We start from the raw sequence: 57671 nt of genomic DNA, 5'->3' as shown, positions 1-57671 counted from the left end.
TTCCAAGCGGCTTTAAGCGGGCGGCCAATTCGGCCATTTACTTTGACTTTGTCACCATCTAACCCAAGTGACCCCGCCTCGCTTGCGGAATATTCAAACCCGCGTTGGTACATTTTCTTGAGGCCATTTAGAAAACGGGATACCTCGGCACCAATCGTGGTTTGGATTGGGCAATATGGTAGCCCCTCATCCGTGACCGCTTCGCCACCAAAAATGCGGTCGCGTTGCTTTTGAGTAAAAGTCAGGGTGAGAAACGTGCTGAATCCACCGTGACATGCGGCGACATAAGCGCCCGATTCAAAGATTTTCTTTACAGCGCGTGGGTTTAGCTTGTCAGTGAAACGCTCACCACTTTGCTGCGCGGGTGCTTCGGACGGGCTTGGGTGGTATTTCACCTGCATTTTCATCTGTTGCGCCCAACCACGGGACATCAAATACGCTCGGCTAGTGCCAATCGGTTGCCATTCGAGGCGGTTGTTTTCGTTACGAATCCAACCTGTTTGCGCTTGTGAGCGTGCCCGATATTCATCGGTCACGTTGTCGCCACAAAACGATTTCGTTTTATGGCGCGGCGGCAGACGTCGAGAACGGGTCATCAAGCGGTCTATCTGCTTGCGTTTTCCGTGTCCGACTTTTGCGCCCTTTGACGAGCCTAGTCTTTTCTGGACTTCGTCCAGCGCTTCGCGCCCAAGTTCAGCACTTTTTAAGGTGCGTAAATGGTGGATTTGGTCAAACGATTTGAACTTTTGCAGTTCACTTTCCATCCAATCACGGTTTGGAGCACTAAAAAAACCGCTTTCGACAGCGGCAATGTTTTTCTCGGTAACGGTAACGTCTTGCGCTAACGCCGTAATAAAGCCCACATCATGCGGGCTTAAAAGTTGGGTAAACTCACGCGGCGGTTGCACGTCATAAAGATGGCTCATTTCGGTAAGTTCTCCAAAGATTGACCAGCGCGAGCAAGCTTGTTTAGTGCCATGTCTAAACTGGTTTTATCAATACGAACTTTCTGCCCCAATGCGCCTTGCTCCACTGAGATACAAGCGCTTATTTCTTTCGAGGCTTCAGAAATGCAGTTACCTGCACGCCTTACACTAACGCGTTGCGCTTCGTGCTTTTCTTTGATGGTGTCGAAAACAAGTTCAGCCGCTTTTCTATCGCACTGAGTACAAGTCGTTGTACATGGTGCAATATCAAAAATCTTAATGTGCTTGAGGAACTCATGACCGCAGCTAGAACATAGGTAGCGGTATCCTTTAGGGGGTAGACTCATGCTCAAAGTCTCCCTATAAGGAAGAATCCGCGCCCACTTGGGGCGCTTCATCTTGCTTGCGGATTTTTAATTTACGCTTAAATTCGATTAATTTGCTAGCCAGTTTTTCCGAGCGTAATGCCATCATGGTTTTTTCATCAAACGTCAGAAGCCCACTTCTGTGATGAATCCAACGCCCAATCAATATATCTACCGCATCCTCGCGCTCACGATTATCACTTGCCAATCTCATTGCAAAATTGACCAACCCAACATAGCTGCCTTGCTTCATCAGATTTTCCACATAAAGCATGGCGTCTCTAAAATCTCGGTTGCTTGAAATCTTCATGATTACGCCCCCTCAACTTGAGTCAGTGACTCACCGTTATTTTGCGCGCCAAGCGTCGCCATACGTTGAGCCATGTTGGTGATGTCAGTTAAGGCGTTGTTTTGTGCTTTGATGCAAGCGACAAGCGTCATCCCTTGGTAAAGCCAAAGCGAGGCTTCAACGGTTTCAAGTTCGAAACTGTCGAAGTAAATATGAGTTCCGTTGCACTGTGATGCAACAAGTTGGCGCTGATTGCGGCGCGTTTTCCAGATGCTTAAATTCATGCTACAACCCCCTGACGAAAACGTGTAGGAATGTAGGTTTGCTTCTTCTTTGGGAATTGTTCAGCGAACTTTTCTCGTAATTGTGCAATCTTAAGAAGTGAGTTTGCTGTTTTAGCTGGGTCAGGATTGGTACACCCTGCCATATCTGGGCAAGGTAAGTGAATTGGGTCGGTAACGATACGTTCCATGTTGTAGCCTCCGCAAGCTATTGATTTCCTGTCTCAAAAATAACGTTAAGGAAATCTTTTTAAGCACGCAAGTGGCTTGCGGTAGTGAAAGAAGCCAGACTATCCACTAAAATTTAACAATATTGCGAAAGGATGCGGGAACATGACTAATTACACAAATGTGCTTTTAGATAGACTGAAAACCCAGTTAGAGCTTACCTCTGACTATCAGTTAGCTAAAGTTTTGGACGTTGGCACAAGTAGAATTAGCAATTACCGCAATGGTCGCAGTGTTCTTGATTGGGAAATTGCCTTTAAAATCGCCGACTTATTGGGGTTAGATGATCAAGATGTGGTATACGGTTTACTCGAAGATAAGTCTATAAACCCCCGCCTAATCAATGCCTTACAAGCAGGGGCACCAGCCTAACCTCTCATTTACCAGCTTATACATAATGCGTACCAAGGGGTGGGGTCTCAAAGCAATAATGTCCGGTTTTAGCTACTTTAAAATGTCCTCCTAAGGTTAACAACATTGTTTGCTTTTGAGGCTTTAACCGAGGTTCCTGTGGACTTGCAATCGCTAGTTTGGTTTGTGGTTATGCTTACGAAGCAAATCAAATCTCTTATTGAAAATTGATGCGCGCTTAGTCCTCGACTTACTTTACTGGTGTGTTCTTCCTTAAACACCTGAGAATCAATATATCTATGATGGTGACGGCCAACTCACTGAGTTCGCCATTCAATGTCATAACTACTTTAACGAACTCAAACGCGCTGCTGAGCAAAAAGCCTTTCATGCTCGTCTCGTACAACAGCAAAAATCAGCTAAACGCTCTACACGAACTCAGTTCACTCGCTCTTAATCAAGGCGTTCTGAAACATTTATAAGCCTGTGGTTATATGGAGGCGAATGTACTTTTCGGGGTATTTGTAACGATAGCGTTTTCCTTTCTTCAAGTTGGACTTAACGTACCTACACACTTTTTGGTCACCACTACTCGTTACTCTTTTTATTACTGCGTTTTTACTTTTGTGCTCCATTTCTATCATGACGTCACAATAACCTTGATAGTCATCAAACTTATTGTCTACTTTCTTTTGAAGCTTAGTCTTAATCTTTTTAGCCAACAGGTTCGTTTCTGAATCGTCAGCAAAAACTGAAGTACTTGCAAAGATCAGTATCATTAAAGTTACAACGTATCTCATCGTTTTGGTCCGTTTATGTTGTTGATTGTTCGATGATAAGTAATTTTTCTGTAGATACGAAAATGGGACGCCACATTGCGTCCCATTTAACATGATGAAGTAACTGATATGTAATTAAGCGCGCTTCTTGCCTTTGTTTGCTTTGAAGCCCTGATGCGGAAAAACGTTACGAATCCTCTGTTGAACTTTTTTGGGAACGCTTTTGGAAAAGCTTAAGCGCATTCCTGTCCGTTGGCTATACACCTTCATTTCACCAGTAAACGGGTTATGCTCACTAATATCCTGTAAGTTGTGTTTGAAAGAAGGAGGTAGATGCCCTTTTACGTTACTAATATGGCCATTATCGAACTTTACTTTTAACACCGGCCTATCGACTGCGATCAACCAAAAGATCACGATGGCTGCAATTAAGATTACATATAACATTTGGCACTCCCTATCCTAGCTAGATAGCAATTTACTCAAATCCTCTTTAATTGAGGTAACTTTTTGACTCGCTTTTTCACTTCTCGACGCTTCGGAAAGCAAATATTCAATTGCGTCAGATAACGTACAACCAAGTTCATTCGCTCTACTAGAAAGCTTTTCCCAAACTCGGTAATCTAAATCAATGGATTTCTTCTTTGTATGGACTTGCTCTGCATTGAAGTGACGTTTCCGTTTCGCTCGGATAGCCTGCTTGAGTTTATTATCTAACTCTTCTGACATGTGGTTTTCTATCCAAGCCAAGACAAGTGTAGGCTCGTGTTCAAGGCGTTTTAGTTCTGCGACCGCTGCATCTGCTTCGCTTGTATCAATATGTCGGGTAATCGCTTCACCATCTTTCCATTTTTTGATGAGATACTTCCATTTCCACCCACATTCTAGATTCTCAAGCTGCTGATATTTCATTTGTTCCGACCCATAAACATAACATAGTGACAGCGTAACCCAGATGGTTTACTTGGGCAAATAAAACTCTTAGAAGTATCGATGTTGATCACTCATTTGTCTAAGTATTGTTCATTGAGAGTTGAATGCCGTGAGCAAACCAAATTGGTGCTAGGGTGTTATAGTCCGTTTCGTTATAATGTCGGCAAGATTGAATTACGATGAATTTTAATGAACCAACTTAATTGGCAAGACGTAACACCTTCACTTGAGCAGTACGAAGCACTTTTAAAGTCTGCACCTTCGTTACCAAAGAAGTCTTTTACTGAGCTCCAACCGAGAATGTCGGCAACGATATCTCGTTTTTCAAAAATTTCTGGATTGACGCGAGTACTACTCATTAACTGCGTAGATAATTCTGTCTATAGAGAGTTCATCAGTAAAGCTCTTCAGAGCCAGTCTAACGCTGCGATTGTTTTGTCGGAATCACTTGATGCCAAACGCTTATTTGACCGTTACAGTGTCGATTTAAGTGGTGATATTGCCTTCCAACCTGGCTTAATTTCACAGGCAGATAGCGGTTACTTAATTGTACCGGCTAATCTAATTTTGGCTAACCTAGGACTTTGGCCAAATATAAAGTCTGCAATTCAACAAAACCTTATCGAGCCACTGAACCTAAGCCCTACTCGTTTACCTACTTCAGTACCGCAAGCTAAAGCTTATGATGTAAAACTGATTGTAACAGGAGAAAGAAGTCAGTTAGCAGAGCTAGAATACATCGATGACGACTTCTGTTCTGGCTTTGCCATGTATACGGAAGTTGAAGAAGATATTCATCTGTCAGAGCAGAATTTGACAGATTACTTTGGTTTAGTGAACTGGATATGTTCTCAATATCAGCTGCCTCACTTAACTGAATGTGGTTTTAGAAGATTGTTGCTAGCCGGTATGAGATTTACTGAAGATCAACATTATCTGCCTTTAGGAGTAATGTTGCACTCTCAACTTCTAACGCTTGCCAGCCAGTTCAGTGATGGTCACGCATTAGATTACAAGTCGTTAGATAAAGCGATTGACGACAAGTATTACCGAGAATCTTACCTTCCTCAGCGTGCCGTGTACGATATTTTAGATGGACAAGTCATCATTGAGACAACTGGGGAACAAGTTGGTCAAATCAATGGCCTAACCGTTATTGATATGGCTGGGCACCCTGTCAGCTATGGTGAGCCTGCACGAATATCTTGTGTAATTCATTTTGGTGATGGCGATGTTTCCGATGTTGAGCGCAAAGCTGAACTTGGAGGCAATCTACATGCAAAAGGCATGATGATTATGCAAGCTTTCTTGAGCTCTGCTCTGAAACTGGATGAACCACTGCCTTACTCTGCCTCCATCGTATTTGAACAGTCTTATAGTGAAGTTGATGGTGACAGCGCATCTCTTGCAGAACTTTGTTGCTTGGTGAGTGCTTTATCTGAATCTCCAATTAATCAACAAGTTGCGGTTACAGGGGCTGTTGATCAGTTTGGTCGAGTGCAAGCCGTCGGTGGCTTGAACGAAAAAATTGAAGGTTTTTATCAGGTTTGTAAACATCAAGGTTTTACAGGAAATCAAGGTGTTGTGATGCCAAAATCAAACCTTAAACACCTTGCATTACATAAAGATGTAATAGAAAGCATTAAAAATGGTGATTTCCATATTTGGTCCGTTTCTACCGTAGATGAAGCTATTCCGATTGTAATGAATAAACCTTTTAGAGGTGAAGACGATAGCATTATTGGCAAAATAGCGGAACGTATTGAAAACTTTGAAAGACATGAGCATCCAGAAGGAATTGTGCAGCGCATCAAAAACTGGTTTGTCTAGTACTGATCGGAGTTGTTTAGCGTACACGTGTTCACTAAGATGCAGCTATCAAAAATTGGAGTAATTGATAATGCAAAACAAACGTGATTCTTATAACCGTGACGATCTACTTGCTTCTAGTCAAGGCGAACTGTTTGGGCCTGGTTACCCTCAGCTTCCTGCGCCAAACATGTTAATGATGGATCGTGTTACTAAAATGTCTGAGACTGAAGGCGATTTTGGTAAAGGTTTGATCTTGGCGGAATTGGATATTACTCCAGATTTGTGGTTCTTTGACTGCCACTTCCCTGGCGACCCTGTAATGCCGGGTTGTCTTGGCCTTGATGCGATGTGGCAACTTGTTGGTTTCTTCCTTGGCTGGGTTGGTGGCAAAGGAAAAGGTCGTGCTCTGGGTGTTGGCGAAGTGAAGTTTACAGGTCAGATCTTGCCAACAGCGAAAAAAGTGACGTACGAAATCCACATGAAACGCGTTGTAAACCGTAAACTTGTGATGGGTTTGGCTGACGGTCGTGTATGTGTAGACGGCAAAGAAATCTACGTAGCAAAAGATTTGAAAGTTGGCTTGTTCCAAGACACTTCAAGCTTCTAATCACGGTTTTAATTGATTTATTAAGGCTCCTATTTAGGAGCCTTTTTGTTATCGAGTGTTAACCTACTTCCCTATGTACCTATAATGTAGAAAAGGCTCCGTAGAGCCCTTTCGAATCCTTCTTTTTTGTATGTGGAGAGTTTATTTGTAGAGACCAGATTGTCTTTCATCTCTGGCATCACGCCAACCACCTAACCAATACGACCGAGCATCAACTTGTTGATATGGGCAAGCCTCTTGAGACCTTCCATTCAATCCAGCTTTGTAGCCTTGAGATTGAGCTCGTTCTAGGCGATCACGCTTTTGTCTCTTCATAGTTAATTCCTCATACAGGTCCATTTACTAACGTACAGCTGTTATTGTGAAACTTTGATGGAGTTTTTATGACTCCACTTATAAGAATCGATCAAAGTAGGCAATTTCTCAAGGCATAAAAAAAGCAGAGACTCAAATGTGTGAGCCTCTGCTTGATTTAAAAATTACTGACGATTTTTAACTATTTTCTACGGAACCCAAACAATCCAAGCATGGTCAAAGCTAACCAACCAAGGCCTGCACCTTGACGCTCTGTCGTCGTTGAGTCAATGCTTCGAGATACGATGTCGTCCTTAGTTGCGTCAGCAATAGGTACTAGTTTGACTGCTACAATTTGCTCTTCAGAGCTACATGTCGCATTGTTTGCTGTTGTACTATAACCACCTGCACATTTCATAGCAGTACCAGAGATCACACCTGCATCATTGATATCAGTTGCGTCGATAATACGGAACTGATTGTTTTGTTCAGAGTAATCACCGCCGTTAGTCAAACTGTCTAGGAACCAAGCTTTTCCATTGAATAATGTTGCAGCACGTTCACTAGTCTCGCCACCTACGCTATATGGATAGATAAAACCGCGCTTACGACGTGGCTTGCCATCGTCTTCACGAGTCGTTTCCGCATCAAGTTGCCCGACGATTTCATTGTAAGAGTTGATACCGCCCATCTTACCGCCCGCACCGCTAAAGAAAATGCCAGTAGTTGGGTAAAAAGCGCTAATAGAATCCTTACGAACATCATCTACGATAAAGAGACGATTCGGAGCAGAGCCCGTTGGCATTAAGTATCCGCCCGAACGTTTTGCTTCACCAATAGCAACAAAATTAGAGTTAACGTCGGTTAATCGTGAGTTTGTATGAACCGTATCATCACCCTCGCGCTGTCTAGCTCCTACAACAACTTTGTTTTTCCAAGTTGCGTTTTCAACGCTACCTTCGGCTTCTAGAGTTCCGACAAAAACAGTCGCATTCAGGTAGTTATCATCACTGTAAGTGTTGTAACCTACGCCATAGACCGTAGTTCCATCAGTGACAAGGTCACGCATGCTCCCTTGAGCTAACCTTTCTCCATCTTTAGATGTGCCACTAGGCCAAGCCAATTCACTGACGGTTCCGCTTTGATCCCAAATCGCTGCTTTTGATGTGTGGTGAGATCCATTGGTATTGCTTGCTGTTCGAGAAACACTGCCAACAGTAAAATTGCCGTCTGTGCTCCAAGCATGGCTTTGCACAACACTTGCGTCACCATCGCCAGTAAGAATATTTGGCTCTACTGGTGCAACTACGGTATTTCGTGTTTCTAATGTAGAAGTATTTTCTGTGCTAACTTTACTCTGATTACCGACAGCTGCACCACCCTCGGTAAGCTGGTTGATAACATTGTTATATTCATTTTTATAAGCAGCAGAATCTTCTTCTATGAACGCTAACGCATTAGAAGTAAAGTCTTTACTACGTTCTTTATTCCACGGCGTCCAGTTTACTGAAGCCCATGAGTCACAGGTGGAATAGCGAAGCTGGTTGTAACAGTAACGCTCAAAGTCTTTGAGTTCTTGGATGTAATAAAAGCCAGCGTCTAATCCGAATGGGATTTCTTCACGATAGCTGTTCCCATCCACGGCTTGTGTCGCTGAAATCGGCGTAGTGCGAGTTTCCATTGCAAGTTTAAACTGCTCTGGCGTGCAGTTTGCTGCTGCATCAAAGCAGCCTAAAGCGAAAGGTGAACCTGTTGAAGGATCTGTACCTGCATCGCCCTGTTGAATTGCAACCCCGTAAGCCGTTTGGTAGTCACCGTTTGAACCATGATCCTGAGGTGAAACCTCAACAACTTGATACAATGCCGCCTGTGCGTTCATTGTGGTACCAACCATCATTGCAATGGCGGTCAATTTGAATTTATTACTACAATTCATTGAATTCTTAACTATCCTGTTGCATTGCTTCGAGTTCTTCCCATCTCTCGAATGCGATTTCCAACTCCTGCTCTAGTGCAGCAAGCTGTTCCAATACCGGCTGAGTTTGCTCTACAGGTTTAGCAAAGAACTCTGGATCGTTCACTTGCTCCTGAAGGCTCTCGATATCCGACTCTAATTGTTCAAGTTTAGCTGGTAGAGCCTCTAATTCTCTTTGCAGCTTATACGATAACTTCTTCGAATTGTTCTTAGGTTGCGTAGTTTTGGGAGTTTCCTCAACCACTTTCTCTTTCTTCGTTGGTTTTTCAACCTGACTGCGCGAAGCAAGAACTTGGTCACGCTGCTGTTTAGCATCATGATAACCACCAACGAACTCTTCGATTATACCGTTACCCTCAAAAATCCAGCTGGTTGTTACTGTGTTGTCTACGAACTCACGGTCGTGACTCACTAACAATAATGTACCCTGATAATTGGCAAGCATTTCTTCTAAAAGTTCCAACGTTTCGATATCCAAATCGTTAGTTGGTTCATCAAGAATAAGTAAGTTGTTTGGTTTCAACAAGATACGGGCTAGCAATAATCGGTTTTTCTCACCACCGGAAAGTGCCTTAACCGGGGTTCTGGCGCGCTTAGGTGCAAATAAGAAGTCTTGGAGATAACTCAGCGCATGACGCTGACGTCCCCCAACCATTACTTCTTGTTTCCCATCCGCTAAGTTATCGATCACTGTCTTTTCTGGATCCAAAATCTCTCGGTACTGATCAAAGTACGCGACTTCTAATTTTGTTCCGCAGTGTAAACGACCAGACTGCGCTTCCAATTGCCCTAGTAGCAATTTAAGTACCGTACTCTTACCGCAGCCATTTGGTCCGATAAGTGCAATACGGTCACCACGCATGATGTTAAAGCTAAAGTCGTCGACAATTGTCTTGCCTTCGTAAGCAAAAGATACATTTTCTGCTTCAAATACAATCTTACCTGAACGAGAAGCATCATCGATGTTTAGGTTAACTTTACCTTGAACTTCACGACGGTCACGACGCTCTTCACGAAGTTTTTTAAGGGCTCGAACACGGCCTTCATTACGAGTACGACGTGCTTTAATGCCTTGACGAATCCACACTTCTTCCTGAGCTAGTTTCTTATCGAACTCAGCATTTTGCATTTCTTCGACGCGAAGCATTTCTTCTTTGTCATTCAAATACTGTTCGTAATTACCAGGGAAAGAAGCTAATTGACCGCGATCTAAGTCAACGATGCGTGTCGCCATCGACTTGATGAATGCACGGTCGTGAGAAATAAAGATGATCGAGCCTTTGAAGTCTTTTAAGAAGTTCTCTAACCATTCGATCGTTGTCACATCGAGATGGTTTGTTGGCTCATCAAGAAGCAATACATCAGGATCACAAACCAGCGCACGAGCTAAAGCAGCTTTACGTTGCCAGCCACCGGATAGATCGGTCAGTTTGGTTTCTGGGCTTAGTTTTAAAGCGCCAAGTACGTTCTTAACACGGTCATCAAAGCGCCAAGCGTTAGAATGATCAAGTTGCTCTTGAACTTTCGCCAAACGGTTAATGTTCTTCTCACTTGGGTCTTGAGCAACAAGATCGAGAAGATCGTGATAGATCTTCAATTGTTCGCCGATTTCAGCCAAACCGCCAGATACGTATTCGTAAACCGTACCCTCTTGATTGCGCGGTGGATCTTGTTCAAGCCGAGAAACTACTACGTCTTGAGTTATTTGAATCTTGCCATCATCCAACAAAATGTCGCCGGCAAGCACTTTCATTAACGTGGACTTACCTGCTCCGTTACGACCAACTAAACAAACGCGTTCGTTTTCTTGAAGAGCGAACTCCGCTTTGTCTAGCAATGGGTGGTCACCAAATGCAAGTTGTGCGTTATGAATGGTAAGTAATGCCATTATTATCCAACCAATGTGTGAGTTGTTCTAAGTCAAACGGCCAGTTCAACTCAGAATCTTGATATTTTAATACGGGTATTGTGACGCCGTAACGAGAAAATAGTACATCATCGAACGCAATATCAATGATATCTGTTTGCTCGGCCAAACCGACTTGGTCTACTAGAGCAAATGCCATCTCACAAAGATGGCATCCCTCCGTGCTATACAATATCAGCACGTATTAATCCTTTTGTTTATACTACGCGTGCGTTACTAGCCAACAGTTATGAATCTGTTTATTACGCGCAAAATCTAATGGTAACGTTTGAGAAGAAATATTCTGAGCCTTCAAACCCAATTCAGCGAGTGATTCTTCATCCATCTTGAAGTGACGTTTGTTATTTGAAAATACGATTGTGCCTTCACTTCTCAGTAAACGTTTGAGGTTCTTCATTAGCTTAATGTGGTCACGTTGTACATCGAATGATGTTTCCATACGCTTAGAGTTAGAGAACGTAGGTGGGTCAATAAAGATCAAGTCGTACTCACCTTTTGCGTTTTCTAGCCATTGCAAACAGTCCGCTTGTTCATATTTATGTTGGCGCCCTACACAGCCATTAAGCTGCATATTGTCTTTCGCCCAGTTCAAGTAGGTGTTTGACATATCGACAGTTGTAGTGGAACGCGCACCACCAACTGCAGCGTGCACTGTTGCACTACCAGTGTAAGCAAACAAGTTAAGGAAATCTTTACCCTGTGCCATTTCGCCAAGACGACGACGAGTGATCTTATGATCCAAGAACAGGCCTGTGTCTAGGTAGTCATGAAGGTTCACGATCAGCTTCACACCGTACTCGTTTACTTCGAGCGTCTCTGATACCTGACCTAATTTTTGGTACTGGCTTCGACCTTTCTGCTTCTCACGAACTTTCAGTACAACTTTGTTCGCTTCGACACCGGTCACCTGAATCGTCGCACGGATAATGTCCGTTAGACGACGCTTGGCTTTTTCTTCAGGGATGTTCTTAGGTGCTGCGTACTCTTGAATCACAATTTGATCGCCGTACACGTCGATCGCTACGTTGTATTCTGGAAGGTCTGCATCGTAGATACGATAGCAGTCTAGTTTCTCTTTACGCGCCCACTTGCCAATCTTGCCAATGTTTTTCTTCAAACGGTTTGAGAAGTCTGGTGCGATTTGAACGTTAGTATCTGCACCTTTCACTTCATCAGCGCTGCGCTCGGCAATGCTGTAGTTCTTTTGGTGACACGGTAACGCACCATTGTTCAATTTAAACTGTTTATCAGCGCGCATACGAAGGCAACTCAAGAGCTCGTCTGAGCTAGAGAAGATAGATGCTTTACATCCGCCAAACTCAGATTTTAGCTGTCCACCGAATGCGGTATAGAGCGCAATCAGCCCCGGCTCAGTTCCTAGACGCTCACCGTAAGGTGGGTTTGAAACGATAACACCGTGTTCAAATCCTGCGGGACGAGTAATAGTTGCAGCATCACCTTGCGCAAACTCAATCAACTCTTCAACACCTGCTCTGCGGGCGTTTTCTTGAGCGACTTTTAATACTTTGGGGTCGTTATCGAATCCAAAAAACTTAGCGTCAACTTTCTTGACACCTCGTCTAGCTTGAACATTAGCCTCTGATTTAATCTCAGCCCAGGTCTCCGGTTCAAAGTCTTCCAAAACTTCGAAGCCCCATTGTTTGCGCTTAACGCCAGGTGCCATGTTGGCTGCCATCATTGCCGCTTCAATAAGCAAAGTACCAGAACCACACATTGGATCGAGTAATGGTTGATGCCCATCCCAGCCACAACGCATGATAATCGCAGAAGCAAGCGTTTCACGTAATGGCGCACGACCCGATTCTGGTCGATAACCACGCTGATGAAGACCACTACCTACCATGTCTACCCCAAGCAACGCTTTATCTTTATGCAAACGAACGTGAATACGAATATCTGGGCGTTCTTTGCTGATATTAGGACGTGGCAAGCCTTTATTCTCAAAGCAATCTACGATGCCATCTTTGACCTTCATAGCCCCGTATTGGCTATTTCTAATCTCACGGTTTGTGCCGTTAAAGTCCACAACAAAGCGTTTAGAGCTATGAAATTGGTTAACCCAGTTAATAGTGGAAGTGGATAGATACAAGTCCATGTCGTTGTTACACGTGAACTCAGATAAAACACGTACAAATCGAGACGCTAAACGGCTCCACAAACAACAGCGATAAACCTGTTCGTTTGTCGCTTTAAATTTTACGCCTGCCTGTACTGGTTTCGCATTTTCAATGCCTAGTTTAGTCAGTTCTTCAACAAGCAAATTTTCCATGCCATTTGAAGTTACCGCGAGATATTGATTCATAGTGTTCTTTCGCTGATAAAAAATGGCTTCAATTATACCTGACTTTACGATCAATGCCTCGTTTTTAAAGGTATTTTCCCACCCGTTAGTTCAAATCATCACCACTCAAATGATCTAAAACTTTCAACATCTTTAGTTTGAATGTTTTTCATTCATGAACGTATTTTGTTTCCTTTAGAAGAAGTGAATACTTATTTATGCTCATTTTGGTATATACCAGTGTGGATTGATTGATGTAAATTACTTACAAATACCCTTTATAGGGGAATAAATAGGGTTGTTTTAGGCGCTAGGTTGCCTAGTTAAAGGAGTAATCAAATTGAAATAAGTAAAATAAAAGTGACCAGCTTCATGTTTGCATGCATAGAAAACAAACAGTTTCATGGTATTTCGGATTGGAGTGTCAGAGGAAAGGACAAAAAAAATCGACCCACTAAGGTCGATTAAGGCAAACAAAGGAACGAAATAAAGAAAAATTAAACAGCTTTAACCCACCATTGCCATAGGGGTCATTGCAAAGAGGTGGTTTGCACAAGCCATGCGATCATGCATTACTTTAATCGGCTGCCCAAATTGAAGCGCCTTATTGCCATCAAGAACAAAGGCTTCTTGGTTAACATAAGCACATAAGCTCGATGTTTCGCCTGGTTCTAGAACGATGAACATACCATCAGAATATTGATTTGTGAGAAAGACCATGTCCCCTTCTTGAGGTTCATAATCAGAGGACTGTGCATCGAAGAACCAGCTCTTAGGCTGTACAGGTTTATGAAAACGCTTTGCAGCAACACAATACAGTGTTAATTCAGCTTGGCGATATTCACTGATATCGAGACAGCGAATGCGCTCATTAAACGTTTGAAATGCGCTGGCGTCATCAACGGTAAATTCACTGTTTGAGAAGGCACAGTTAACCAACAATTTTCGGGATAGATTGGTTTGGAAAATCATTTCCTCCCCCAGATCCAGCATTAAGCAAGCTTTTTGCTCGTCAAAATACCAATTCCATTTGTCGCTGGGTTTAAGCATTATTCCGTTCTCTCTTGACTAGTTAAATCAGTGGTAAAGAGGTAAGACGCTTAATTACCTACTCGTGATTTTTAAATTCTACAAACGAACGGATAAAAAAAAAGAGGAAACAAAGTCCTCTTTTTTATGTAACAGGTACTGATTTTTCAGTAGTTTTTGATGTATATGTTAAAGATTCTTAACGATATCACGTACGAGACCTGGGCCGTGGTAAATAAAGCCAGTGTAGACTTGAACAAGTTTAGCGCCTGCCATGATCTTTTCTTTGGCTGCAACATAGGAATCTACACCACCAACACCGATAATTGGAAGTTTGTCTCCAAGCTCTTCATGAAGCTTACGTACGACCTCCGTAGAGCGTGATTGCACAGGGCGACCACTCAAGCCACCTGCCTCATTGGCGTGTTTCATCCCTTCTACGATCGTGCGATCCAAAGTTGTGTTAGTCGCGATCACACCATCTATATTGTTTTTCAATAAAGAATCGCAGATTTGGCAGATTTCATCGTCACTTAAATCTGGCGCAATCTTTAATGCTAACGGGACATACTTGTTGTACTTCTCTGATAACTCCGCTTGTTTCGCTTTTAATTCGGAAAGCAGTTCATCAAGCGCTTCACCATATTGAAGTGAACGAAGACCTGGAGTGTTTGGCGATGAGATGTTTACTGCAATATAGCCAGCATACTCATACACTTTTTCCATACAAATCAGGTAGTCCTCTGCCCCTTTTTCAATTGGCGTATCTTTATTTTTACCGATATTAATTCCGAGAACACAATTGAATTTTGCTCGTTTAACATTCTCGATCAAATTATCAACGCCTAGGTTATTAAAGCCCATGCGGTTGATGATCCCCTCTGCTTCCACTAAACGGAATAAGCGTGGTTTATCATTACCTGGTTGTGGTCGTGGCGTTACAGTGCCGACTTCGACAAAGCCAAAGCCCATGGCATCAAATGCTTCAATACATTCGCCGTTTTTATCTAAACCAGCCGCAAGACCAACAGGGTTACGGAATGTTAGACCCATACACTCAACTGGACGAGTTGGTAACTGTTGGCGGTAAAAGAGATCAAGTGGTGTGCCGTTAAAGCGTTGGAAGTTCTTGATTGCAAGATCATGTGCCTTCTCGGCATCGAGTTGGAAAAAGCCAGTTCTGGCTAGACGGTAAAGCATTGTGCCTCCGAAAGAAAAAAGCCCCGTATAAACGGGACAATATTATTTACCGTTTTTCATCGTAATTCAATGAAAATGAACGTAATAAGTAAAAACCTATATCTTTATAAGATTTTCAAATATAAAACAAACAATTACAATCAAGTTTCTGCGATAAAAATCGTAACTAACCGCTTAAAAGCAATCGATTTCACTCTGTTTTAATTTCAACTCAATGTGACAATGTAACTATTTTCTTTCCAAATGTGAATAATAGATAATAAAAAGCCCCGTTAAATAACGAGGCTTTTACTTATGACTTGATTATTCCACTACTCTTTCGATGAGCAGTTGAGGTTTAAAAGTACTAGCTCTCGAAGTGCTACAGAGAACTTAGCAAATTCGTGTACTGAGCCAACTTTGAACTCGTTTAAGATACTCTCCCAGCGGTGCAACGATTGCTCGTTAGTTTCAATCCAATCTTCTAACGCAGCCATCACGTCAAGCTCTTCGGTTGAGCAGCCACAAGTCAGTACCTGAGCGGTAAGTTGACGTTGTTGCCAGTCCAGATCTTCACGGAATGCCGCTCTTGCAAGTGCTTGCCAGTTGTTATCAACGGCTTGGCTATTAATTTGCTTCAAGAACCAATGCAACGATAAACGGTCACCCAAGTTAAAGTAGAGTTTCGATGCTTGCTCAACCGTTTTACCTGTTTCACTTGCTACTGATGAAATATCCAGTGCAGATTGTAAGCTTGATAAGCGGGCAACTTGGTGAGCGAGTTTCTCTTCAACCCCTTTCTCTATCCAACCTTGAGCCAACTCATTGTGTTCTTCAACTTCAGACTCAACTAACATAGTGTCTAGGGTTTCAGTGATAACATTGACATCTTGCTTGTAGATAGCAATCAACTCACCGACCGTGCATTTGCCGCTACGGTTACGAAGCAACCAGCGTGCAATTCGACGCAGTGCTCGGCGCACGTAAAACATAATTTCGTATTGAGCTTGCGCTGTCGCAACGTTATCAAGTTTGCGAGTTTGCTTGAGGATTTCTTCTAAATCAAAGATTTCTCTAGCCGCACTGTAAGCGTTGGCAATATCGACAACACTTGCACCAGTTTCTTCTTGCAAACGAGTAACGAAGTTACAGCCCATTTCATTAACCATCTGGTTAGCCAATGCTGTAGCGATAATTTCAGCTCGCAGTGGGTGATTAACCATTTGATCTTTATAGTTACGTCGTAACGCACTTGGGAAATATTCAACAAGTTGTTTTGCATGGAATTCATCATTTGCGATTTCATCCGTAACAAGTTGCTGTTTAAGTACCATTTTACCGTAGGCAACTAACACTGATAGCTCAGGGCGAGTCAGACCTAGTCCCTGTTTTTCACGCTCGATTAGCGTTTCATCATCAGGAATGTATTCGAGAGCACGGTCCAAGTACCCTGCTTTCTCCATAGTGTGGATGAATCGAATTTGCTCCTTAACAATGCCAACACCTTGCTGTTCAGTAACAGAGATCGACTCCGACTGACGGTAAGCATCATCCAAGACAATTTCACCCACTTCGTCTTCCATAGACTCTAGAATTTGGTTACGTTGCTTAACCGTAAGATCGCCATTTGAAACCAGTCCATTGAGGAAGATCTTGATGTTGACTTCATTATCCGAACAGTCAACGCCACCTACGTTATCAACGAAGTCCGTGTTCACTCGACCGCCAGTTAGTGCGTATTCGATACGACCAAGCTGAGTCATACCCAAGTTACCACCTTCGCCAACCACTTTGGCTCTTAAGTCACGGCCGTCAATGCGCAGCATGTCGTTAGCACGGTCACCAACATCTGTATGAGTTTCTGTCGATGATTTAACGTAAGTGCCGATACCACCGTTCCAAAGAAGATCGACTTTCATTTTCAAGATCATCTTTATCAGATCGTTAGGCGCTAAAGATGCTTTCTTCGTACCTAACATTTTCTGAATTTCTGGCGTCAACTGGATCGATTTTGATCGACGAGAGAAGATGCCACCACCTTGAGAGATCAAGTCTTTGTTGTAATCTTCCCAGCTTGATCTTGGCAAATTAAACAAGCGGTTACGCTCTTCCCAGCTGCTGGCTGAATCTGGATTTGGATCAATAAAGATGTGCATGTGGTTAAACGCAGCTTGCAATCGAATATGCTTCGATAACAGCATACCGTTACCGAACACGTCACCTGCCATATCACCTACACCGATTGCAGTAAAATCAGTGGTCTGACAGTTGATGCCCATTTCACGGAAGTGACGTTTAACAGATTCCCAACCACCTTTTGCGGTGATTCCCATTGCTTTGTGATCGTAACCGTTTGAACCACCTGAAGCGAATGCGTCACCTAGCCAGAAGTTGTATTCTGCAGAAACAGAGTTTGCCAAATCTGAGAAGGTTGCTGTGCCTTTATCGGCAGCCACTACTAGATATGGGTCATCTTCATCGTGACGAACAACGTTTTGTGGTGGTACCACCTCTCCTTCAATGATGTTATCTGACACATCAAGCAGTGCACGGATAAAGCGTTTGTAACAACGCTGACCTTCCGCAAAAATTTCATCACGACTGGTGAGAGATGGCTGGCGTTTACAAACGAAGCCGCCTTTTGCACCCACTGGTACAATTACAGTGTTCTTAACCTGTTGCGCTTTCACTAAGCCAAGAATCTCCGTACGGAAGTCTTCTTGACGATCTGACCAACGCAAACCACCACGAGCCACTTTTCCACCACGAAGGTGAACACCTTCAATATCTGGTGCGTAAACAAAGATCTCGAATGCAGGTACAGGCTGCGGAATCTCAGGAATATCGCTTGGCTTCATTTTCAAAGATAACCAAGGCTTAGGCTGCTTATTCTCGTCTACTTGGTAGTAGTTGGTACGAAGCGTCGCCATGATCATTTCGATATAACGACGAATAATACGATCATCATCCAAGCTCTCTACACGATCCAACTGCTCTGTTAGCTTTTTAATTAGATCGTTTTGGCCTTTCTCGCTGCCTTTGTGTTTCGGATCAAATCGCTTGGTGAACAGCTTGACTAGACCTGTCGCTAAGTCTGGGTAGTGGCTTAGCGTGTCTTCGATGTACTGCTGACTGAATGGGAAGCCGACTTGGCGCATGTATCGTGCGTAAGCGCGAAGAATGGAAATCTCACGGCCAGATAAAGACGCACCTAATAACAATCGGTTGAAACCATCACTTTCAAGATTACCCGCCCAAATGGCAGCAAATGCTTGTTGGAAACGATCACGAGCTTCACGAAGGTCAACGGTTTTCTCGCTCTTATGCAGCATAGAGAAGTCAAGGATCCAGAAGGTCTGACCGTTGTTTTTCTCGATCTCATATGGCGATTCGCCAATCACACGCAAACCAAGGTTTTCCAACATCGGCATTACGTCAGAAAGGTGAATTGGTTCATCGCGATGATATAACTTTAAGCGGACAGCTTTGGAATCTGCTCCCTCTTCTTGAGGTCGGTAGAACAACATACCAAGTTTATTATCATCACTTAACGCTTCTAAGCGCTCGATATCTGCAACCGCAGAACCTGGCATCATGTCCTCTTTGTATGAGCGAGGGAACGCACTCATATATTCTTTTGAAAGAGGAAGGCCTTTACTTTCACCAAAGTTAGCAATGATGGATTCTTTTAGTCTGTCATCCCAAGAGGTAGAAACTTCCATTAGATTTTGCTCGATCTTTTTCACGTCTACGTCAATGTTGTTATTGTCTACACGAACAATGTAATGTGTTCTCGCTAGTGGGCTTTCTGAGAAGTACGTTGTAAATTCAACCTCTTGCTCGCAACCAAAGTACTGCTTAAGAATGCGTTGAGTTTGACGACGCAATTCTGTGTTGTAACGATCTTTAGTGACATAAACCATGCAACTGAAGAAACGACCAAATGGGTCTTTACGAACAAACAAACGCAGCAAGTCACGATCTTGCATTTGTACAACACCCATTCCCACCTCAAGCAGCTCTTCTTCATTAGCTTGAAGCAACTCGTCGCGTGGGTAGTTTTCTAAGATATTGTGCAATGCTTTGTATGAGTATGATCCGTGGCGGTATCCACTTGCTTCAAGGATACGGTCAACTTTTTCACGGATCAGAGGAATACTTTGTACCGCTTGGTTGTAAACGGCGGAGGTATATAAACCAGTAAAGCGATGCTCACCTATTACTTTACCGTTTTCATCAAACTTTTTAATACCGATGTAATCAGTATAAGCCGGACGGTGGATACGAGATGCTTTGTTACCTTTGGTGATGATCAGAGCGTATGGTTTTTTCGCTTCTAATCGCGCTGAATCTGATAATTCAGAGAGCTTGACGCTACGCACGCGCTTGTCATCAGCAAACAGACCTAGTCCTTTTTCTTTAGCAGGAACAAGTTCGGTATCACCATTGACCTCTTTTAAGTCATAATCTTTATAACCCATAAAGGTAAAGTTATGATCTTCTAGCCAACGAAGAAATGCGATCGTTTCATCCATACGATCAGTTTGGATAGAAACACGATCTTTATTTTTCTCAAGTTCATCAGTAACAAACTTAAGCTTATCAACCATCTGCTTCCAGTCATCAACGACTAAGCGAGTATCAGATAGAATTCTTAACAGCTCTTCTTTAAGCGCTTGCATCTCGTCTTTACTAGTAAGGCGGTCTACCTCTATGTGGAAAAGTGATTGAAGAACACCACCCTCACCGTTTACGTCTGTAACTTGGCCTTTTTTATCACGCTGAATCTGTGTTGGGTTATTCAACATTAGGTGACAAACAAGATCCAAACGTGCTAAAGCCATTTTGACTGAGTCCACTAAGAATGGACTATCTGGAACAACAATTTCTACGATTGTGTGTGTGGATTGCCAGCCTTGACGACTTACGGTCGGGTTAAATACTCGAACCGAAATCTCTTCTGGTTTTTTTTCATTGATATGGTGCCAAAGGCTAACGACAGCACCATAAAGGTCGGATTCGTTTCGCTGAATTAGATCATCATCAGCAATGTTACTGAATAAGTGTTGAGCAAGTTTAGTTACAAGCGTTTGGTGAGAAAGCTCGAGTTTGTCTTGAATCAGTTGGTAAACCTTTTCAAGCAGAACCGGCACTACATTTTCACGCGCGGTCATATTCACACTCCACATTAGAATTGTTGTTTTGTAGGGGGACTTAGTAGCTAGGTTGTTACCTTAGAAACTAAGCATAGGTAATGCATGTGCCCATTGTAAAAGCATAATTACAAATGTTTAACAACTAATCGTAGTGGTAAGAGGTGAAATGTCCGATTCTGTGACTAAGATTCCTATTTAACTCTCTGCAAATACAATACATCACAGAGTTTCTAACTTAAGAAACTTATTATTTTGGTCAGTTGTTAGTCTAAACTGGCCTCTAACGCCCAATTGACTAAGAAATGGTCTAAATCTCGCGGCGGGTAACTGTAAACGCAAACCGTTGTGTGTGACAACTTGAACAACACTTGCCGCACCAGAATAATGAGATAAAAACGTTTGATATGAAATGTTGAGATTGAAGTAGTAATAGTTCATGAAGTGAAAACTAAGTGACATAAACAAATAAGGTGGCCTTAATGACCACCCTATTGTGTTGTTTACTATTCGTCTAGTGCTTTAGTCACTTTTTCGAATAGATCTTTAGCAAGATTATCCATTGCTTTGAGCTTTTCAAGTTCTGCACGAATCATTGCTTGGCGAGCTTCATCGTATTTACGGAACTTAAGTAAAGGATCAATCATTCGAGAAGCTACTTGTGGGTTCGAATCATTTAGTTGGCGAAGAATTTCACCGGCAAACTGGTAACCTACACCGGATTTATCATGGAAACGTACAGGGTTCGCACTTAAGAACGAGCCAACTAAGCTGCGCGTACGGTTCGGATTTTTCAAACTAAATGCTTCGTGGTTCATGGTTGCTTTTACTTTTTCAAGAGCATCCTCTGCAGGATTGCTACCTTGCAGTGCAAACCACTTATCCATAACCAAACCATCGTGCTTCCATTTATCGCTGTAATCAGCCATAAGTGCTTCACGACACTCGAGCTGAGCGTTATTTGCAGCACTCATCGCAGCAATCGTATCTGTCATGTTATTTGCAGATGCGTATTGTGCGTTGACTAAATCATTACCTTTTGCCGTATGTGCTAGGTATTGTAGGCAACGGTTACGTAAAGCACGCTTGCCAATAGCAGCATGGTCGATCGTATACTCTGTTTGCTTAAGCGTGTGATAAGTCGCACTTAGCTCATCTTCTAATTCCTTAGAAAGTGACACTGTAATGCTGTTTAGCACTTTGTCTACGGCATCGATATCAATTTGTTGGTACCAACCAGTAATCTCATTGATTGAAGGCATAGAGAAAACTTGAGCAATGAAAGCTGGCTCAAGCGTTTCATCCAACAGCACACCGCGGAAAGCATCTATCACACCTTCAGAAAGCGATACTTCTTGTCCCGCTTGAACGTTTTTCACATTCTGACGAATGTATTTAGCCAATAGCATTTGGCTAGCGTCCCATCGAGCAAAATCGTTCGTTGCATGCTTCATCAAGAAGACTAACTCGTCATCGCTGTAATCGTATTCTAATTTGACTGGTGCCGAGAATTCACGCAACAAAGATGGCACTGGCTGTTCTTCGACATTTTCAAATACGAACGTTTGCTTATCTTGTTTAATATCCAGCACGTTATGAACAAATTCACCGTTACTCATCAGTGGGATAACTTGACCTTTCGAATCATACAACTCGATATCGAACGGGATATGCAGCGCTTGTTTTTCTGCTTGGTCTTGCGTCGGCTCCGTAAATTGCTCTACCGTTAGTGCGTAAGTTTTTGCATCAGCGTTGTATTCGCTATTTACGCGTAGCGTTGGTGTACCCGATTGGCTGTACCACAAACGGAACTGTTTTAAATCAACACCGGTGGCATCTTCCATTGCAGAAACAAAGTCTTCACACGTCGCGGCGGTACCATCGTGACGTTCAAAATAAAGTTTCATTCCTTTTTGGAAGCCCTCTTCGCCAAGGAGTGTATGGTACATGCGAATAACTTCGCTGCCCTTTTCATAGACCGTTAGCGTGTAGAAGTTATTCATCTCAATGACTTTGTCAGGACGAATCGGGTGAGACATTGGGCTTGCATCTTCCGCAAATTGAGGACCACGAATAATACGTACGTTATCAATACGGTTATCAGCACGAGAACCTAAGTCAGAAGAGAATTCTTGGTCACGGAATACGGTTAAGCCTTCTTTTAGACTTAGTTGGAACCAGTCACGACAAGTGACACGGTTGCCAGTCCAGTTGTGGAAGTACTCATGACCGATCACAGCTTCGATACCTAAATAGTCACGATCTGTCGCAGTTTGATCGTTCGCCAGAACATATTTTGAGTTAAAAATGTTCAAGCCTTTGTTTTCCATTGCACCCATGTTGAAGAAATCAACAGCAACGATCATGTAAATATCCAGATCGTATTCCATGCCAAAGCGTTCCTCATCCCACTTCATCGAGTTGATCAGCGATGTCATCGCATGACCTGCACGATCTAAGTTACCTTTATCAACAAAGATTTCTAAATCAACACTGCGACCTGACATCGTTGTATATTTGTCACGCAATACATCAAAGTCGCCTGCAACAAGGGCGAACAAGTAAGCTGGTTTTGGATGCGGATCCTGCCATTGAACCCAGTGACGACCGTTCTCTGCATCGCCTTCTGCAATTCGGTTACCATTGCTCAGCAAATATGGATAAACCGCTTTATCTGCGATCACTTTTGTTGTGTATTTTGCTAGAACATCCGGACGGTCTAGATAGTACGTGATACGGCGGAAGCCCTCAGCCTCACACTGAGTACAAAATGCGCCGCCTGATTTGTACAAACCTTCGAGTGCTGTATTCGCTTCAGGATCAATTTTGGTGACGATTTCAAGTTCAAACTCGGATGGAAGATCGGTCAGTACCAGCGACGACTCCTTCACCTCGTGATGAGCCCAATCCTCACCATTTACTTTTACAGCGTGTAGCTCAAGTCCTTCGCCATCGAGTTCTAGCGTTGTTGTATCGCCTTTTTGAGCAACTTTTGATACCGCCGTAACGATTGTGTCATTGTCATATAGATCAAAAGTAAGATCGATATCAGTAATCGCATGAGATGGCTCTTTATAATCTTTACGATATTTGGCCTGGGGAGCTTGAGACATGAGCATAAATCCTTGTATGTCGAACAACAAAAATACCAGACTGCATGATCAAAAATGCAGTTCTGGTATCACTATATAAGCTATTTGTAGGGGTTGTGGTATCAGAATACAAGTCTTTCCATCAAAAAACGGAGCTTTTAGTGCTCTAGCTCCGTTTTTTGATTAACATTTAAACAACATTAATGACTTACCGTACGCACGCGTAATTTGGCGCATGTTAAAGGCATCATGGCGTAACTCTATTGAGTACGGCGTACATATCACCATTGGAATCTTCGATCGTTAGCTCATTCTTGTTGAGCTTATACGTGGTTCCATGCTCGCCATTTTCATACAACAGAACCAAAAACTCATCTTCTGTGTAAAACACACCTTGTTTGATGGACTCATCCCCTTCTTCGTTCGAAACCCTAAACATGAACACGAAATCAGGTTGAAGTATCAAATCCATCTGATTAATGTTGTTGGCCACTAGACCGTCGCCAGATACGTGAGAGCTAGACCAAATACCTGCAAGTGAATTGGATAATCCCTTAGTGAATGTTACACCATTAAGATCAAGCGTATTATGGTTGTTGCGATAGGCATAAATTTGAGGCTCGTCGGTGTTTAAACCAAGAACGATGGTGTCTTCATTTGCGTTATACAGCCCTTCCCAATGGTCAACGGAATAGTCTTTCTTTTGAATATCAATAGAAAAGCTGTAGTCCGAACCTAATGAGAGTTTGATCGCGCGAAAGTTTTCAGCCGACTCTTCGGGGTTTGGGTTCATTAAATACCAGTCTCCGATGAGAAACGGCGTGTCAAAGTGACTTAATTCATCTTCTCTGGTGTTTTCTCCACCAAGCACACTAAAGCAGCAAAAGCTAAGTAAAATAAAGAACCACTTCATATCGGCATCCTTATCGTTTTCTTTTAGCTTAGCCAGTAGTCCTCACTTTCGCGAAATTTTAGATGTAGATCACGTAAATTATTGGGGGAAAATAAGCGAATATCTTGCTCGATATCGAGACAGCGGAAGACAAAAAGGCATAAAAAAAGAGTGAATCTGAAAGACTCACTCTTTTTATTCTAAATTGCCAGTTATTATGACTGATTTTCCTGCTTAAGTAGATCGACCATAATCGCGACAGACTCATCTAAATAAACATCAGGAGCCTCGTAGTCTTTTGGTATGTCATCCAATGTTTTGAATGCTTTTTTACCCAAAGCAACTTGACGTTCATTTATGCGTTGTAATCGAAGGGCTTCCGCTTTATCCGATTCAGCTTTACGAACTTTTTCGTTCAAAGACAAAGTATTATCGTCTTTTTCTTTACGATATTTCTCGATGTCTTCATTGATAAAGCGGAACTCCATTTCATCAGAAATACGCTTGTTATGAAGAGCAGTAAGTTTTTCAACTAAGGCGTCGTTACTTGGAAACGTTTGATATTGTGCTTTATCAATCTGATCCCAAGGTAAAGCATTGTCTTCAACACTTTCACCTGTTTCAGAAGCCTCTATTGGCGTTGGGTACGAAATATCTGGTGCAACACCACGATTTTGCGTACTTCCACCGTCAATACGATAAAACTTCTGAATCGTGTACTGAACATAACCTAGCTCTTTATCGAAAAGATCGTAAATATGATTCAGTGAACGATGTTGCTGAACTGTACCTTTACCGAAAGAGTTTTCACCTAAGATGATTGCACGATTATAATCTTGCATTGCCGCTGCAAAAATTTCAGATGCTGAAGCACTGTAGCGGTTAATCAATACCGTCAATGGGCCATCATAACTCACTTTTCCATCGGTATCGGCATTCACCTTGATGCGGCCATAGCTGTCACGAACTTGAACTACAGGACCTTCTTTAATGAATAAACCTGTCAATGCCGTCGCTTCTGTTAGCGCACCACCACCATTGTTACGTAGATCAACGATTACGCCGTCAACGTTTTTGGTTTTCAACTCAGCTAGTAATTTATCGGTGTCTTTCGATAAGCCGACGTAGAAACTTGGTACTTCTAAAATACCAATCTTCTTACCGTCTTTTTCGATGATTTCTGACTTAACCGCACGATCTTCTAAGCGAACTTTGTCACGAACAATTGTGACAATGTAACTCTTAGCATCGTTACCTTCTGGCAAGATCTGTAGATTAACCTTTGTGCCTTTAGGGCCTTTGATTAACTGAACAACATCATCCAGACGCCAACCGATCACGTCGACAATTTCTTCACCGTCTTGTCCAACACCAGTGATTCGGTCCCCTTCACCAAGTTGCTTACTCTTTGAGGCCGGACCGCCAACAACAAGTGAACGAATTACTGTGTAATCGTCTGTCATTTGCAAAACGGCGCCGATGCCTTCTAGAGAAAGGTTCATTTCCGATTGGAATTGCTCGGCATTACGTGGAGAAAGGTAGCTTGTATGAGGGTCAACCTGTCGCGCGAAGGCATTCATATACAACTGAAATGCGTCTTCATTGTTGGTCTGTGTGATGCGCTTCATCGCGTTGTTATAACGCTTCTCTAAAACTTCTTTAATCTCTGGCCACTCTTTGCCAGTCAGTTTCAGATTTAACGCGTCATATTTCACACGCTTGCGCCACAACTCGTTGAGCTCTGCTTCGTCTTTTGGCCATGCGGCCTCAGAGCGGTCTAACTCTATCTCGTCATCGGTATCAAACTTGATCTCTTCATCGAGTAGAGTTAACGCATAAGCAAAACGATCGAAACGCTTCTGCATTGAGAGGTTGTAAACATCAAAAGCAATTTGGTTGTTGCCCGATTTAAGCTGATCATCAAGCTCGACTGACCAATTTTTAAATGAGTTGATGTCTGCTTGAGTGAAAATATTTCTATTGTAATCAAGCAACTCTACATAGCGTTCAAAGATCGCTTTAGAGAAATCATCATTGAGGCTGAAGTGCTTATAATGAGAGCGGGTAAATCGCGAGGTGACTCGTTTGCTAGCTGTTTCATGCTGAACTTCAGGAGAAAGAACCGGCAGGTCATCTTTATGTAGTTTGGCTTCAAGAGCCTGAGCTGATGCTGCTAGCCATAAGCTAGCAGCAATCAGGGTCACTTTTGAACGGCAATTCATGCGTAGGAGTATCTCCTTTATGCGCGCAAGTGCTCCGCTTTCACAACCATTTGTAGGCCGTTAGCAAGTTGAACACGTACATCATCCTTATTGATTTCAACAATGGTCGCTGCCATGTTTCCTTTGCCCATGTTCACGTTAACTGCGTTACCTACTGTGATTTCATCAGCATTTAGAGCGCGCGTTTCTACAGGCTTAGTTGGTTTTTGTACTTTTGGTTTATTAGTACGACGAGGCTGTTGAGGCTTTTTAGCCGCAGGTTTCGCTTTCGCCTTACCCTCTTCACGAGCTTTTTGTGCTTGTTCTTTACGACGAGCCTGAACTTTCGCCTTGCTTTCTGCAAGTGTCGCTTTCGCGTGTTCAACGTGCTCTTCTTCTAGCTCACCACAAGGGTTGCCATCTAGGTCTACACGTACTGCACCTGGTTTTACACCGTGTAGGTAACGCCATGATGAAGTGTACTGTCTTAACGCTGCACGAAGCTGTGTTTTGCTTACTTTTTCGTCTTCATTTAGACGTTCCGCAAGATCTTGAAAAATACCAATTTTCAGAGGTTTTGCTTCACCTTCTAAAGTAAAGCACTTAGGGAAACATTCAGCAATATATGCAATAACTTCTTTGCTGTTTTTTAACTTTTCAGTCATGAGGGGTCCTGATTTGAGCGGATTTCCGCGAGCATTAAGAAAAAATATTCTCGTATTATAGTGACATGCCAAGGAAAAACCACACTCGAAGGCTAATTTATGCGTCGTTCGCGTGTGAATTAAGCAGCTTTTCTACTTCAACCATGAAATGAGTGAGACCTTCTTCGTCTGTTTCATTAAATCGGCCAATACTTGGACTATCAATATCAAGTACACCAACCACCTTTCCATTAATAGAAAATGGAATCACAATTTCTGAATTGCTCGCTGCATCGCACGCAATATGCCCCTCAAATTCGTGAACGTCGTATACTCTTTGTATAGTATTAGTTTGTGCAGCAGTACCGCAGACGCCTCGACCCATTGGGATACGAACACAAGCTGGTTTTCCTTGGAACGGACCAAGAACAAGCTCTTCACCTTTTGTTAGGTAAAAGCCTGCCCAGTTAAGATCGTCAAGTTCCATGAAAAGCAATGAGCTCAAGTTTGCTAGGTTCGCAATAAAGTCTGGTTCAGACTCAATTAGAGCAACAGCTTGTTTGGTTAGTCTTTGGTATTGTTCTAAGTTCATATTAACTTCCTACTTACTATAAAAGCTTCCATTCTCAATGTATGGCGCTAAAATGCAGCCCTACTTTATAATAGGACTTATTCTCAATTACAATGCTTCTGAAAAATGACACTATTAGCCGTTCTTGGTTGATAACACAAGTAAAAAAGCACAAGTCCAAGCTGATCATAGCGAACTTGATAGCGGTGCTTGCAACCTTGATTAGTGTTCCAATTCCCCTCCTCATGCCTTTGATGGTTGATGAGGTCTTATTGGACCAACCTGCAAAAGGCTTAGATGCCATGAATGCCATTCTCCCTGAAGCGTGGCACACTCCGACAGGCTATATTTTCTTCACCCTGTTCTTGGTTGTTCTTATGCGAGCTGCGAGCCAAGGATTAAATATCCTTCAAAGCCGACAATTTACGCTTGTTTCAAAAACCATCACGTTTGAGATGCGCAGTAAAATGATCGACAAACTCGGCCGTATCAGCATCCGACAATACGAAACCAAAGGTAGCGGAGGAATCAACGCACACCTTATCACTGACATTGAGACCATTGATAAATTTATTGGTTCTACGTTAGCAAAATTCGTTATCAGTTTTCTGACTGTTATTGGTACTGCTATCGTTCTACTTTGGCTCGATTGGCGACTTGGTCTGTTTATCCTGTTAGTTAACCCTATTGTCATTTACTTCTCACGTAAACTAGGCAGTATGGTTAAACATCTGAAACGGAAGGAAAATCATTCTTTTGAAATTTTCCAAAACCGTTTAGTTGAAACATTAGATGGAATCTACCAACTACGCGCGGCCAATAAAGAGCGAGAATTTCTCCAGCAACTCAAAGACAGTGCGAACCAAGTTCGCGTTGATGCAGACAAGTATGCTTGGCAATCTGAAGCGGCTGGTCGCGTTTCTTTTCTTCTCTTTTTGATCGGCTTTGAATTATTCAGAGCTGTCGCAATGTTAATGGTCATGTTCAGTGACCTTACTATTGGCCAAATATTTGCCGTTTTTGGTTACCTATGGTTCATGCTTTCTCCTGTTCAAGAGTTGCTTGGGATTCAGTTTTCTTGGTACAGCGCTAAAGCCGCATTAAAACGCATCAACGACTTATTAGAGTTAGAAGAAGAGCAGAGACCGGTTCCTAAGGTAAATCCTTTCAAAGAAGGTAGAGAAGTTGACGTTAAAGTAGAAAACATTAATTTCTCTTACAATAATGAAAACAAAGTCCTAGATAATCTTTCTTTACATATGCCGGCAGGAAAGAAAGTGGCGTTAGTTGGCGCAAGCGGCGGTGGTAAGTCAACCTTGATACAATTACTTATTGGGGTTTACCGTCAAAACTCCGGTAGCATTCGCTTTAATGATGAATTAACAGAAGATATTGGTTTTGAAGTAATTCGCGACAAAATTGCCGTGGTATTACAGCAACCTATACTATTTAACGACACCTTGAGGCATAATCTAACGCTTGGTGGTAATTTTGACGAAATGTCACTTTGGCGTGCGCTTGAAGTGGCTCAGCTGCAAGATGTAATTTCTCAACTTAACCACGGCTTGGATACTCAAGTTGGTCGTAATGGCATTCGTTTGTCAGGAGGTCAACGACAACGGCTTGCCATTGCCAGAATGGTGCTGAGTAATCCTCAATTTGTAATTTTAGACGAAGCCACGTCTGCGCTAGATACCGCTACTGAAGCGGCTTTACACAAAGCACTGACCGAGTTCTTACGTGGTAGAACAACATTAATCGTTGCGCACCGACTATCCGCTGTTAAACAAGCCGATTTGATCTACGTGCTTGAAGATGGGAAAGTGACGCAAACAGGTACTCATGGTGAGTTAGTTGAGCAAGAAGGCTTATATCAAACCTTATATGGGGGCATACAGTCCCACGCTTAAATCGTTCAAGCTAGAGAGGTCGTTATGACCTCTCTGTCTAAGCACGCCATGCAACCCAATAACGTACGTCTGTGCCAAGGTTGTGAATTGCCTGTCGACATCGTCGACTTACCCCATGGCAAAAATGCACACTGCCCTCGTTGTGGTACGCAATTATATCGCGGAGGTAGCCCTAGCCTCTCTGGTAATCTAGCCGTCGCGATAACCTGCATCCTACTATTTATTCCATCGCACTTTTTTAACTTTATTAGCATCCGACTCTTTGGTGTGATGATTCCGGCAACCCTACCTTCAGGGATGATCACATTGATGGAAGAAGGATTTGTTCTTCTTTCATTGCTCATTCTATTTTGTAGCTCTCTTGCGCCACTGACGGTTTGTGTTTCAGTGGTAACGGCACATATTTCTTTACATCAACGATGGTTCCGTGGGCTTCGTATCTCACTGTGGCTAATTCAACATTTGAAGCATTGGGTTATGTTGGATGTGTTCTTAGTTAGCATCGCCATTTCCTGTTTTAAACTCCAAGATTATTCCGACATTTTCGTCGGTCCAGGGTTAATTGGTCTGGTTCTTTTGCAGATATTTACCGTTTTGTTAGTTTCAAGAATCAGCGTCCGTCGTTATTGGGAAGCTTGGAAACCAGAAAGTTTATATGCTTTTGAGCATAAAGATGTGCATTGCCATGAATGCCACTTGTCCCAGCCTGAAGGTGACCATTGCCAGCGTTGTCATCACGAGTTATATCATCGCAAGCCAAACTCCATTCAGAAAACATGGGCTTACCTCATCGCAGCAACGGTCGCCATCTTCCCCGCTAACCTGATCCCTATTTCCATCTTGCTTACCAATGGTAAGCGTTTGGAGGACACTATTTTTTCAGGCGTGGCTGGTTTGGTAAAAAGCGGCATGTATGGAATCGCTGCGATCATTTTTGTTGCCAGTATCGTTGTCCCGGTGATTAAAATACTTGGGCTCGCCTACATCATGCTTTGCATCCAATTCAAACGTTCGGTGTTTAAGAGACAACGAATGATGGTTTACTTTGTTGTTAAATGGATCGGTAAATGGTCTGTGATGGATTTGTTTGTTATTTCTATCATGATGACTTTAGTCGATCGTGGTCAGATACTGGATTTCACACCAGGATATGGCGCGGTAGCATTTGGTGTTGTCGTAGTGTTGACCATGCTTGCAGCAGAAAGTATTGATCCAAGGCTAATCTGGGACCAAACAAGCCCAAAACAATCAGAAAAAGAGTCAATGAATGAGTGATCAGAACAGTTCTCAAACGTCATACGTACCAGATGTAAAGCGGAGTAAAGGCATATCTCCTCTTTGGCTGTTGCCAATTTTGACCATGGTCTTAGCTGGCTGGCTTGTGGTGAAGTCGATACACGATGCAGGACAACGAGTGCAAATCTATTTTTCTGAGGCCGCTGGTCTTGTCGCCGGCCGAACCACTATCCGTTACCAAGGATTAGAAGTCGGCATGGTAAGAGACATTAACCTCACCGAAGATCTCGGCAGTATTTATGTCGATGCTGATATCTATCCTGAAGCTGCAAAGTTACTGAACGATAAAACACGCTTTTGGTTAGTAAAACCAACAGCTAGCCTAACGGGAGTTTCCGGACTGGATGCGCTCGTCTCAGGTAACTACATCTCGATTCAACCCGGAGATGGTCAAGAGTTTGAGACAACATTCCATGCGTTAGACTCTGCCCCAACAGATTTACGCGTTTCTCAAGGTTTGAATATTAAGCTCAAAAGCCGTGATTTAGGTGGTGTATCGGTTGGCTCTCAAATTGTTTATAAGAAAATCCCAATCGGTGAAGTGTACAGTTACCAGCTAGATGAAGATGCAAAATCTATCACTATTCAAGCCAACATTCAGGATCAATACCGACATATCATTAACAACCGCAGTCGATTCTGGAACGTCAGTGGAATTGGTGCCAGCATCGGTTTTGAAGGTGTCGATGTAAGACTAGAAAGCATGAGTGCCTTACTAGGTGGCGCCATCGCCGTCGACTCTCCGGATGATGGTGAGCCTGTAGAAGAGAACACCGAGTTCCGTTTGTATAAAGATTTGAAAACTGCTGGTCGAGGCATCGCGGTTAAAATCGTCCTACCTGATGACAGCAAGATCAGCGGAGAAGGCGCTCCAATTATGTATCGCGGAATCGAAATTGGCCAAGTTACGGACTTGAGCCTTTCCGAAGGCCGAGAAGTGATATTGGCGTCAGCGGCAATTCAACCCGCTTTTAGTGACATGCTGACGACAGGTACTCGATTTGTCTTAGAAGAAGCAAAAGTGTCCCTTTCTGGTGTTGAAAACATTGCTAATTTAGTACGAGGAAACTTCTTAACGATCGTGCCGGGCGCGGGTGAACGCTCTCGCCGCTTTACTGCCATTCGTAAAAACGTGTTTAACCAACAGCAAGAAAAGTCCATCGCGATTCGGTTGGTATCCGACAATTCGTTTGGCCTAGATAGCGGTGCCAATGTACTTTATAAAGGCATCGTTGTTGGTTCAATCATCAAAGTGGGCCTAGTCAAGGAAGATAAAAAATCACAACACGAAGTATTTATGGATGTATTGATTGACCATGAATACAAGCATCTGATCAAATCAAACAATCGTTTTTATGTAACCGGCAGTGCGTCAGCAGAGTTAACTGAATCGGGGCTCAGCGTTACCGTTCCTCCAGCAAAGCAGTTGTTAACCGGGTCAATTAGTTTTGTGAGCGAAGGCAAGCAGGATATTCAAAAAGAGTATCAACTGTTCCAAAATGAATCATTGGCTGAATTGGCGCAGTACAATCAAAGTGGCTCTAGGGCGCTAACACTATTTGCTTCTGAATTGCCGCCGATTTCCAAAGGCAGCCCTCTACTCTATCGTAATCTTCCAGTTGGTAACGTCTCCGATTTCCAACTAGTTGATGGCGGAGTACTAATTAAGGCTACTATCGAAAACCGCTTCGCTTATCTTGTAACGCCACAAACCGTTTTTTGGAATCGTTCAGGGATTGAGATAGATGCATCATTAGCTGGCGTCAGTGTGAAAGCACACCCTTTGAAATCGTTAATAGAAGGTGGCATCGCTTTTGACTCCGTGCCAGGCGTTGAAAACAAAATCGGAGAAAACTGGAAGCTGTATTCTGATCAAAAAACCGCTCGCAAGTTTGGGCGCGTCATTGCTTTAGAAACCGACGGTTCGCAAGAGATTGCTAAAGGAATGCCGATTGAATATCAAGGTGTTAAAGTTGGTGAAATCACTCTGGTTGTACCGAATTTTCGTCGTAACATGGTTGAAGTCACTGCAAGGATCCTACCTGAATACGTAGAAAACATTGCGGTTGAAGGCTCACATTTTTGGCTAACTGAACCAGAAATTGGTTTAGGTGGCGTTAAAAACCTCGGGGCGTTGGTTTCGAAATCCATTAGTGTTGAACCAGGTAAAGGTAAAGCTAAATTTGATTTTCAATTAGAAAATAGTTCAGAACGCGTGCATGGAATCATGTTTACGTTACAAAGTGAACAAAGAGGCTCAGTACAAGTCGGTACCCCTATTCTTTACCGCCAGATGGAAGTTGGCCAAGTGACCGACGTAAGCCTAGGAGAATTTGCTGATCGCATCGTCACGACTATCAAAATACAGCCTGAATATGCTTACCTCGTTCGTCAAAACAGTGTGTTCTGGAATGTTTCAGGAGTAGATGTTTCCATCGGGCTTACTGGCGCTAACATCAAAGCGGGAACCTTTGATAGTTTAGTTCGCGGAGGAATTGCGTTTTCAACGCCAGAGCAATCGACTATTCCACCAGCGGCAAAGAGTGGGCAATCTTTCTTTTTGTATCCACAAGCTGAAGAAGGTTGGACTCAATGGCGTACAGCGATTCCTAAGCCGTAGAATAAAGCTCAATTCACGTACAATTGAAGTTTGATCACTTTAAAAGAGCAGCAATCGCTGCTCTTTTTTAATGCTCGGCCCTTGTCACTATTCGTTTCTGCTTCGCTTTCGTATATTATTTGCCACAAATTCTGCAAACGAGATCCCACATTGCATCCTAATGTTTACATCCCAGACGCGTTTCTGGAAAAAATCCAAACGATCCTTCCTGCTCACCTCAACATGGAAGACTTTATCGCGTCTTGCCAAAAGCCACTGCGCAAAAGTATTCGAGTTAATACGTTGAAGATCAGCGTTGAAGCGTTTCTAGAACGAGCAGAAACAAAAGGCTGGAAGCTTTCTCCTGTGCCTTGGTGTGACTCGGGGTTTTGGATTGAAGCGGATGAGTCAGTTGTACCATTAGGCAACACAGCAGAACACATGTCTGGCTTATTCTACATTCAAGAAGCCAGTTCCATGATGCCGGTATCTGCTCTGTTTATGAATGATGAATCTTACGATGCCGTGTTAGATACCGCAGCCGCTCCAGGCTCAAAAACCACTCAAATTGCAGCTTTAATGAACAACGAAGGTGTACTTGTGGCCAATGAATACGCCGCAAGTCGTGTAAAAGTACTGCACGCTAATGTGGAACGTTGTGGGGTACGTAACGCCGCACTAAGTAACTTCGATGGACGCGTTTTTGGCGGTTGGCTACCAGAACAATTTGATGCGGTTTTGCTCGACGCGCCTTGCTCTGGAGAAGGCACCGTTCGCAAAGACGAAGATGCGATGAAAAACTGGACGCAAGCTTCCGTACTCGACATCGCTGACACGCAGAAAGATCTTATTGAAAGCGCCTTCCATGCATTAAAGCCCGGTGGAGTGATGGTTTACTCAACATGTACGCTCAGTACAGAAGAAAACCAACAAGTTTGTCATCACTTGAAAGAAACCTTTGAGGATGCTGTAGAGTTTGAAAGCCTTGAGAACTTGTTTGAAAACGCAGAGGCAGCTCTAACTGAAGAAGGCTTTTTGCATATTTTCCCACAGGTCTACGACTGTGAAGGGTTCTTTGTTGCAAGAATTCGCAAACTGGCTGCTGTTGAGGCGCCAGAAGTCAAAAAGCGCATGGGTAAATTCCCCTTTGCCAAAACATCAAAAAAAGAATCGACAGAAATTGCTCAACAACTCCAAAGCGCGTTAGGTATTAAACTTCCAAATGACAGTTCTGTATGGCTTCGCGATAAAGATGTCTGGCTGTTCCCTAATGCTTTAGAAGCGATGATCGGCGAATTACGCTTCTCCCGTATGGGTATAAAGATCGCGGAAGCCCATAAAAATGGCTACCGTTGGCAACACCAAGTCGCGACTGCCCTGGCGACAGGCTCTGAAAGCAACGCCATTGAACTCAGTATTGAAGAAGCGCGCGAATGGTACATGGGGCGTGATGTTCGCCCACAAACCATTCCTGAGGGAATGAAAACAGGTAAAGGCGAAGTGCTTGTCACCTATCAAGGCGCAGTTATTGGCCTTGGCAAGTGGGTAAGCAACCGAATAAAGAATGGCCTCCCTCGCGAATTAGTACGAGATAAGAACTTATTTTAAAAGACGTAACGAACCATAAATAAATGAAAAGCCATCGTATTTGCGATGGCTTTTTAATTCGTAAGTATGAAAGCAAGTGGGCTCGCTAGCGATCCGGACACGCTGTACTAAACTAGTTGTATCAAAGTAATGCTTTGATGTGGCATTTCTCTCTATGTTAACCAACAAAATTATTGTTGGACAAGTTTAGCGCAGGCTCTGCGGAGCCGTTTCCCCTAGGCCCAAAAAAAGGAAAAGTTTGGGCCGTTTTTTTGGCTGTAGATCCGCTATACGTGAGTTTGGACTACGCTAGACGAATACCGTCTTTCTCAATGACAATTTTACCCTGCTTGTATAAGCCACCGATGGTCTTTTTATAAGTCCCTTTACTTGTGCGGAAAGCATCAAAAATCGCTTCAGGAGACGACTTGTCATTCAAAGGCAAAAATCCGCCTTTCTTCTCTAGCAGGTCAAGGATCTTACTAGAAAGATCGTCCATTTTCGCCACACCGACTTTTTGTAGAGCAAGGTCGATTTTGCCATCTTCACGAATGTGCTTAATAAAGCCTTTCAGCTTTTTACCGATGTAAAGCTTACCAAAAACATCCGATGGGAAAATCATGCCCCAATGCTTACCGTTAACGATAGCTTTATAACCAAGTTGACTACGCTCTGCGATGATCAAATCAACTTGTTCGTTAACTTCATAATTCGCTGGAGTTTTATCTAACCATTTATTGAACTTAGTCGTACCAACAATGCGACCTGACGCTTTGTCGGTATAAACATACACTAAAATGGTTTGTCCGGCAGAGAAGCGAGTGCGTTGCTCACTAAAAGGAATCAGTAAGTCCTTTTCTTTGATGCCCCAATTTACAAAAGCACCTGTCGCATTCACACCCTCAATCTTCATTAAACCCCATTCACCCACTTGGGCAATTGGTCTTTCAATGGTCGCAGCAAGTTGGCTTTCTGAATCGAAGTACAGAAATACGTCTACATGCTCACCAATTTCAGTACCCTCTGGTACATACTTACTAGGTAGTAGAACAGAACCGTAATCATCGCCATCCAGAAATACGCCAAAATCAGCCTTTTTAATGACTTCTAAGCTGTTAATTTGACCAATTTTAATCATTGATTTTGTCTCTTTTTAAATTTACGTGGAATTATACCTAAACTAACAAGAAAATCAGAGAGAAAAGCATAGTGCTCTGTTATGCTGTTGTCGTTCAGCTATATGCCCCAGTCACTCTTTTAGCACTCTTATACTTACCTGCTCAACGGAACGCATAAGTTAAGAATGCTTTAGCAAAGTCAGGAGCTTTCTTTGGTCACCGTCGATAAACAAGACTCAATAACATTAAAAATCAGTCATGCACTCGCAAAGAGCAAAAGTGTCGACCTAGATATTTACTTTTTTATACCTGGTGAGCTTGGTTTAAACGCCGATATCATCAGTGAATCCGAATTTTATTACACCTCAATCACACAGCAACGATCTTATTACAGTACTGAAATCCTTCTTCCGCTAGTACACAGTCGACTTGCCAAACGTGGACGCCTGTCGAATCAGCAATACCGAGTAAGTTTGAGTTTGTTCGCTTACCAATACGTTATCGCGCTAGACAAAGCGGTAGCAAGTTTAAACAAGCATGAGAACAACTCCGTAACGGAAGATGAAGTGGACGAAGTTATCGAGCTCACGCTTGAGATCTTAAAGCGCTTGCGGCGTTCTATTCCTTATGAAGAGAACTTAAAACGCTACTACGTTAACATCGATAACTATCTGTCTTGGTATACCGAGCAAAAGTTCCTGTCACTGGTGGCCCATCTACCACGTGAAGGCGACTATGGCACGATTAAAAAGCGTCTGATCACGCTATGTGAGAAAGAGCAAGCCCATCGTAAACTCAACAAATACAACTCATCAAGAGTCGTTGAAGACGTTACTCGCCTATCTAACAAAATGCGCTTGCTAAGGCGATTGATTGAACACCCTATCGTGCTTCGTGAAGAAACCATATCGATGGGTAACAACATTAAGCGCGCTATCAAAGGTATTGCAACCGGTTTAGTGATGGTTGTCGTGACCTCAACCGTGATTCTCGCTCGCGATTATCTGGGGGAAATTTCTGCCTCATTCATTATCGCGATGTCTTTTATTTACGCTTTACGAGAAATCTTTAAAGATGATTTACGCGATGCCATGTGGCGATGGATCCGTAAAGGCAAGCCAAAATGGCGTAAGAAGTATGTTGACCCAACGACGAAAAAAGTGGTTGGCAAAAAATTGGAGTGGCTCGATTATCGTACCTTAAGTAGCTTGCCGGATAAGATTCAAAGAATACGTAAAAAGCGCGTCGTGCAACGTGAAGAGCAGATTCTTCATTATCACGAGAAAACCGAAATGGCGACCTCTCTTTTCTTGAGTGGTTACGAACAAACGAGAGAAACATTGAACATCAGTTTGCGCCCTATCATCCGCTTGATGGATAAAAGCTCAAACCGAGTTTACCGTTTAAATGAAGGTCAAGTAACCAAAGAGTCAGTAGAGAAACGTCATTTGCTCAATGTGATTGTCAAAGAGGACAACCACACCGATGAGCCTGTTTATTACCGCTGGAAAGTGGTCTTAAATCGCTCCAAAATCGTCTCTATCGAGAAGATTGAACTCAATTAAGCCAACGCCTTTAAACAAACGAGCCACAAACCACTAGGCAGCCTCTTTTCTTTGTTGGGCTGCTTTTTTTATCGAAAGAGTAAGCGAAAATTCAGCCATTGGCTCGTCACCATGTAAGTTAGGACACAGCGCGACAATTTTTACGTCACGATTTACTCGTTCACCCGTTGCCAAGGTGTGCTCGAGCATCTCATCAATGACATGACCATCGTTACAAACAAAGTGCACATCGGCTTCCGGGCGCTTTAAAAACTCGGCTTTCACACCTTTAAATGCTAGCGAGATCGCTTCTCCCTTTTCTTGCGCTTTACTCATAGCAAGAAAACCACCAGCAACATCAGCGCCAACGGCTAAAGCGCCGAAATACATGCTATTCAGGTGGTTCTTCGTTCTTCTGCGCAATGGGATACGAACCTCAACATGCTTGCTATCTATCGCAATGATTTTAGGGTGGCAAAGCCAAATCAGCGGCACTTTCGAAAAGCCAAACAGATTTAGATACAAATTCGCACGACGTAGAGCTGATAACATTTTGGTCTCCTTACCAATCTAGTCAGACCAGTTAATCAACGAAAGAAATAGATGTCAAAGAAATGTTAACAAAAGCTCGATCTCACGAGTTATTTAACCCTCATAAAGTGACGGCGTCACCCGTAAGGTATGAAGTTTATCGCAGTTACTTAGATTACCTTACAGCGAGATAGATAAAATGGTTATAAATTCAAATGTATATATATTGATTTAATGATCAAGTTTTGTCATTTATACATAAGTCATTTAAATGAATACCTACACCTTTGTATACAATTCGGTATTTCCTGGCGAAGATTCCCGTGAAACGGTTTATTCCTGCCTGTAATTCCGTTATCTTTACCCCTTCGCAATAGAGAATAAAGCTATAACATGCCTATAAAAACAGATGAATTGAGAACCCAGCCTTTGGGTCCAATGCCTACCCCAGCAGAGCTAGGTAGTGTACATCCTATTACGGATGACGTTGCAGACCGTATCGCTCAATCTCGTCGTCAGATTGAAAACATTTTATCGGGTGAAGACGATCGCCTTCTTGCGATTGTAGGTCCGTGTTCTGTTCACGACACTGAAGCTGCCATTGATTACGCCACTCGCCTGAGTGAAATCCAAGACAAGTACAAAGACGAACTGTTTATCGTGATGCGTACTTACTTTGAAAAGCCTCGTACAGTAGTTGGTTGGAAAGGTTTGATTACGGACCCTAACCTAGATGGTTCTTACGCACTTGAAGCTGGTCTTCATAAAGCTCGTAAACTACTACTGGATATCAACAAGCTTGGTCTTGCGACTGCTACTGAGTTTCTTGATATGATCACTGGCCAATACATCGCGGATTTGATCACTTGGGGCGCGATTGGTGCTCGCACAACGGAATCACAAATTCACCGTGAAATGGCGTCGGCACTATCTTGCCCAGTTGGTTTCAAAAATGGCACAAATGGCAACGTAAAAATTGCAATTGATGCAATTCGCGCATCGAAAGCATCGCATTACTTCTACTCGCCAGATAAGAACGGTCGAATGACGGTTTACCGCACAAGTGGCAACCCTTACGGTCATATTATTCTGCGCGGTGGAGAAAAAGGCCCTAACTTTGATGAAGCATCAGTCAAACAAGCATGTGATGCTTTAGCTGAGTTTGGATTGCCACAACGTTTGGTTGTGGATTTCAGCCATTCAAACTGTCAGAAGCAACACAGAAAACAAATCGACGTAGCTCAGGACATTTGTAACCAAATTAAGTCAGGCAGCACTCGTATTGCGGGTATCATGGCTGAAAGCTTTATTCTTGAAGGCAATCAGCCAATGACTGACATCAATAACCTAACGTATGGTCAGTCTATTACAGATCCATGCCTAGGTTGGGAAGACACTGCTACAATGCTAGATATGCTGGCAAGCGCTGTTAAGTCCCGAAAGTCCCTATAACAAAATAATCAAGGAATCTTCATGCCATCGTTTGATATTGTTTCTGAAATCGATACGGTTGAACTACGTAACGCCGTTGATAACGCTAACCGTGAATTGTCTACTCGTTTCGATTTCCGCAACGTAAATGCGAGCTTTGAGCTAGTAGAAGAAAACGTAAAAATGTCTGCGGAAGGTGACTTCCAACTTAAGCAAATGCGCGACATTTTACGCGGCCACTTAGCGAAGCGTAACATTGACGCGAACGCAATGGATGCACAAGACCCAGACGTTACTGGTAAAAACTGGCACCAAACTCTGCTTTTCCGCCAAGGTATTGATACTCCAACGGCGAAAAAAGTAGTGAAACTTATCAAAGACGCAAAGTTAAAAGTACAAGCCTCTATTCAAGGCGACAAAGTACGTGTTACTGGTAAGAAACGCGACGACCTGCAAGCGACAATGGCAGCGATTCGTGAAGCAGAGATGGGTATCCCATTCCAGTTTAACAACTTCCGTGATTAATCAATCTGAGAAGTAAATAAAAACGCCAGCGCATAATCCGCTGGCGTTTTTTATTGCCTTTAGTGTAACGAACTACGTATCCACTTTAGCATTTGGCATTGCTAGATAACTAAGTCCTGCCCTTGCAGCAATACGAATTCGCTCGTTCCTTGTGGTATGAACACGCAAATTCGAAGCTTTTCAGCTTTAGCCTTAGCCAGCATATCCGAAAGCTCAGCAGCGCTCGAGAAAGCTTCTCTTTCTGCATCTCTTCGTATTAGTTCTAACACATTCGCTTCACATCGAGTTGAGTACAGAGCCAGCTCCGCTTGTTGCATATAGCGTACGGCTTTTATTGGCAACATCTCAACATCTTTCCCAACATGAACCCAAGTACAACTTCCCTTTTCATCTAAAGGTGTTGCCATGGTCGCTTGGTAAATTGCTTCTAACTCACGATTATCTCGCGCGTTTTCCACCTCGGGATTCGAGAAGAATTGCTCCCAAAACTTGCGGCGTAAATCGACACTAGGCAGCGCCTCTTTAATTGAGTTTCGCTTTGAGTTAGCAAAATCCGCCATCAACCCCATGTTTTGTGGCAGTATCGATTCAAGTTTTTCACGGATGTTTCGAATTAAAACTGGCGAAGCTCCACCACTAGAGATTGCGATTTGGATGCGGCCACGATTAATCATAGACGGCGTGATGAAATCACAATAAGGCTTATCATCCACAACGTTAACCAAGATGCCTAGCTCTTTAGCATCTTTGTACACTTGGTGATTTAGCTCAGGATTGTCTGTCGTCGCCCACACTTGAACAAAGTTTTTAGTGACAATGTCACTCGAATAGAAACGTTGTACCCAGCGCAGTTGATGCTCAGAAGCAAGCTTAGACAGAAAATCAACCAACGTCGGAGAAACGATAGTCACATCCGCCCCAGCCTTTAGCAACGCTTCCACCTTTCGGCTTGCCACCTCACCGCCACCCACGACGAGAACGGGTTTATTAATTAAATCTAAGAACAGAGGAAAATATCGCATTTCAATCCATGATTACTCTAATTAGCTGTTGTAGACCATGCTACCAAAAATGGGGCAAGCTCATCACCCTGTTTCGGTATCACAAATAATTTTTGTTTGAATTTTTACTGAACTTCACCTTGCTCAGCTAATGACAGTTTTAATAACAACTTTTTATTCTTTTGTATTGTTCACTCTTCTATTGATTGTTCTGATGCACCAAATTGTCCATGAATTGCACTATTTACAAACAATTAACATTTCGTCATTCTAAATCTCAAGGCACTTTGTAAGTTCTCTCAAAACTTCATTTAAATTATATATTTGAGAATTAACAGATCCTTTCCTACGCTTATAACTGGTTGATCTATCGAATGCCGTTTCTTCGAAAATCAATCACGTAGGACGATAACTCTAACGAATTGGACACGTTATTTCAGGTCACTCCTGATTAAACATGGATCATACAGGAAGGATACAAATGGCAAATAAACTCACAGTTCTTGCTTCCGTCGTAGCGGCTTCTACTGCGATGATGGCAACATCAGCTCAAGCAGCAGACACTACTCTGGACAAAGTCACAAAACAAGGCTTTCTTACTTGTGGCGTAAGTACCGGTCTACCTGGTTTCTCTAACCCTAACTCAAAAGGCGAATGGGAAGGTATCGACGTAGAATATTGCCAAGCACTGGCTGCAGCCGTTCTTGGGGATAAAACGAAAGTTAAATATGTACCCCTAACCGCAAAAGAACGTTTCACTGCGCTTCAATCTGGTGAGATTGATGTGCTTTCCCGTAACACGACCTGGACTCTCCACCGTGACACTGCACTGGGCCTAAACTTCGTAGGTGTGAACTACTACGACGGTCAAGGCTTTATGGTGAAGAAGGAACTTGGTATATCAAGTGCTAAAGAGCTTGATGGTGCGTCGGTATGTGTTCAATCAGGTACAACAACCGAGCTAAACCTTGCAGATTATTTCCGCAACCAAGGCATGGCGTACAAACCTGTGGTATTCGACACAGCGGCGCAAACTTCGAAAGGTTTTGATGCGGGACGCTGTGACGTATTAACAACTGACCAATCTGGCCTTTATGCACTACGTTTGAATTTGAAAGATCCGTCCTCTGCGGCCGTTCTTCCAGAAATCATCTCTAAAGAGCCACTAGGTCCAGTCGTTCGTCAAGGCGATGATCAATGGTTTAACATCGCTAAGTGGACATTGTCTGCGATGATTAACGCTGAAGAATACGGTATTAGTTCGAAGAATGCGGATGAAATGCTGAAGTCAACAGATCCAAACATCAAGCGTATCCTTGGTGTTGATGGCCCTAAAGGCAAAGGGTTGGGTATCCGCGACGATTGGGGCTACCAAGTTATCAAACAAGTTGGTAACTATGGTGAAAGCTTCGAACGTACAGTCGGTACTGGTTCGCCGTTAGAAATCTCTCGTGGCGTTAATGCGCTATGGAATGCAGGCGGCTTTATGTACGCGCCACCAATCCGATAGAAAGAGTTAATCAGGGCGGTTCATGCCGCCCTTTTTCTTGATTATATCTCACTGTATGAGTAAGGATCGCTCATTGGATGGCGAAAAGCGCTCGCTTTGTGGAACGGCTTTAAAGGTTCGTAAGCCGCTAGACATGAGAGCGTTATTCTTTAGCCAGCAAGGACGAAACTTCGTTATACAGGCCGATATCTATAACTAAGGTTTGAGGTTATCGCTGTATGAAACCGACACAAGATGCATCGCCAAGTACGATGTCCAAACCAAGCGGAAGCAAGAGCCTGATTTATAATCCTGCCTTTCGTTCTGCTATTTTCCAGATCATTGCCATTGCTGCACTGGTATTTTTCTTTTACACGATTGTAAACAACGCTCTCAATAACTTAGATGCTCGTGGTATTGCAACGGGCTTCGGTTTTCTGAATCAAGAAGCCGGGTTTGGTATTGGGTTAACACTAATTGAATACGATGAAACGTACTCTTACGGTAGAACATTTATCATCGGCCTTCTTAATACGGCGTTAGTCTCCGTATTAGGTATTATTCTGGCTACTGTGATTGGCTTTACCATGGGGGTTGCCCGCCTTTCTTCTAACTGGTTAGTTAGTCGTTTAGCGGCAGTTTATATCGAAACTTTCCGAAATATCCCCCTTCTTCTGCAAATATTCTTCTGGTATTTCGCTGTTCTTCAAGCATTACCCTCACCACGCCAAAGCTTAAGTCTTGGTGAAGCTATTTTCCTGAACGTTCGTGGCTTATATTTCCCTGCACCGACTATGGAACCCGGCAGTAGCTACGTTATTGCCGCGTTAATCTTCGGGGTAATCGCAAGCTTATTAATTAATGTATGGGCGAATAATAAGCAACGTCTCACTGGGCAACAAACCCCAATGGGAAGAATAGTTTTGGGTTTAGTTGTTGGCCTTCCATTGGTTGTGTACTTCCTTGCTGGTATGCCAATTTCACTGAATTATCCTGAACTAAAAGGGTTTAACTTCCGAGGTGGTATTAGCATTATTCCTGAATTGGCTGCGCTACTTTTGGCATTGAGTGTTTATACAGCTTCTTTCATTGCTGAGATTGTTCGCTCTGGTATTAATGCGGTTAGTCATGGTCAAACCGAAGCAGCGATGTCGCTAGGCTTACCACGCTCGAAAACTTTAAAGCTTGTTGTCATTCCTCAAGCGTTACGAATTATTATTCCACCTTTAACCAGTCAATATCTCAACCTCACCAAAAACTCATCGTTAGCGATGGCGATTGGTTACCCAGATCTTGTCTCTGTGTTTGCTGGTACTACCCTGAACCAAACGGGACAAGCGATTGAGATCATTGCGATGACGATGGGCGTGTACTTGACATTAAGTCTGATTACGTCTGCATTAATGAACTTGTATAACCGTAAAGTCGCGCTGGTGGAGAGATAATATGAGTACTCATCAATTTCAACCGGATCTCCCGCCACCCGCCAATACTGTAGGCTTCGTTGGTTGGATGCGGAAAAATCTATTTAATGGCCCTATCAATTCCATTGTTACTGTCATTCTTGCGTATATTGTCGTAACTGCAATATGGTATATCGTGGATTGGGCGTTTATTAACGCAGACTGGATTGGCTCAACGCGTGACGACTGTAGCCGAGATGGTGCTTGCTGGGTATTTATCAGCGTGCGCTGGGAGCAGTTCATGTATGGTTTTTATCCAGAGTCCGAACTATGGCGCCCTCGCCTGTTCTATATCACATTAGCCATATTTACTGTTTTACTCGCGTATGAGAAGACACCGAAACGGATGTGGATTTGGCTTTTCTTCGTAAACATCTACCCATTCATCATCGCTGGACTTTTATACGGTGGTGTCTTTGGACTAGAAGTGGTAGATACACACAAGTGGGGTGGACTACTCGTTACGCTCATTATTGCGCTAGTTGGTATCGTAGTTTCATTGCCAATTGGTGTGGTGCTTGCGCTTGGTAGACGTTCAGAGATGCCGATCATTCGCAGCATTTGTACCGTCTACATTGAAGTTTGGCGTGGCGTTCCTCTGATTACGGTTTTGTTCATGGCTTCGGTTATGCTTCCATTGTTTATGTCTGAAGGCTCAGAGACAGATAAACTGATTCGCGCCCTTATAGGTGTGGTTATGTTTGCCTCCGCTTACATGGCAGAAGTGGTACGCGGTGGTCTACAAGCCATTCCGAAAGGTCAATATGAAGCCGCTGATGCGCTTGGGTTAAGTTACTGGAAAAAGACTGGGCTGATTATCTTGCCACAGGCGCTAAAGATTACTATTCCTTCTATCGTGAACACCTTCATCGGTTTGTTTAAAGACACCAGTTTGGTACTCATCATTGGCATGTTTGACGTACTCGGTATAGGACAAGCAGCAAATACCGACCCTGAATGGTTAGGTTTTGCTACAGAAAGTTATGTATTTGTCGCGTTAGTGTTTTGGGTATTTTGTTTTGGCATGTCGCGCTATTCGATATGGCTTGAAAACAAACTTCATACCGGTCACAAACGATAACTCATCAAGATCAAGGACGTATTATGACGCAACAACAAGACTACATGATCCAATTGAAGGACATGAATAAATGGTATGGTGAGTTTCACGTACTAAAAAATATTAACCTCGACGTTAAGCGCGGCGAGAAAATCGTTATCTGTGGTCCATCAGGGTCGGGAAAATCAACGATGATTCGCTGTATTAACCGTCTTGAAGAGCACCAAACAGGCAGCATTTACGTCTCTGGTACGGAATTAACTGAAGACTTAAAGAACATTGAAGCAGTACGCCGAGAAGTGGGCATGTGCTTTCAACACTTTAATCTCTTCCCTCATTTAACCGTACTGGAAAACTGTACGCTCGCGCCTATCTGGGTGAAGAAGATGCCAAAAGATGAGGCAGAAGCAGTTGCGATGAAATATCTGGAACGTGTAAAAATTCCAGACCAAGCGGAGAAGTATCCCGGTCAGTTGTCTGGTGGTCAGCAACAACGCGTGGCGATTGCTCGCTCTTTGTGTATGAACCCTAAAGTCATGCTTTTTGATGAGCCAACATCTGCACTCGACCCGGAAATGGTTCGCGAAGTACTGGATGTAATGGTCGAACTCGCCGAGGAAGGCATGACTATGCTTTGTGTGACACATGAAATGGGCTTTGCTAAAGAGGTTGCCGATCGCGTGATATTCATGGACGCAGGAGAGATCATCGAAGAAAACAACCCGGTCGATTTCTTTGAGAATCCTCAATCGGATAGGACCCAAAACTTCCTAGCGCAAATCTTACACCACTAAGATTTAGCCGAATCGACATAAAAAAGCACTGGTTTCTATGAAGCCAGTGCTTTTGTTACTAAATTCAAAAATCTGTGTGAGAATCAACATAGCTATGCTAGGCAGTAATATTGTGTTACAAGTTGCCAAATACATAACATCTTATTTCCATTATCATTTTATCTAGGATATGCATGAAAAGGGCTTGATTTTTTGAACTTTCAGCCCCATAAATGTACCAATAGTAAACTCCCTTATTGAGGATAATTATGAACAGTCCAATGTTTACTCGTTCAACAAGTGTTCCTAATACACTAGAAACTAACAAAGTACTGAAAAACACTTACTTCCTACTGTCGATGACACTGATGACCAGTGCTATCGCAGCAGTCGCGACTATGGCAATGCAAATTTCACCAATCATGGCAATTGTGATGCAGGTTGCAGCGATTGGTATTTTGTTCTTTGTTATGCCAAAGGCAATCAACTCATCATCTGGTATCGTTTGGACATTCGTTTTCACGACTCTAATGGGTGGTGCTTTAGGTCCAATGCTTAACTACTACGCATCAATTCCAAACGGTCCTACTATCATTGCTCAAGCTCTAGGTTTGACTGGTATGGTGTTCCTTGGCCTATCGGCTTACACCATTTCAAGCAAGAAAGATTTCTCTTTCATGCGCAACTTCCTGATGGCAGGTTTGATCATTGTGATCGTTGCAGCGCTGATTAACATCTTCGTTGGTTCAACAATGGCTCACCTAGTAATCAGCAGTGTTTCTGCACTCGTGTTCTCTGGTTTCATCCTATTCGATACAAGTCGTATCGTTCGTGGTGAAGAGACAAACTACATCAGTGCAACAATTTCGATGTACCTAAACATCCTTAACTTGTTCACTAGTCTGCTAAGCATTCTAGGCATCATGAACGACGATTAATCGTTTCTCGTTAAGTAGAATAAAAAAGCCCGAAGGTAATTCCTTCGGGCTTTTTCTTTGTGTGCAATTCAGTGTATTACGCCTGCTCTACTGACAACTCTATAACTTCGTCAGCTTCTGGATTTTCTCTAAAGCGTCTCACTTTGATCGTTTCCTCTCCTAACATGATTTGCTTGGCGATTCGGTGCATACCGTCAAAAACACGATAGTCACTGGTTAAGATTACCGGATACGACAAATCAGCATTGTTGATTCGTTGGCAATGTTTTGCAATTTCACGGCAGGTTGGCTGTGGCCCTTCATGACTAAACCAAGTCACTTCATTTGGGCCTTTGATATCATCAATCGAAATTTCTTCTACAGGTAAGGATTCTGCAAGTTGCCAAATACGCTCGATGGACCAAGTGGATTTTACATTGTCATTAATCTCAATGTAACGTTGTTTCGACATGACTAACTCCTTGTCATCATTGTTGTTTCTAACCTGAATACAGGCTTTCATTAATCCAATGAGAATATCGGTCTATGAAAACAAACACAACGTTTAAGCTATTAATTCTCAAACAATCGCTATATCGCTTGTATGAGCGCTTTATAATCACCTCTCTCAGTTTGTAAACTGATTTCAAGGTATAACTTGTCTTAATTCAAACCGCGACTTCGCAATCGCTCATCGACTGATGACAAGAAGCAAAATACTCCAAACGCAACCCACCAATAACCGAACATCTTGAGCGCGGGCAACCAGACTACTGATTTACCAGCTACGCTAAAAAATATGTAGGCCGACATCATCGGTGTCACTAACATGACTCCCCAAGTCAAAAAAAGTAACGGCCCATAGATGTACTGCAACCAAGCATACTTCGGTTTTATAGGATTATGTTTTACAAATCCCGTCAGACATAGAAAAGAGAAAATGCTAAAGCATGCTTGCAGTACCGCCCATCCAATGGAAACGAAAAGATTCGACCACTCCATACACTCCTGAATTGCTCCGTGTTGTTGTTAAGCATGGGTGAACATAACGATTTTTTTCAATTTATTCTTTTGATTTAAAACTAGTTTATATTCGTTGTGATCGACTTATCTAAAACAATAAATATAACTGACAAATCAATCACACCAAGCGAATTGCATAACAATGCAAAACCACCGATATCAACCCCGAAAATTTTCTAACAACACGAATAAAAAAACAAACTTATGCTTAAAATATAATTTAAGAGTATTCAGTTATAGGCCACTACTTTGTACGCTTTTGATTCGCTCGATACGACTTCGAGATTCTTTTGTTGAGAACATTCTCGGCTGTCGCTAATCTATAAACATCCATGTTTACTTAACGGATAAAACGTTATGTTCGTTTACAACGGCAAAGAAATTGAAACGGATGCTCAAGGCTACTTATTGGATCATACTCAATGGGAAGAAGGTATGATTGAGCTTTTAGCAAAAGAAGAAGACATCGAGCTTACGGATGCTCATTTGGAAGTTGTGCATTTTGTGCGAGACTTTTATGAAGAGTTTAATACCTCCCCTGCAGTGCGTATGCTTGTGAAAGCGATGGAAAAAGCGCACGGCCCAGAAAAAGGTAACAGTAAGTATCTATTCAAGCTGTTTAAAAAGGGGCCAGCCAAACAAGCAACCAAATTAGCCGGCCTACCAAAGCCAGCTAAATGCTTGTAGATTCATAAAATTTTAAAACCGCGTAACGGCTTATACGACGCAGGTTCCTGCATCACATGCTCTACTGTTGCCGTTCGCGGTCCTTCTTGTAACCATTCCGAAAACGCAACTATTTGCGCGTCTGTTCCACACGCCATCACTTCAACATCACCATTGTTTAGGTTCTTCGCATAACCTGTTAACCCTAGCTTCAATCCTTGATGGGAAGTATGGTAACGAAAGCCCACGCCTTGAACATGACCTTTTACTATAAATCTCTCACACTTTACGTTCATCTTTGTACCGCTTCTTTTTACTGAGTGATATATTCTTTTCGTCTATTCACCCCACTAAGGATAGTGGGTTTTTGCACGGTTATTATAATTATGAAAGAAATTCCATTCCGCTGGATTGATAAGTATCTCATTCACTTAAAGATTCAAGAAAAGTTCTATTTGCTCTTCGTTCTCCCTCTTCTTGCTTTAGTCATTCTCACTCTCGTCCTTAATAGCGCGGCTAATACACTGATCTCAAGTATGTACCAAGAAGAGCTCATGCTTATGAAAGGTCTGATAGAGGCAGGCAACCTTTCTCAATCTCAAGTAGCAAGCCTCATAGCGGGTTCAGAAACCGTTTCTATTGGCTCAGGGCCGCAATCCGTGTCAGTTTTAAATGGTGCGTACAGCTTGGTTGCAAACCATGAACTTTCTTTATGGACTGCCCTATCAACGACTCAAGTGAGCATCATCTGTGTGAGCTTGTTTATTCTCGCTCTTGGCGTTTACTACATCATGACGTTTATTGGCGGCGCGATGTTCACGATGAACAAAGCATTAAACACTCTTGCTGGTGGCGACCTAACTGCGAGAATGAACTTCTTCCCTGTTCGCGACGAGTTTAGTGAAATTGCTATTACGATAGACAAAGTTGCAGAACGAGAGCAACAAATGGTGCTGTCGATTCAAGAGTCTGTGGCTTTAATGCAACAAATTAGCTCAGATCTGAATCAATCGATTCATCACAGTTCAGATATTTCAGCGACTCAGCAGGAACACCTCAACTCTCTTGCGAGTGCAACTGAACAGATGGCATCAACGATTCGAGAAGTCGCGACACTAGCTCACGATTCAAGCACGCAAACCGATGATGCACGTAACGTGGCTCAGTCTGGACAAGTGAAAGTTGAGAATACGCTTCACTCGATTTCGAACCTTTCTAATGAGATTCAATCTGCGTCTCAAGCCGTTGCCGAGTTAGATGCCAATGCAGCACAAATTGATGAAGTAGTGACAACAATCAATGGGATCTCCGAGCAAACCAACCTACTTGCTCTGAACGCGGCTATTGAAGCTGCACGTGCTGGAGAACAAGGTCGTGGATTTGCGGTCGTTGCGGATGAGGTTCGCGCTCTTGCGGGACGCACTCAGCAAGCGACAGTTGAAATCCAAACGATGATTGAATCATTACAGCGTAACAGCCAGTCGCTTACTAAGCTGATGGAAGTGACAGTTAATAATGCAAATGAGGGACAAAACCTCATGACGGAAGTGAATCACGAAATCGGCTCTTTGGCAGATAAAAATCAAACTATCTCCGACAGTAGCATTCAAATTGCAACAGCAGCTGAAGAGCAAGGTGTAGTCGCGGACAATATCGCCTCAAGCGTTGAAGAAATTCGAGTTCAAGCAGATAACGTGTGCAATATGATAAGCACGACTTCACAAAACGTTGATCAACTGCGTAAGCAAAGCGACACAATGGAAGCACTACTTACTGGACTTAAAGCATAGCAACGGAATCTATTACAGCAAATTCAAATAAAAGGGTCACTTTAGTGACCTTTTTGTATTTAAAAGTCACTACAATGTACTGGATTGCCGAGGGATATTGCTTTTACCATTCACATCCCGGACAATACGCCCCTTTCAAAATTCAACAAGAGCTAATGAAATGACAGCTGCTATCTATTTGGTTAAAGGTCGTGAGAAATCGGTCAAGCGCAAGCACCCTTGGATCTTCTCTCGAGGCATCAACAAAGTTGAGGGCGAACCTGCTCTTGGCGAAACGGTTGATGTATTCACTCACGACGGTAAATGGCTAGCTAAGGCGGCATATTCGCCAGCTTCGCAAATTCGTGCTCGTATTTGGAGTTTTGATAAAGAAGAAATCGACACCGCGTTTTTCGTTAAACGACTTAAAGACGCACAACTTCTTCGTGAAGACATTATCGAACGTGATGGCCTTACGGGTTATCGCCTTATCGCAGCAGAGTCTGACGGCTTACCAGGCGTTACGATCGACCGTTACCAAAATTTCTTTGTGTGCCAACTTCTCAGTGCTGGCGCAGAACACAATAAGCAGGCTATTGTTGACGCTCTGGTTGAGTGCTTCCCTGATTGTAATGTGTACGAGCGCTCTGACGTGGCCGTTCGTAAAAAAGAAGGTTTAAAAGAGATCACGGGCGTCTTGCACGGCGAAGAGCCACCTAAATCGGTCGTCATCGAAGAAAATGGCGTAAAGATTAGTGTAGATATCGTTGGCGGACACAAAACAGGTTTCTACCTAGATCAACGTGATAGTCGCCAGCAAGCGATGAAATATATGAAAGGCAAAGAAGTTCTTAACTGCTTCTCTTACACAGGTGGCTTCGGACTTTACGCTCTAAAAGGTGATGCAAAGCGTGTGATTAACGCTGACGTGTCACAACCTGCTTTAGATACCGCAAAATTCAACGCAGAACTAAACGAGTTTGATATTTCGAAGAAGCGTGCCGTGTTCCTAAATGCAGACGTGTTTAAGCTGCTTCGTGAGTATCGTGATCAAGGAACTCAGTTCGATGTTGTGATCATGGACCCACCGAAGTTCGCAGAGAGCAAAGCACAACTAAACGGCGCATGTCGTGGTTACAAAGACATCAACATGCTAGCAATGCAAATTCTAAAACCGGGCGGCACGCTACTGACCTACTCTTGCTCTGGCTTGATGGATCAAGTTCTGTTCCAGAAAATCATCGCTGATGCAGCCGTAGACGCTAACCGCCAAGTAAAGTTTGTGGAGCGTTTTGAACAAGCCGCTGACCACCCAACCGATACAGCATATCCAGAAGGTTTCTACTTAAAAGGTTTTGCATGTAAAGTGCTTTAGGCTACGAATAAGTAAGACAAAGCAGAAGAAAAGGGCCTACTGGCCCTTTTCATTATGGCTCTAAGTTAACCTTAGTTAGTGCGGATAACACATCTCTCTCAAAGTCCGCATTTCCCACGATTAAATCACTAAACTCTGTCGCCCCGTTTTCTATTACGATAGTTTGAATTGAGTTTCCATCGTTATGGGTTATTTCTAGAGATAAGTCATCGCCATCAATGTTCAAGTCAATACTATTAAGAAGTTCTTCTATCGTATTGTGCCCTGCATCTTCAACGACTTCACTCAGATCTAAGGTGTCCAAATCTCTCTCAAAACCTCTAATTAGATCTGTTCCTGTATCCAAGGAGTCGTTGACCCATTTAAAGACATCTGCCTCGTTATCATTACCGATCAAGATGTCATGACTTACGTCTACTTCAGCTTCAATAATATTTGCAGAGCCATTACTTGAAGCATTTACTCCTCCGTTTTCATCAATAACGAATTGCAGGGTATTCTCACTTTGATCGCCATCGTTATCCGTCAATACATAATCGAAGTCTAACGTTTCAACTGTATCACCCACCGCACCATAAAATGCATACGCACCATCGTTTAGGTCGATTTCCAGAGTATGTTTGCTGTCGATATAGATAGTAAGCTGCATCGTTGTGTCGTCAAATGCATGCGAAATACCATCGTTATTGTCAGTTACTATTAGGTCTGTACCATCAAACGAATAAGTGACACCGTCATGTTCTATTTCGCTAATATAACCACCATCTGCACCAATACCTGTATCTGGAGAAGTGGTATACATCAAGTTCCCCCCAACAGGTTGAATCACTGACTGCAACATAACCGGAGGTAATTGAGTTACGTCAGGAACCACAACACCATCAAGGTCTTGATTCAAAAAGCCATCATATGCTACGCGATCTAATTGCTCCGGCATAAGATTAACGCCCATACCATACGCTAGGGCTGTTATCTGATTATCAGGATCGGTTAGGTGATCAATCCAACTCTGCTCGCGAGCGTCGTTTATAAATGATGACGCAGGGTTTGGCTGACCATCTGACAAGAAGTAACTAACATTCGACGCACTGGTTAACTTACCTACATCATCCCATGACTGTTTTGCTTCATTTAGCGCGTTGTTATAGTTAGTCGCGCCACCCGCAGTTAGCGTCTCAATATACGCTTTGGCCTCCTCGACCGTCAGCCACGTCGCAGCACCTATAGCGTAAGTGGATGCTGTACTGCTATAAGTAATAATTTGAACTCGCGTTTGACCGATAGACTCATATTGATTCAATAACTGAGTTGCCGAATCTTTCATTATCTGCAAGCGATTATCCGTTCGCATAGAACCCGAGACATCCATTATGAGCTGAACGTTGGCACTTTCTTTAGTTTCTGCAACTACATCGTGAATAATAGATGCAGAATCTGGTGAGTCATCTTCCACAATAACGTTGACCGTTGTGGAGTTAGTAAGGCCACGAGCATTCGAGACAAGCACAGGCACCTCAATATTTAAGGTGTCTTCTCCAGATGGGTTGGAGTGAACAATCGGACCAAGAAGCTCCGTAGATACCACTCCAGTATCATTGACTGATATTTTGATAACCTCTTCACCGTTCGCTGAACCGATAAGCATTTGGTCGTTATTTGATAACGTCCACGTTACAGAGATCCCGTTACTAGTAAGAGCTGTAGATGGTTCACTGAGCGTAACAGAATCAACGGTTTGACCCAGCGTCAATTGTTCTACATCAGAACTCGAGTCAGTTGTGTCATCAAAGCCGTTTAGAGCAGAGTCATCAGCAATGGCGTTGCTTAAGCCTTCCTCAGAAACGTTTAGTGTTACACCTTCTACGATTGGTGGGGCGTAAGGGTTGACAGAAAAGTACCCCGTTTTACTGTCGCCATCATTATCAGTAATCGTGTAGTTAAAATCGATATCCCCATCGCCATAAGGTGAGGTCAAAGGCAAGTATTGGAAGAACTCCCATTTTCCAGTGCTAGGTGTAAGTTGAACTTCGAATGCAAGCTCTCCATCAGCCTCTGCAATCAGTCTATTAGAGTTTTGTGGATCGACGTATATCAACACGTCTTTACCATCTAGAGTCTCTAAACCAGCCTCACCTCCATTTAAGACTATAGAACCAGGGCCATCAGCTCCATATACAGCACCGAGGTTCCCATCCGCACTAGCAATTGGCACGCCAGAGTACGCACCTGTAAAGGTTATTGATTTAACGGTAAAGTCACTGTTGTCTTCAGTATCCGGGCCATTGCCATTACTGGTCGCCTCGAGGATGATTTTATCAAAGCCTCCCTGTTGAACATTGAAATTTGCCGCGTAATCACCACTGCTTGCGTCAGAGCTGAACGATTGCTGAGCAATTAATACACCATCTCTATAAAAAGATGCGATTCCTTTCTCAAGTTCACCACCAAACATTTTCTCAAATTCTATTTCTGCTCCGTAAGCAACTTTATTGCCTAAGTCTATGATTAACTGCTCTGATACACCCTCATTACCCGCGAATCGATAATCGACTTCGTTTTCTAATTGGAAGCCGTTGTTACCAGAACTTTTAACGCCAATCCCTTCTGATGATTGATTGATTTCAGCTGTTCCCAGCATCACAGATTCGTCAGACACAAAACCGTTTGCAGTCACAACAACGTCCCCAAATGTTCGACTGGTTGCATCTGCCTCACTTCCTGCAAAATCTATGCGCCCTGTCAGAACGTTAGGTGCACCAGTAAGCGACACATCGACGGGTTGAACAACAACAGGCACGTATGGGCAATCATCTTCAACGGCCACATTTAAGCTTTGAGATGTTGTTGTTTGTCCATCACTTACAGAAATCTGTAAATCAAAGTTGATGATGTCTTCCACATCATTAACAGGATGATCAAGTGGCTCAAACAGAGTAATAGTATAGTCCCAAGAGCCTTGACCTGAAGCTGAAGGCTCGCTCAGCACAACAGTAGCAACAACGCTCAGGTGAGCAGTTTTCGCAGTCAGCGTTTGAGTACTGTTGTCCCACGTCCACGATATAGGCTCCCCTCCTGATGTTAGGTTGTTAGGACCTGCCAATACCACTGAAACATTCGCCGTGTCTGGATCGGCAACTGTGAATGTTCCTGAGAAACTTGCGGAGTTAGTAGTGTCTGAAGGTGATCCTGTATTATCAGGGATACCATTAGCTAAACCTTCTTCCGAAACAACTGCATTCACAACATTTGAAATAGAAGGAGGAGCATCATTATCAATAATCGTTGCCGTACCGGTATCGCTGCCTTGCACTGCACCAATGCCGGTTACTGTCACGCTGAAATCTTCAGGGCCTTCATAAACAGCGTCATCAATGGAAGCGATACGCACATCAAACTCAGTTTGCCCTGCTGGCACGGTCACCACACCATCGTTTGGCACTGTCACCCAACCACTTCCGGTGTTGTATTCCAAGGTACCTAAGTCACCGGCTTCGGTGTCACCCAAGTTCAGGCCTAGTTCGACTTGAACTGTAGACTCGGCGGCGTTCGACAACGTTACTTTGAAGTTCGCTGTCTCACCCTCATTAATCGTACCAGCGTCTGAAATAGTCACATTCGGGCGGTCATCATCCGGATCGGGGCCTGGCCCCGTGCCGTCATCCACTATCGTCGCCGTACCGGTATCACTGCCTTGCACTGCGCCAATGCCAGTCACCGTCACACTGAAATCTTCAGGGCCTTCATAAACGGCGTCATCAGTGGAAGCGATGCGCACATCAAACTCAGTTTGCCCCGCCGGCACCGTCACCACGCCATCATTTGGCACTGCAACCCAACCGGAGCCTGTGTTGTATTCTAAGGTGCCTAAGTCTCCAACTTCGGTGTCACCTAAGTGCAGGCCTAGCTCGACTTGAACTGTAGACTCGGAGGCATTCGACAACGTCACTTTGAAATTCGCTGTCTCACCCTCATTAATGGTGCCAGCGTCTGAAATAGTCACGCTTGGACGGTCATCATCCGGATCAGGGCCCGGACCACTGCCATCATCCACTATCGTTGCCGTACCCGTATCGCTGCCTTGCACTGCGCCAATGCCAGTCACCGTCACGCTGAAATCTTCTGGGCCTTCGTACACCGCGTCATCAATGGAAGCAATACGCACATCAAACTCGGTTTGCCCCGCCGGCACCGTCACCACGCCATCGTTTGGCACTGCAACCCAACCGCTTCCCGTGTTGTATTCTAAGGTACCTAAGTCACCGGCTTCGGTGTCACCTAAGTTCAGGCCTAGTTCGACTTGTACTGTAGACTCAGAGGCGTTCGACAGCGTCACTTTGAAGTTCGCTGTCTCACCCTCATTGATGGTGCCAGCATCTGAAATAGTCACGCTTGGACGATCATCATCCGGATCGGAACCCGGGCCACTGCCGTCATCCACAATCGTCGCCGTTCCCGTATCGCTGCCTTGCACCGCCCCAATGCCAGTCACCGTCACGCTGAAATCTTCAGGGCCTTCATAAACGGCGTCATCAATAGAAGCAATGCGCACATCAAACTCGGTTTGCCCTGCTAGCACCGTTACTACGCCATCGTTTGGCACTGTCACCCAACCGGAGCCTGTGTTGTATTCTAAGGTGCCTAAGTCTCCAACTTCGGTGTCACCTAAGTTCAGGCCTAGCTCGACTTGAACAGTGGACTCAGAGGCATTCGACAGCGTCACTTTGAAGTTCGCTGTCTCACCCTCATTGATGGTGCCAGCGTCTGAAATAGTCACATTCGGGCGGTCATCATCCGGATCGGGGCCTGGCCCCGTGCCATCGTCCACGATCGTCGCCGTCCCCGTATCGCTACCTTGTACTGCCCCAATGCCAGTCACTGTCACACTGAAATCTTCAGGGCCTTCATAAACAGCATCATCAATGGCAGCGATGCGCACATCAAACTCAGTTTGCCCTGCTGGCACCGTTACTACGCCATCATTTGGCACTGTCACCCAACCACTTCCCGTGTTGTATTCCAAGGTACCTAAGTCACCGGCTTCGGTATCGCCGAGATTAAGACCCAACTCTACTTGCATTTCCGCTTCAGACGCGTTCGATAGCGTCACTTTGAAGTTCGCTGTGTCACCCTCATTGATGGTGCCAGCGTCAGTGATGGTCACATTCGGACGGTCATCATCCGGATCGGGGCCTGGACCACTGCCGTCATCCACTATCGTTGCCGTACCGGTATCGCTACCTTGTACTGCCCCAATGCCAGTTACCGTGACACTGAAATCTTCTGGGCCTTCATAAACAGCGTCATCAATGGAAGCAATGCGTACATCAAACTCAGTTTGCCCTGCTGGCACCGTTACTACGCCATCGTTTGGCACTGCAACCCAACCGGAGCCTGTGTTGTATTCTAAGGTACCTAAGTCTCCAACTTCGGTGTCACCTAAGTTCAGGCCTAGCTCGACTTGAACTGTAGACTCGGCGGCGTTCGACAACGTCACTTTGAAGTTCGCTGTCTCACCCTCATTGATGGTACCAGCATCGGTAATAGTCACATTCGGGCGGTCATCATCCGGATCAGGGCCCGGACCACTGCCGTCATCCACTATCGTTGCCGTACCCGTATCGCTGCCTTGCACTGCGCCAATGCCAGTCACCGTCACACTGAAATCTTCAGGGCCTTCATAAACGGCGTCATCAATGGAAGCGATACGCACATCAAACTCAGTTTGCCCAGCAGAAACGGTCACAATGCCATCGTTTGGCACTGC

46 protein-coding genes (1 of these 46 running past the window's edge) are annotated in these 57671 nt (G+C 43.5%); 18 read left to right on the top strand and 28 right to left on the bottom strand.

The window, feature by feature from the left end:
* The 5 genes in view from R7E29_RS10025 to R7E29_RS10005 are tightly spaced (at most 13 nt apart) and all read right to left on the bottom strand, a layout consistent with a single transcriptional unit that may run on beyond the window.
* A protein-coding gene (locus R7E29_RS10025; RefSeq protein WP_262671257.1) for a hypothetical protein crosses the window boundary here: on the bottom strand, positions 1 to 926 show its beginning. The gene continues 931 nt to the left of window position 1, outside the view; the window shows 926 of its 1857 coding nt (coding positions 1–926); its start codon is at positions 924 to 926; its stop codon lies off the left edge, out of view.
* Positions 923 to 1273: a zinc ribbon domain-containing protein gene (locus tag R7E29_RS10020; RefSeq protein WP_137282022.1), complete on the bottom strand. Its 351-nt coding sequence runs from the start codon at positions 1271 to 1273 to the stop codon at positions 923 to 925. Before R7E29_RS10020 ends, R7E29_RS10025 begins: the two co-directional genes overlap by 4 nt.
* Before the next feature lie 13 nt (positions 1274 to 1286).
* Positions 1287 to 1601, bottom strand: a complete 315-nt coding sequence (locus R7E29_RS10015) for a hypothetical protein (RefSeq protein ID WP_262671256.1) — start codon at positions 1599 to 1601, stop codon at positions 1287 to 1289.
* A 2-nt stretch (positions 1602 to 1603) separates the two neighbouring features.
* On the bottom strand, positions 1604 to 1864 hold the full coding sequence (locus R7E29_RS10010; RefSeq protein ID WP_191116326.1) for a hypothetical protein: 261 nt from the start codon (positions 1862 to 1864) through the stop codon (positions 1604 to 1606).
* Complete coding sequence (locus R7E29_RS10005; RefSeq protein WP_005457445.1) at positions 1861 to 2052, bottom strand: hypothetical protein; 192 nt, start codon at positions 2050 to 2052, stop codon at positions 1861 to 1863. The genes R7E29_RS10010 and R7E29_RS10005 overlap by 4 nt, the downstream gene beginning before the upstream one ends.
* A 142-nt stretch (positions 2053 to 2194) precedes the next feature.
* Between R7E29_RS10005 and R7E29_RS10000 the strand changes: the two genes are divergently transcribed.
* The gene (locus R7E29_RS10000; RefSeq protein WP_005388732.1) at positions 2195 to 2461 is read left to right on the top strand and encodes a helix-turn-helix domain-containing protein; all 267 of its coding nucleotides are present in this window, start codon (positions 2195 to 2197) and stop codon (positions 2459 to 2461) included.
* Positions 2462 to 2916: 455 nt separating this feature from the next.
* Here the strand turns inward: R7E29_RS10000 and R7E29_RS09995 are convergent, their stop codons facing one another.
* From R7E29_RS09995 to matP, 3 genes are all read right to left on the bottom strand, one after another.
* A complete protein-coding gene (locus tag R7E29_RS09995; protein ID WP_017634287.1) occupies positions 2917 to 3240 on the bottom strand; it encodes a hypothetical protein in 324 nt (107 codons plus the stop codon).
* A 114-nt stretch (positions 3241 to 3354) separates the two neighbouring features.
* Positions 3355 to 3666 carry a DUF3634 family protein gene (locus R7E29_RS09990; protein WP_017634286.1) on the bottom strand — a complete coding sequence of 104 codons (312 nt, stop codon included), beginning with the start codon at positions 3664 to 3666 and terminating at the stop codon, positions 3355 to 3357.
* Between the two features lie 15 nt (positions 3667 to 3681).
* Entirely contained in the window at positions 3682 to 4131 is a 450-nt protein-coding gene (matP, locus tag R7E29_RS09985; protein WP_005396497.1) for a macrodomain Ter protein MatP, read from the bottom strand.
* A gap of 210 nt (positions 4132 to 4341) precedes the next feature.
* Between matP and R7E29_RS09980 the strand changes: the two genes are divergently transcribed.
* The gene (locus R7E29_RS09980; protein ID WP_054576880.1) at positions 4342 to 5982 is read left to right on the top strand and encodes a Lon protease family protein; all 1641 of its coding nucleotides are present in this window, start codon (positions 4342 to 4344) and stop codon (positions 5980 to 5982) included.
* A gap of 70 nt (positions 5983 to 6052) precedes the next feature.
* Positions 6053 to 6571 carry a bifunctional 3-hydroxydecanoyl-ACP dehydratase/trans-2-decenoyl-ACP isomerase gene (fabA, locus tag R7E29_RS09975; protein ID WP_005390081.1) on the top strand — a complete coding sequence of 173 codons (519 nt, stop codon included), beginning with the start codon at positions 6053 to 6055 and terminating at the stop codon, positions 6569 to 6571.
* A gap of 141 nt (positions 6572 to 6712) precedes the next feature.
* Here the strand turns inward: fabA and rmf are convergent, their stop codons facing one another.
* From rmf to R7E29_RS09905, 14 genes are all read right to left on the bottom strand, one after another.
* Positions 6713 to 6886: a ribosome modulation factor gene (gene rmf, locus R7E29_RS09970; protein WP_005377453.1), complete on the bottom strand. Its 174-nt coding sequence runs from the start codon at positions 6884 to 6886 to the stop codon at positions 6713 to 6715.
* Positions 6887 to 7067: 181 nt separating this feature from the next.
* Complete coding sequence (locus R7E29_RS09965) at positions 7068 to 8801, bottom strand: DUF3466 family protein (RefSeq protein WP_054576879.1); 1734 nt, start codon at positions 8799 to 8801, stop codon at positions 7068 to 7070.
* Positions 8802 to 8808: 7 nt separating this feature from the next.
* The gene (locus R7E29_RS09960) at positions 8809 to 10728 is read right to left on the bottom strand and encodes an ABC transporter ATP-binding protein (protein WP_005377449.1); all 1920 of its coding nucleotides are present in this window, start codon (positions 10726 to 10728) and stop codon (positions 8809 to 8811) included.
* On the bottom strand, positions 10706 to 10948 hold the full coding sequence (locus R7E29_RS09955; protein WP_017821808.1) for a glutaredoxin family protein: 243 nt from the start codon (positions 10946 to 10948) through the stop codon (positions 10706 to 10708). Before R7E29_RS09955 ends, R7E29_RS09960 begins: the two co-directional genes overlap by 23 nt.
* Positions 10949 to 10969: 21 nt before the next feature.
* On the bottom strand, positions 10970 to 13090 hold the full coding sequence (gene rlmKL, locus R7E29_RS09950) for a bifunctional 23S rRNA (guanine(2069)-N(7))-methyltransferase RlmK/23S rRNA (guanine(2445)-N(2))-methyltransferase RlmL (protein WP_053350765.1): 2121 nt from the start codon (positions 13088 to 13090) through the stop codon (positions 10970 to 10972).
* A gap of 486 nt (positions 13091 to 13576) precedes the next feature.
* The gene (locus R7E29_RS09945) at positions 13577 to 14119 is read right to left on the bottom strand and encodes a cell division protein ZapC (RefSeq protein ID WP_005377444.1); all 543 of its coding nucleotides are present in this window, start codon (positions 14117 to 14119) and stop codon (positions 13577 to 13579) included.
* A gap of 168 nt (positions 14120 to 14287) precedes the next feature.
* Complete coding sequence (pyrD, locus tag R7E29_RS09940; RefSeq protein WP_017634281.1) at positions 14288 to 15298, bottom strand: quinone-dependent dihydroorotate dehydrogenase; 1011 nt, start codon at positions 15296 to 15298, stop codon at positions 14288 to 14290.
* 311 nt (positions 15299 to 15609) lie between these two features.
* A complete protein-coding gene (locus R7E29_RS09935; protein WP_042522994.1) occupies positions 15610 to 20451 on the bottom strand; it encodes an NAD-glutamate dehydrogenase in 4842 nt (1613 codons plus the stop codon).
* A gap of 201 nt (positions 20452 to 20652) precedes the next feature.
* Positions 20653 to 20871, bottom strand: coding sequence for a DUF2835 domain-containing protein (locus R7E29_RS09930; RefSeq protein WP_005377440.1), 219 nt, complete (start codon positions 20869 to 20871; stop codon positions 20653 to 20655).
* A 65-nt stretch (positions 20872 to 20936) separates the two neighbouring features.
* The gene (pepN, locus tag R7E29_RS09925; protein WP_213906785.1) at positions 20937 to 23543 is read right to left on the bottom strand and encodes an aminopeptidase N; all 2607 of its coding nucleotides are present in this window, start codon (positions 23541 to 23543) and stop codon (positions 20937 to 20939) included.
* A 226-nt stretch (positions 23544 to 23769) separates the two neighbouring features.
* A complete protein-coding gene (locus R7E29_RS09920; RefSeq protein WP_182016347.1) occupies positions 23770 to 24435 on the bottom strand; it encodes a hypothetical protein in 666 nt (221 codons plus the stop codon).
* 194 nt (positions 24436 to 24629) lie between these two features.
* A complete protein-coding gene (prc, locus tag R7E29_RS09915) occupies positions 24630 to 26636 on the bottom strand; it encodes a carboxy terminal-processing peptidase (protein WP_213906786.1) in 2007 nt (668 codons plus the stop codon).
* Between the two features lie 17 nt (positions 26637 to 26653).
* Positions 26654 to 27280 (bottom strand): RNA chaperone ProQ, encoded by a 627-nt coding sequence (gene proQ / locus R7E29_RS09910; RefSeq protein ID WP_005377435.1) that lies wholly within the window; start codon positions 27278 to 27280, stop codon positions 26654 to 26656.
* 97 nt (positions 27281 to 27377) lie between these two features.
* Positions 27378 to 27851 carry a GAF domain-containing protein gene (locus R7E29_RS09905; RefSeq protein ID WP_005377433.1) on the bottom strand — a complete coding sequence of 158 codons (474 nt, stop codon included), beginning with the start codon at positions 27849 to 27851 and terminating at the stop codon, positions 27378 to 27380.
* A gap of 92 nt (positions 27852 to 27943) precedes the next feature.
* Here R7E29_RS09905 and R7E29_RS09900 point away from each other — a divergent pair, with 92 nt between their 5' ends.
* The 4 genes from R7E29_RS09900 (at position 27944) to rsmF (ending at position 35243) form a co-directional block, all read left to right on the top strand.
* Positions 27944 to 29740, top strand: coding sequence for an ABC transporter ATP-binding protein (locus tag R7E29_RS09900; RefSeq protein ID WP_017634277.1), 1797 nt, complete (start codon positions 27944 to 27946; stop codon positions 29738 to 29740).
* A 24-nt stretch (positions 29741 to 29764) separates the two neighbouring features.
* A complete protein-coding gene (locus R7E29_RS09895) occupies positions 29765 to 31015 on the top strand; it encodes a paraquat-inducible protein A (protein WP_005377429.1) in 1251 nt (416 codons plus the stop codon).
* The gene (locus tag R7E29_RS09890; RefSeq protein WP_213906787.1) at positions 31008 to 33656 is read left to right on the top strand and encodes an MlaD family protein; all 2649 of its coding nucleotides are present in this window, start codon (positions 31008 to 31010) and stop codon (positions 33654 to 33656) included. The genes R7E29_RS09895 and R7E29_RS09890 overlap by 8 nt, the downstream gene beginning before the upstream one ends.
* A 150-nt stretch (positions 33657 to 33806) precedes the next feature.
* On the top strand, positions 33807 to 35243 hold the full coding sequence (rsmF, locus tag R7E29_RS09885; RefSeq protein ID WP_213906788.1) for a 16S rRNA (cytosine(1407)-C(5))-methyltransferase RsmF: 1437 nt from the start codon (positions 33807 to 33809) through the stop codon (positions 35241 to 35243).
* A 283-nt stretch (positions 35244 to 35526) separates the two neighbouring features.
* Here the strand turns inward: rsmF and R7E29_RS09880 are convergent, their stop codons facing one another.
* Positions 35527 to 36360, bottom strand: coding sequence for a S1 RNA-binding domain-containing protein (locus tag R7E29_RS09880; RefSeq protein ID WP_017633794.1), 834 nt, complete (start codon positions 36358 to 36360; stop codon positions 35527 to 35529).
* 192 nt (positions 36361 to 36552) lie between these two features.
* On the opposite strand from R7E29_RS09880, the gene R7E29_RS09875 reads away from it, so the two are divergent.
* A complete protein-coding gene (locus R7E29_RS09875) occupies positions 36553 to 37905 on the top strand; it encodes a hypothetical protein (protein ID WP_005377421.1) in 1353 nt (450 codons plus the stop codon).
* Positions 37906 to 37938: 33 nt separating this feature from the next.
* Here R7E29_RS09875 and R7E29_RS09870 read toward each other — a convergent pair whose 3' ends face one another.
* Positions 37939 to 38436: a DUF4442 domain-containing protein gene (locus R7E29_RS09870; protein ID WP_005377418.1), complete on the bottom strand. Its 498-nt coding sequence runs from the start codon at positions 38434 to 38436 to the stop codon at positions 37939 to 37941.
* A gap of 372 nt (positions 38437 to 38808) precedes the next feature.
* On the opposite strand from R7E29_RS09870, the gene R7E29_RS09865 reads away from it, so the two are divergent.
* Together R7E29_RS09865 and R7E29_RS09860 are read left to right on the top strand one after the other, a co-directional pair.
* Complete coding sequence (locus tag R7E29_RS09865) at positions 38809 to 39867, top strand: 3-deoxy-7-phosphoheptulonate synthase (RefSeq protein WP_047102331.1); 1059 nt, start codon at positions 38809 to 38811, stop codon at positions 39865 to 39867.
* A gap of 21 nt (positions 39868 to 39888) precedes the next feature.
* Positions 39889 to 40371, top strand: a complete 483-nt coding sequence (locus tag R7E29_RS09860; protein ID WP_005377415.1) for a YajQ family cyclic di-GMP-binding protein — start codon at positions 39889 to 39891, stop codon at positions 40369 to 40371.
* Between the two features lie 101 nt (positions 40372 to 40472).
* Here the strand turns inward: R7E29_RS09860 and R7E29_RS09855 are convergent, their stop codons facing one another.
* On the bottom strand, positions 40473 to 41393 hold the full coding sequence (locus tag R7E29_RS09855; RefSeq protein WP_005377406.1) for a bifunctional precorrin-2 dehydrogenase/sirohydrochlorin ferrochelatase: 921 nt from the start codon (positions 41391 to 41393) through the stop codon (positions 40473 to 40475).
* Positions 41394 to 41853: 460 nt separating this feature from the next.
* On the opposite strand from R7E29_RS09855, the gene R7E29_RS09850 reads away from it, so the two are divergent.
* From R7E29_RS09850 to R7E29_RS09830, 5 genes are all read left to right on the top strand, one after another.
* Positions 41854 to 42882, top strand: a complete 1029-nt coding sequence (locus R7E29_RS09850; protein WP_005377403.1) for an amino acid ABC transporter substrate-binding protein — start codon at positions 41854 to 41856, stop codon at positions 42880 to 42882.
* A 218-nt stretch (positions 42883 to 43100) separates the two neighbouring features.
* Positions 43101 to 44306, top strand: a complete 1206-nt coding sequence (locus R7E29_RS09845; protein WP_005377402.1) for an amino acid ABC transporter permease — start codon at positions 43101 to 43103, stop codon at positions 44304 to 44306.
* Position 44307: 1 nt separating this feature from the next.
* Positions 44308 to 45405 (top strand): amino acid ABC transporter permease, encoded by a 1098-nt coding sequence (locus tag R7E29_RS09840; RefSeq protein ID WP_005389988.1) that lies wholly within the window; start codon positions 44308 to 44310, stop codon positions 45403 to 45405.
* Positions 45406 to 45428: 23 nt separating this feature from the next.
* A complete protein-coding gene (locus tag R7E29_RS09835) occupies positions 45429 to 46178 on the top strand; it encodes an amino acid ABC transporter ATP-binding protein (RefSeq protein WP_017634609.1) in 750 nt (249 codons plus the stop codon).
* Between the two features lie 248 nt (positions 46179 to 46426).
* The gene (locus R7E29_RS09830; protein ID WP_017634610.1) at positions 46427 to 47095 is read left to right on the top strand and encodes a Bax inhibitor-1/YccA family protein; all 669 of its coding nucleotides are present in this window, start codon (positions 46427 to 46429) and stop codon (positions 47093 to 47095) included.
* Between the two features lie 76 nt (positions 47096 to 47171).
* Here R7E29_RS09830 and R7E29_RS09825 read toward each other — a convergent pair whose 3' ends face one another.
* On the bottom strand, positions 47172 to 47546 hold the full coding sequence (locus R7E29_RS09825; RefSeq protein ID WP_005377398.1) for a chromosome partitioning protein ParB: 375 nt from the start codon (positions 47544 to 47546) through the stop codon (positions 47172 to 47174).
* A gap of 908 nt (positions 47547 to 48454) precedes the next feature.
* Here R7E29_RS09825 and R7E29_RS09820 point away from each other — a divergent pair.
* The gene (locus tag R7E29_RS09820; RefSeq protein WP_005377396.1) at positions 48455 to 48784 is read left to right on the top strand and encodes a TusE/DsrC/DsvC family sulfur relay protein; all 330 of its coding nucleotides are present in this window, start codon (positions 48455 to 48457) and stop codon (positions 48782 to 48784) included.
* A 2-nt stretch (positions 48785 to 48786) separates the two neighbouring features.
* On the opposite strand, the gene yccX is transcribed toward R7E29_RS09820, so the two are convergent.
* A complete protein-coding gene (gene yccX / locus R7E29_RS09815) occupies positions 48787 to 49059 on the bottom strand; it encodes an acylphosphatase (RefSeq protein ID WP_017634611.1) in 273 nt (90 codons plus the stop codon).
* Between the two features lie 90 nt (positions 49060 to 49149).
* Here yccX and R7E29_RS09810 point away from each other — a divergent pair, with 90 nt between their 5' ends.
* Positions 49150 to 50553 (top strand): methyl-accepting chemotaxis protein, encoded by a 1404-nt coding sequence (locus R7E29_RS09810; protein WP_053304484.1) that lies wholly within the window; start codon positions 49150 to 49152, stop codon positions 50551 to 50553.
* Positions 50554 to 50713: 160 nt separating this feature from the next.
* The gene (locus R7E29_RS09805; RefSeq protein WP_054574168.1) at positions 50714 to 51907 is read left to right on the top strand and encodes a class I SAM-dependent methyltransferase; all 1194 of its coding nucleotides are present in this window, start codon (positions 50714 to 50716) and stop codon (positions 51905 to 51907) included.
* 52 nt (positions 51908 to 51959) lie between these two features.
* Here the strand turns inward: R7E29_RS09805 and R7E29_RS09800 are convergent.
* Positions 51960 to 57671: Calx-beta domain-containing protein (locus tag R7E29_RS09800; protein ID WP_411912745.1), on the bottom strand; the 5712-nt coding region annotated here is incomplete at its 5' end.

The organism is Vibrio sp. Vb1729 (genome assembly GCF_033338655.1).
In the GTDB taxonomy this organism is placed as follows: domain Bacteria; phylum Pseudomonadota; class Gammaproteobacteria; order Enterobacterales; family Vibrionaceae; genus Vibrio; species Vibrio alginolyticus.
This window is presented reverse-complemented; position numbering and strand designations above follow the sequence as displayed.

Coding starts and splice junctions, on each gene's coding strand:
- R7E29_RS10020 (WP_137282022.1), bottom strand. CDS start 1,273: ATGAGTCTACCCCCTAAAGGATACCGCTACCTATGTTCTAGCTGCGGT.
- R7E29_RS10015 (WP_262671256.1), bottom strand. CDS start 1,601: ATGAAGATTTCAAGCAACCGAGATTTTAGAGACGCCATGCTTTATGTG.
- R7E29_RS10010 (WP_191116326.1), bottom strand. CDS start 1,864: ATGAATTTAAGCATCTGGAAAACGCGCCGCAATCAGCGCCAACTTGTT.
- R7E29_RS10005 (WP_005457445.1), bottom strand. CDS start 2,052: ATGGAACGTATCGTTACCGACCCAATTCACTTACCTTGCCCAGATATG.
- R7E29_RS10000 (WP_005388732.1), top strand. CDS start 2,195: ATGACTAATTACACAAATGTGCTTTTAGATAGACTGAAAACCCAGTTA.
- R7E29_RS09995 (WP_017634287.1), bottom strand. CDS start 3,240: ATGAGATACGTTGTAACTTTAATGATACTGATCTTTGCAAGTACTTCA.
- R7E29_RS09990 (WP_017634286.1), bottom strand. CDS start 3,666: ATGTTATATGTAATCTTAATTGCAGCCATCGTGATCTTTTGGTTGATC.
- matP (WP_005396497.1), bottom strand. CDS start 4,131: ATGAAATATCAGCAGCTTGAGAATCTAGAATGTGGGTGGAAATGGAAG.
- R7E29_RS09980 (WP_054576880.1), top strand. CDS start 4,342: ATGAACCAACTTAATTGGCAAGACGTAACACCTTCACTTGAGCAGTAC.
- fabA (WP_005390081.1), top strand. CDS start 6,053: ATGCAAAACAAACGTGATTCTTATAACCGTGACGATCTACTTGCTTCT.
- rmf (WP_005377453.1), bottom strand. CDS start 6,886: ATGAAGAGACAAAAGCGTGATCGCCTAGAACGAGCTCAATCTCAAGGC.
- R7E29_RS09965 (WP_054576879.1), bottom strand. CDS start 8,801: ATGAATTGTAGTAATAAATTCAAATTGACCGCCATTGCAATGATGGTT.
- R7E29_RS09960 (WP_005377449.1), bottom strand. CDS start 10,728: ATGGCATTACTTACCATTCATAACGCACAACTTGCATTTGGTGACCAC.
- rlmKL (WP_053350765.1), bottom strand. CDS start 13,090: ATGAATCAATATCTCGCGGTAACTTCAAATGGCATGGAAAATTTGCTT.
- R7E29_RS09945 (WP_005377444.1), bottom strand. CDS start 14,119: ATGCTTAAACCCAGCGACAAATGGAATTGGTATTTTGACGAGCAAAAA.
- pyrD (WP_017634281.1), bottom strand. CDS start 15,298: ATGCTTTACCGTCTAGCCAGAACTGGCTTTTTCCAACTCGATGCCGAG.
- R7E29_RS09935 (WP_042522994.1), bottom strand. CDS start 20,451: ATGACCGCGCGTGAAAATGTAGTGCCGGTTCTGCTTGAAAAGGTTTAC.
- R7E29_RS09930 (WP_005377440.1), bottom strand. CDS start 20,871: ATGAACTATTACTACTTCAATCTCAACATTTCATATCAAACGTTTTTA.
- pepN (WP_213906785.1), bottom strand. CDS start 23,543: ATGTCTCAAGCTCCCCAGGCCAAATATCGTAAAGATTATAAAGAGCCA.
- R7E29_RS09920 (WP_182016347.1), bottom strand. CDS start 24,435: ATGAAGTGGTTCTTTATTTTACTTAGCTTTTGCTGCTTTAGTGTGCTT.
- prc (WP_213906786.1), bottom strand. CDS start 26,636: ATGAATTGCCGTTCAAAAGTGACCCTGATTGCTGCTAGCTTATGGCTA.
- proQ (WP_005377435.1), bottom strand. CDS start 27,280: ATGACTGAAAAGTTAAAAAACAGCAAAGAAGTTATTGCATATATTGCT.
- R7E29_RS09905 (WP_005377433.1), bottom strand. CDS start 27,851: ATGAACTTAGAACAATACCAAAGACTAACCAAACAAGCTGTTGCTCTA.
- R7E29_RS09900 (WP_017634277.1), top strand. CDS start 27,944: ATGCTTCTGAAAAATGACACTATTAGCCGTTCTTGGTTGATAACACAA.
- R7E29_RS09895 (WP_005377429.1), top strand. CDS start 29,765: ATGACCTCTCTGTCTAAGCACGCCATGCAACCCAATAACGTACGTCTG.
- R7E29_RS09890 (WP_213906787.1), top strand. CDS start 31,008: ATGAGTGATCAGAACAGTTCTCAAACGTCATACGTACCAGATGTAAAG.
- R7E29_RS09880 (WP_017633794.1), bottom strand. CDS start 36,360: ATGATTAAAATTGGTCAAATTAACAGCTTAGAAGTCATTAAAAAGGCT.
- R7E29_RS09870 (WP_005377418.1), bottom strand. CDS start 38,436: ATGTTATCAGCTCTACGTCGTGCGAATTTGTATCTAAATCTGTTTGGC.
- R7E29_RS09865 (WP_047102331.1), top strand. CDS start 38,809: ATGCCTATAAAAACAGATGAATTGAGAACCCAGCCTTTGGGTCCAATG.
- R7E29_RS09860 (WP_005377415.1), top strand. CDS start 39,889: ATGCCATCGTTTGATATTGTTTCTGAAATCGATACGGTTGAACTACGT.
- R7E29_RS09855 (WP_005377406.1), bottom strand. CDS start 41,393: ATGCGATATTTTCCTCTGTTCTTAGATTTAATTAATAAACCCGTTCTC.
- R7E29_RS09850 (WP_005377403.1), top strand. CDS start 41,854: ATGGCAAATAAACTCACAGTTCTTGCTTCCGTCGTAGCGGCTTCTACT.
- R7E29_RS09845 (WP_005377402.1), top strand. CDS start 43,101: ATGAAACCGACACAAGATGCATCGCCAAGTACGATGTCCAAACCAAGC.
- R7E29_RS09840 (WP_005389988.1), top strand. CDS start 44,308: ATGAGTACTCATCAATTTCAACCGGATCTCCCGCCACCCGCCAATACT.
- R7E29_RS09835 (WP_017634609.1), top strand. CDS start 45,429: ATGACGCAACAACAAGACTACATGATCCAATTGAAGGACATGAATAAA.
- R7E29_RS09830 (WP_017634610.1), top strand. CDS start 46,427: ATGAACAGTCCAATGTTTACTCGTTCAACAAGTGTTCCTAATACACTA.
- R7E29_RS09825 (WP_005377398.1), bottom strand. CDS start 47,546: ATGTCGAAACAACGTTACATTGAGATTAATGACAATGTAAAATCCACT.
- R7E29_RS09820 (WP_005377396.1), top strand. CDS start 48,455: ATGTTCGTTTACAACGGCAAAGAAATTGAAACGGATGCTCAAGGCTAC.
- yccX (WP_017634611.1), bottom strand. CDS start 49,059: ATGAACGTAAAGTGTGAGAGATTTATAGTAAAAGGTCATGTTCAAGGC.
- R7E29_RS09810 (WP_053304484.1), top strand. CDS start 49,150: ATGAAAGAAATTCCATTCCGCTGGATTGATAAGTATCTCATTCACTTA.
- R7E29_RS09805 (WP_054574168.1), top strand. CDS start 50,714: ATGACAGCTGCTATCTATTTGGTTAAAGGTCGTGAGAAATCGGTCAAG.